46 protein-coding genes and 2 tRNA genes (2 of these 48 cut by a window edge) are annotated in these 57,671 nt (G+C 65.0%); 26 read left to right on the forward strand and 22 right to left on the reverse strand.

What is annotated here, in order from left to right; genetic code table 11:
* The 3 genes from EUV02_RS00520 to EUV02_RS00530 all read left to right on the forward strand — a co-directional run.
* On the forward strand, positions 1-111 hold the 3' portion of the coding sequence (locus EUV02_RS00520; protein ID WP_207790074.1) for a cytochrome b. 465 nt of this gene lie to the left of the window's left edge; only the last 111 of its 576 coding nucleotides appear in the window; its start codon lies off the left edge, out of view; it ends in the stop codon at positions 109-111.
* Positions 104-667 (forward strand): YceI family protein, encoded by a 564-nt coding sequence (locus tag EUV02_RS00525; RefSeq protein WP_166430442.1) that lies wholly within the window; start codon positions 104-106, stop codon positions 665-667. The genes EUV02_RS00520 and EUV02_RS00525 overlap by 8 nt, the downstream gene beginning before the upstream one ends.
* 214 nt (positions 668-881) lie before the next feature.
* Positions 882-2,975: a TonB-dependent receptor gene (locus EUV02_RS00530; RefSeq protein WP_135244288.1), complete on the forward strand. Its 2,094-nt coding sequence runs from the start codon at positions 882-884 to the stop codon at positions 2,973-2,975.
* 248 nt (positions 2,976-3,223) lie between these two features.
* On the opposite strand, the gene EUV02_RS00535 is transcribed toward EUV02_RS00530, so the two are convergent.
* Complete coding sequence (locus EUV02_RS00535; RefSeq protein WP_135244289.1) at positions 3,224-4,099, reverse strand: N-formylglutamate amidohydrolase; 876 nt, start codon at positions 4,097-4,099, stop codon at positions 3,224-3,226.
* Positions 4,100-4,220: 121 nt separating this feature from the next.
* On the opposite strand from EUV02_RS00535, the gene EUV02_RS00540 reads away from it, so the two are divergent.
* Together EUV02_RS00540 and EUV02_RS00545 are read left to right on the forward strand one after the other, a co-directional pair.
* Positions 4,221-4,295 (forward strand) — tRNA-Val (locus EUV02_RS00540).
* A 216-nt stretch (positions 4,296-4,511) separates the two neighbouring features.
* The gene (locus EUV02_RS00545; RefSeq protein ID WP_135244290.1) at positions 4,512-5,255 is read left to right on the forward strand and encodes an enoyl-CoA hydratase/isomerase family protein; all 744 of its coding nucleotides are present in this window, start codon (positions 4,512-4,514) and stop codon (positions 5,253-5,255) included.
* 7 nt (positions 5,256-5,262) lie between these two features.
* Here the strand turns inward: EUV02_RS00545 and EUV02_RS00550 are convergent, their stop codons facing one another.
* Positions 5,263-7,326 (reverse strand): right-handed parallel beta-helix repeat-containing protein, encoded by a 2,064-nt coding sequence (locus EUV02_RS00550; protein ID WP_166430443.1) that lies wholly within the window; start codon positions 7,324-7,326, stop codon positions 5,263-5,265.
* Positions 7,327-7,619: 293 nt separating this feature from the next.
* Between EUV02_RS00550 and EUV02_RS00555 the strand changes: the two genes are divergently transcribed.
* A complete protein-coding gene (locus EUV02_RS00555; RefSeq protein ID WP_135244292.1) occupies positions 7,620-8,408 on the forward strand; it encodes an SDR family oxidoreductase in 789 nt (262 codons plus the stop codon).
* Positions 8,409-8,439: 31 nt separating this feature from the next.
* Positions 8,440-9,099 (forward strand): cytochrome b/b6 domain-containing protein, encoded by a 660-nt coding sequence (locus EUV02_RS00560; protein ID WP_135244293.1) that lies wholly within the window; start codon positions 8,440-8,442, stop codon positions 9,097-9,099.
* A gap of 75 nt (positions 9,100-9,174) precedes the next feature.
* Here the strand turns inward: EUV02_RS00560 and EUV02_RS00565 are convergent, their stop codons facing one another.
* The 7 genes from EUV02_RS00565 to EUV02_RS00595 all read right to left on the reverse strand — a co-directional run bounded on the left by EUV02_RS00565 (position 9,175) and on the right by EUV02_RS00595 (position 16,704).
* Positions 9,175-10,473 carry a lipase family protein gene (locus tag EUV02_RS00565; RefSeq protein ID WP_135244294.1) on the reverse strand — a complete coding sequence of 433 codons (1,299 nt, stop codon included), beginning with the start codon at positions 10,471-10,473 and terminating at the stop codon, positions 9,175-9,177.
* Positions 10,474-10,723: 250 nt separating this feature from the next.
* A tRNA-Lys gene (locus EUV02_RS00570) sits at positions 10,724-10,799 on the reverse strand.
* 79 nt (positions 10,800-10,878) lie between these two features.
* The gene (rodA, locus tag EUV02_RS00575; RefSeq protein ID WP_135244295.1) at positions 10,879-12,000 is read right to left on the reverse strand and encodes a rod shape-determining protein RodA; all 1,122 of its coding nucleotides are present in this window, start codon (positions 11,998-12,000) and stop codon (positions 10,879-10,881) included.
* Between the two features lie 3 nt (positions 12,001-12,003).
* On the reverse strand, positions 12,004-13,968 hold the full coding sequence (gene mrdA / locus EUV02_RS00580; protein WP_166430444.1) for a penicillin-binding protein 2: 1,965 nt from the start codon (positions 13,966-13,968) through the stop codon (positions 12,004-12,006).
* A gap of 2 nt (positions 13,969-13,970) precedes the next feature.
* Positions 13,971-14,510, reverse strand: a complete 540-nt coding sequence (gene mreD, locus EUV02_RS00585) for a rod shape-determining protein MreD (protein ID WP_135244296.1) — start codon at positions 14,508-14,510, stop codon at positions 13,971-13,973.
* Positions 14,507-15,616, reverse strand: a complete 1,110-nt coding sequence (gene mreC, locus EUV02_RS00590; protein ID WP_166430445.1) for a rod shape-determining protein MreC — start codon at positions 15,614-15,616, stop codon at positions 14,507-14,509. The genes mreD and mreC overlap by 4 nt, the downstream gene beginning before the upstream one ends.
* 47 nt (positions 15,617-15,663) lie before the next feature.
* Positions 15,664-16,704, reverse strand: coding sequence for a rod shape-determining protein (locus EUV02_RS00595; protein WP_135244298.1), 1,041 nt, complete (start codon positions 16,702-16,704; stop codon positions 15,664-15,666).
* Positions 16,705-16,864: 160 nt separating this feature from the next.
* On the opposite strand from EUV02_RS00595, the gene mutL reads away from it, so the two are divergent.
* Together mutL and EUV02_RS00605 are read left to right on the forward strand one after the other, a co-directional pair.
* A complete protein-coding gene (gene mutL, locus EUV02_RS00600) occupies positions 16,865-18,673 on the forward strand; it encodes a DNA mismatch repair endonuclease MutL (protein WP_135244299.1) in 1,809 nt (602 codons plus the stop codon).
* Complete coding sequence (locus tag EUV02_RS00605) at positions 18,673-19,041, forward strand: hypothetical protein (RefSeq protein WP_135244300.1); 369 nt, start codon at positions 18,673-18,675, stop codon at positions 19,039-19,041. The genes mutL and EUV02_RS00605 overlap by 1 nt, the downstream gene beginning before the upstream one ends.
* On the opposite strand, the gene EUV02_RS00610 is transcribed toward EUV02_RS00605, so the two are convergent.
* The 3 genes from EUV02_RS00610 to EUV02_RS00620 all read right to left on the reverse strand — a co-directional run bounded on the left by EUV02_RS00610 (position 19,026) and on the right by EUV02_RS00620 (position 21,943).
* The gene (locus tag EUV02_RS00610) at positions 19,026-19,442 is read right to left on the reverse strand and encodes an Mth938-like domain-containing protein (protein ID WP_135244301.1); all 417 of its coding nucleotides are present in this window, start codon (positions 19,440-19,442) and stop codon (positions 19,026-19,028) included. The two genes, EUV02_RS00605 and EUV02_RS00610, sit on opposite strands and share 16 nt — an antisense overlap.
* Complete coding sequence (locus EUV02_RS00615; RefSeq protein WP_135244302.1) at positions 19,411-20,958, reverse strand: 2-isopropylmalate synthase; 1,548 nt, start codon at positions 20,956-20,958, stop codon at positions 19,411-19,413. The genes EUV02_RS00610 and EUV02_RS00615 overlap by 32 nt, the downstream gene beginning before the upstream one ends.
* A 220-nt stretch (positions 20,959-21,178) precedes the next feature.
* Positions 21,179-21,943, reverse strand: a complete 765-nt coding sequence (locus EUV02_RS00620; protein WP_135244303.1) for a sulfite exporter TauE/SafE family protein — start codon at positions 21,941-21,943, stop codon at positions 21,179-21,181.
* 104 nt (positions 21,944-22,047) lie between these two features.
* Here EUV02_RS00620 and EUV02_RS00625 point away from each other — a divergent pair, with 104 nt between their 5' ends.
* Both EUV02_RS00625 and EUV02_RS00630 read left to right on the forward strand, forming a co-directional pair.
* On the forward strand, positions 22,048-23,076 hold the full coding sequence (locus EUV02_RS00625; protein WP_135244304.1) for an alpha/beta hydrolase family protein: 1,029 nt from the start codon (positions 22,048-22,050) through the stop codon (positions 23,074-23,076).
* A gap of 105 nt (positions 23,077-23,181) precedes the next feature.
* Positions 23,182-24,522, forward strand: coding sequence for an oxygenase MpaB family protein (locus tag EUV02_RS00630; protein ID WP_135244305.1), 1,341 nt, complete (start codon positions 23,182-23,184; stop codon positions 24,520-24,522).
* 137 nt (positions 24,523-24,659) lie between these two features.
* On the opposite strand, the gene EUV02_RS00635 is transcribed toward EUV02_RS00630, so the two are convergent.
* Entirely contained in the window at positions 24,660-27,866 is a 3,207-nt protein-coding gene (locus EUV02_RS00635) for an acetyl-CoA carboxylase family protein (RefSeq protein ID WP_207790075.1), read from the reverse strand.
* Positions 27,866-29,269, reverse strand: a complete 1,404-nt coding sequence (locus EUV02_RS00640) for a M20/M25/M40 family metallo-hydrolase (protein ID WP_135244306.1) — start codon at positions 29,267-29,269, stop codon at positions 27,866-27,868. The genes EUV02_RS00635 and EUV02_RS00640 overlap by 1 nt, the downstream gene beginning before the upstream one ends.
* Before the next feature lie 123 nt (positions 29,270-29,392).
* Here EUV02_RS00640 and EUV02_RS00645 point away from each other — a divergent pair, with 123 nt between their 5' ends.
* Positions 29,393-30,472, forward strand: a complete 1,080-nt coding sequence (locus EUV02_RS00645; protein ID WP_135244307.1) for a DUF2855 family protein — start codon at positions 29,393-29,395, stop codon at positions 30,470-30,472.
* 795 nt (positions 30,473-31,267) lie between these two features.
* Here the strand turns inward: EUV02_RS00645 and EUV02_RS00655 are convergent.
* Genes EUV02_RS00655 through EUV02_RS00665 form a run of 3 tightly spaced genes read right to left on the reverse strand, consistent with a single transcriptional unit; the run spans position 31,268 to position 34,685 of the window.
* Positions 31,268-32,545, reverse strand: a complete 1,278-nt coding sequence (locus EUV02_RS00655) for an NRAMP family divalent metal transporter (protein WP_135244309.1) — start codon at positions 32,543-32,545, stop codon at positions 31,268-31,270.
* Between the two features lie 9 nt (positions 32,546-32,554).
* Positions 32,555-33,568 (reverse strand): hypothetical protein, encoded by a 1,014-nt coding sequence (locus tag EUV02_RS00660; RefSeq protein WP_135244310.1) that lies wholly within the window; start codon positions 33,566-33,568, stop codon positions 32,555-32,557.
* 13 nt (positions 33,569-33,581) lie between these two features.
* The gene (locus EUV02_RS00665) at positions 33,582-34,685 is read right to left on the reverse strand and encodes an HlyD family secretion protein (RefSeq protein ID WP_135244311.1); all 1,104 of its coding nucleotides are present in this window, start codon (positions 34,683-34,685) and stop codon (positions 33,582-33,584) included.
* A gap of 96 nt (positions 34,686-34,781) precedes the next feature.
* Between EUV02_RS00665 and EUV02_RS00670 the strand changes: the two genes are divergently transcribed.
* From EUV02_RS00670 to EUV02_RS00685, 4 genes are all read left to right on the forward strand, one after another.
* A complete protein-coding gene (locus EUV02_RS00670) occupies positions 34,782-35,420 on the forward strand; it encodes a MarC family protein (protein WP_135244312.1) in 639 nt (212 codons plus the stop codon).
* Between the two features lie 104 nt (positions 35,421-35,524).
* A complete protein-coding gene (locus EUV02_RS00675) occupies positions 35,525-36,688 on the forward strand; it encodes a patatin-like phospholipase family protein (protein WP_135244313.1) in 1,164 nt (387 codons plus the stop codon).
* A 19-nt stretch (positions 36,689-36,707) separates the two neighbouring features.
* Entirely contained in the window at positions 36,708-37,454 is a 747-nt protein-coding gene (locus tag EUV02_RS00680) for an acetoacetate decarboxylase (RefSeq protein ID WP_135244314.1), read from the forward strand.
* Positions 37,454-38,239, forward strand: coding sequence for a 3-hydroxybutyrate dehydrogenase (locus EUV02_RS00685; protein WP_135244315.1), 786 nt, complete (start codon positions 37,454-37,456; stop codon positions 38,237-38,239). Before EUV02_RS00680 ends, EUV02_RS00685 begins: the two co-directional genes overlap by 1 nt.
* A 141-nt stretch (positions 38,240-38,380) precedes the next feature.
* Here the strand turns inward: EUV02_RS00685 and EUV02_RS00690 are convergent, their stop codons facing one another.
* Entirely contained in the window at positions 38,381-39,637 is a 1,257-nt protein-coding gene (locus EUV02_RS00690; RefSeq protein WP_135244316.1) for a dipeptidase, read from the reverse strand.
* Between the two features lie 138 nt (positions 39,638-39,775).
* On the opposite strand from EUV02_RS00690, the gene EUV02_RS00695 reads away from it, so the two are divergent.
* The gene (locus EUV02_RS00695; protein ID WP_135245313.1) at positions 39,776-40,978 is read left to right on the forward strand and encodes an MFS transporter; all 1,203 of its coding nucleotides are present in this window, start codon (positions 39,776-39,778) and stop codon (positions 40,976-40,978) included.
* Between the two features lie 166 nt (positions 40,979-41,144).
* Here EUV02_RS00695 and EUV02_RS00700 read toward each other — a convergent pair whose 3' ends face one another.
* Positions 41,145-43,502 carry a TonB-dependent receptor gene (locus EUV02_RS00700; RefSeq protein ID WP_135244317.1) on the reverse strand — a complete coding sequence of 786 codons (2,358 nt, stop codon included), beginning with the start codon at positions 43,500-43,502 and terminating at the stop codon, positions 41,145-41,147.
* Positions 43,503-43,715: 213 nt separating this feature from the next.
* Positions 43,716-44,795 carry a Gfo/Idh/MocA family protein gene (locus EUV02_RS00705; protein ID WP_207790076.1) on the reverse strand — a complete coding sequence of 360 codons (1,080 nt, stop codon included), beginning with the start codon at positions 44,793-44,795 and terminating at the stop codon, positions 43,716-43,718.
* Positions 44,796-44,824: 29 nt separating this feature from the next.
* Between EUV02_RS00705 and EUV02_RS00710 the strand changes: the two genes are divergently transcribed.
* The 3 genes from EUV02_RS00710 (at position 44,825) to EUV02_RS00720 (ending at position 48,810) form a co-directional block, all read left to right on the forward strand.
* On the forward strand, positions 44,825-45,760 hold the full coding sequence (locus EUV02_RS00710) for an aldo/keto reductase (RefSeq protein WP_135244318.1): 936 nt from the start codon (positions 44,825-44,827) through the stop codon (positions 45,758-45,760).
* Positions 45,757-46,830 (forward strand): LLM class flavin-dependent oxidoreductase, encoded by a 1,074-nt coding sequence (locus tag EUV02_RS00715; protein ID WP_135244319.1) that lies wholly within the window; start codon positions 45,757-45,759, stop codon positions 46,828-46,830. Before EUV02_RS00710 ends, EUV02_RS00715 begins: the two co-directional genes overlap by 4 nt.
* 1,284 nt (positions 46,831-48,114) lie before the next feature.
* Positions 48,115-48,810, forward strand: coding sequence for a DVUA0089 family protein (locus tag EUV02_RS00720; RefSeq protein ID WP_207790077.1), 696 nt, complete (start codon positions 48,115-48,117; stop codon positions 48,808-48,810).
* Between the two features lie 927 nt (positions 48,811-49,737).
* On the opposite strand, the gene EUV02_RS00725 is transcribed toward EUV02_RS00720, so the two are convergent.
* A complete protein-coding gene (locus tag EUV02_RS00725; protein ID WP_166430446.1) occupies positions 49,738-50,460 on the reverse strand; it encodes a dienelactone hydrolase family protein in 723 nt (240 codons plus the stop codon).
* A 133-nt stretch (positions 50,461-50,593) separates the two neighbouring features.
* Between EUV02_RS00725 and EUV02_RS00730 the strand changes: the two genes are divergently transcribed.
* Complete coding sequence (locus EUV02_RS00730) at positions 50,594-51,823, forward strand: acyl-CoA dehydrogenase family protein (protein ID WP_243445722.1); 1,230 nt, start codon at positions 50,594-50,596, stop codon at positions 51,821-51,823.
* A 24-nt stretch (positions 51,824-51,847) separates the two neighbouring features.
* On the opposite strand, the gene EUV02_RS00735 is transcribed toward EUV02_RS00730, so the two are convergent.
* A complete protein-coding gene (locus EUV02_RS00735; RefSeq protein ID WP_135244321.1) occupies positions 51,848-52,210 on the reverse strand; it encodes a SpoIIAA family protein in 363 nt (120 codons plus the stop codon).
* 212 nt (positions 52,211-52,422) lie between these two features.
* Between EUV02_RS00735 and EUV02_RS00740 the strand changes: the two genes are divergently transcribed.
* The 5 genes in view from EUV02_RS00740 to EUV02_RS00760 are tightly spaced (at most 18 nt apart) and all read left to right on the forward strand, a layout consistent with a single transcriptional unit that may run on beyond the window.
* Positions 52,423-52,908 (forward strand): ferritin family protein, encoded by a 486-nt coding sequence (locus EUV02_RS00740; RefSeq protein ID WP_135244322.1) that lies wholly within the window; start codon positions 52,423-52,425, stop codon positions 52,906-52,908.
* An 18-nt stretch (positions 52,909-52,926) separates the two neighbouring features.
* Positions 52,927-56,529 carry a hydantoinase B/oxoprolinase family protein gene (locus tag EUV02_RS00745; protein ID WP_135244323.1) on the forward strand — a complete coding sequence of 1,201 codons (3,603 nt, stop codon included), beginning with the start codon at positions 52,927-52,929 and terminating at the stop codon, positions 56,527-56,529.
* Positions 56,526-56,939 carry a PaaI family thioesterase gene (locus EUV02_RS00750; protein WP_135244324.1) on the forward strand — a complete coding sequence of 138 codons (414 nt, stop codon included), beginning with the start codon at positions 56,526-56,528 and terminating at the stop codon, positions 56,937-56,939. The genes EUV02_RS00745 and EUV02_RS00750 overlap by 4 nt, the downstream gene beginning before the upstream one ends.
* On the forward strand, positions 56,939-57,595 hold the full coding sequence (locus EUV02_RS00755) for a DUF969 domain-containing protein (protein ID WP_135244325.1): 657 nt from the start codon (positions 56,939-56,941) through the stop codon (positions 57,593-57,595). The genes EUV02_RS00750 and EUV02_RS00755 overlap by 1 nt, the downstream gene beginning before the upstream one ends.
* Positions 57,592-57,671: the beginning of a DUF979 domain-containing protein gene (locus tag EUV02_RS00760; RefSeq protein WP_135245317.1), read on the forward strand. The gene runs 874 nt beyond the window's last position; 80 of the gene's 954 nt are visible here — the first part of the coding sequence; the start codon lies at positions 57,592-57,594; the stop codon falls past the right edge of the window. Before EUV02_RS00755 ends, EUV02_RS00760 begins: the two co-directional genes overlap by 4 nt.

A 57,671-nucleotide genomic window follows, 5' to 3' on the forward strand; every position in this document is an offset into this window, starting at 1 on the left:
GGCGCGATCGTGCTGATTGCGCTGCACGTCGCGGCAGCGCTCAAGCACCATTATTTCGACCGCGACGATGTGCTGGCGCGGATGCTGCCGCTGGTGCGCAAGCGTGGCTAGCCGGGTCGCCCGCACGCTGCTCGGCCTGGCCTTGCTTGCCGCGCCGCTGCAGGCGGCGGTGCCAAGCTGGAGCGTCGAACCCGGCGCCAGCGCCATCGCCTTCACCGCAACCTGGCTCGGCAAGCCGGTGCACGGCCTGTTCAAACGCTGGACCGCTGACATCGCGTTCGACCCGGCAGCACTCGAAGCATCAAGAGTCAGCGTCAGCATCGACCTGACATCCGCCGTCAGCGGCGAATCGACCGTCGACGGCGCACTCCCCGAATCCGACTGGTTTGCGGTCAAGTCCGGCCCGACCGCGCGCTTCACCAGCACCAGCATCGCCAAGACCGCCACCGGCTATATCGCGCACGGCACGCTGACGCTGCGCGGCCGTGCCGTGCCGGTCGACCTGCCGTTCACGCTGGCCATCACCGGCGACCGCGCCACCATGCAGGGCAGCGCCAAACTCGATCGCCGGTCGTGGAAAATCGGCCTCGAATCGGATGCCACCGCCGAATATGTTGCTTTCGCGGTGCCGGTGGCGATCAAGGTGAGTGCGAAGCGCAAGCCCTAGGAACGAGAAGGGCCTCCGGCGGGCAGGGGCTTGCCCCTGCACCCATGAATCTGCGCCGGAATTTGTGCGTCGCCCGAACAATTGGGTGCAGGGCCACGGCCCTGCCCGCCGGAGGCCCTTAAACTCCCCATTTATCGCAATTATGCTGCACCTGCGTTGACAAGATATAACGTAACAAATAGGCCTGTGGTCACTTCATTCCCGGGAACCGACCATGTTGCGTACGAAGTTCACTTTGCTGCTGGGTGCCGCGCTATTGCCCGCGATGCTACTGGCGGCCCCGGCGCGCGCCGCAGATGCCGCGCCGACGCAGACCGCCGAGGCCGATGCCGGCGTTCACGATGATGCGCACCCGCAGGTCAGCGACGACATCATCGTCACGGCGCCATTCGCGCGCGACCGTTTCGGCGCGATGACCGGGGTGTCGGTGCTCGACGGCACCGTGCTGACGCGTGAAGTGCGCGGCACCATCGGGGAGTCGCTGACCAGCCAGCCGGGCGTCAGCGCAACCAGCTTTGGCCCCAACGCCTCGCGCCCGGTGCTGCGCGGCTTCCAGGGCGAGCGCGTCCGCGTGCTCACTGACGGCATCGGCAGCTTCGACGTGTCGAACACCAGCGTCGATCACGCGGTCGTCATCAACCCGCTGCTCGCCGAGCGCATCGAGGTGCTGCATGGCCCGACGTCGCTGCTGTACGGTTCGTCGGCGATCGGCGGCGTCGTCAACGTCATCGACACGCGCATCCCGCGCCACGTGCCCGACGAACCGGTGCATATCGAGGCGCTGGGCAGCTACGGCACCGCGGCGAACGAATTCAACGGCGCCGCCAGCGTCGACGTGCCGCTGACGCCCGAAATCGTCGCGCATGTCGATGGCAGCTACCTCAATTCGAGCGACCTCGACATCGGCGGCTATGTCTTGTCCGAACCGATGCGCCAGACCGCGATTGCCAATGGCGCGTTCGACCAGGCGGCGCTGAAGGACGTGCTGCCCAACAGCTCGGCGAAGACCTGGAATGTCGCCGGCGGGCTGGCGTACATCGGCGAAGGCGGCAGCGCCGGCATCGCGCTGAGCCACTACAACAGCAACTACGGCGTGCCGATCCGCTATTCGCTCGACCCGGCGGTCGAAAGCGAGGCGGTGCGCATCCAGATGCAGCAGACGCGGCTCGATGCGCGCGCCGAGTTCGAAACCGGCGGCAGTTTCGTCGAGCAGGTCAAGTTCCGCTACGGCTACGCAAACTACTCGCATTTCGAACAGGATCTGCAGGGCAACATCGGCACGACGTTCTACGACAAGGCGATGGAAGGCCGCGTCGAGCTGGTGCAGGCGGTGCGCGGCGGCTGGAAGGGTGCGTTCGGCGGCCAGTTCATCACCCGCGACTTCGATGCCATCGGCGCCGAAGCCTTTCTGCCGCGCAATTCGACAACGCAGGTCGGCGCGTTCGTGCTGCAGGAAATCAAGTTCGGCGCCATCAAGACCGAGTTCGCGGCGCGCATTGAAAACAGCCATGTCACGACAGCGATGACCGGGTTCAACCGCGACTTCACGCCGCTGTCGGCGTCGGTCGGTGCATCGGTGCCGCTGGGCAGCGAGGATTGGCGCGTCGGGCTCGACCTGTCGCACACCGAGCGTGCGCCGTCGGCCGAGGAACTGCTGGCGAACGGCCCGCACGGCGGCACCGCGGCCTATGAAATCGGCAACCCCGACTTCGTCATCGAAAGCTCGAACGGCGCCGAAATGGTGCTGCACGGCAAGGGGGACAAATATAATATCGAAGCGTCGGCGTTCTACGACAGCTTCTCGAACTACATTTATGAAAACCAGACCGGTGCCATCATCGACAATCTGCCGGTGTTTCAGGCTGTGCAGGCAAATGCGGTCTATTGGGGCTTCGAAGTGCAGGGCAATGCGACGCTGACGCAGTTCGGCAGCTGGACGCTGACCGCCAACGCACTCGCCGACTATGTCAACGCCGAAATCAAGTCGGTCGGCCCGGCGCCGCGGATCCCGCCGCTGCGGTTGCGCGGTGGGTTGACCATCGCCAACGACAGCTGGGTCGGCGAAGTCACCGCCGAATATGGCGCGGCACAAAACCGCGTCGCGTATAACGAAACGACGACGCCCGATTATGTGCTGCTCAATGCCAATTTGACGTGGACGCCGTGGACCGACAAACCGGGCACCTATTTCATCTTCGCGATCGACAATATCCTCAACCAGGATATCCGCCGTGCGGCGTCGTTCCTGAAGGATTATGCACCGCTGCCGGGGCGCGATTTCCGGCTGTCATTCCGCGTTGCAATATAATTTGTCGCACCCGTTGACGCGCGCCAACTTCATTCCCATCTGAGGTTCGTGGCCGGGAGTTCCCCCCCTTTCTTCCGGTCATTCGATAGCGCCGAGGCGCTGTCATTCTCCCTGAACCCTGGCCACTCCGGCATTGTCGGAGTGGCCTTTTTTTCGCAGTGCGGCAGGGGCTCGCCCCTGCACCCGGTTGTCAGGCGCTCTTCAATCGGGTGCAGGCGTCACGCCTGCCCGCCGGAGGCTCTTGAAGCTTACTCCGCCGCGTCGCGCAGCGCCGCCTCCAGCCCCAGCCGCGGCAACTCCACCAGCAGCCGGTCGATCAGCCCGGTCATCAGCGCGGTAATCTTCGCGAAGCCGGCGTTGGGCCGCAGCCGCGCGGTGTCCATGTAGAGCGCGCGGTCGATTTCGATCTGCACGGCGTGGGTGCCGGTGGCGGGGGCGCCGTGCGCGGCGGTGGTGTAGCCGCCGGCATAGGGGTCGTTGGCCACGACACGCAGCCCGGCGCTGGTGAAATGTTCGGCGATGGCGGCGACGAGGGCAGGCGCGGCGCTGCGGCCGTGGAGGTCGCCGAGCACGATCTGCGGCGTGCCGTGGCGACCGGGCAGCGGCGTCGGCATCGAGTGGCAGTCGATCAGCACGGCATAGCCGTGGCGGGCGTGCGCGGCGTCGAGCAGTGCTGCCAGTGTCGCGTGATAGGGGGTGTGCACGGCGCTGATGCGGGCGCGGGCATGTGCGAGCGACAGCGGGCCGGTGTAGATGTCGAGGCCGTGCGCGGCGATGCGCGGCAGGATGCCGAGCCCGACGCGGACGCGGTCTCCATGCTGGTCGGGGTGTGGCGGTGGCGGGGCGTCGAACATCGACGGATCGAGTTCATCGGCGCTGCGGTTGAGGTCGAGCCATGCGCGGCCGTAATGCGCCGCGACCAACGGCACGCCGCGGTCGGGCGCGGCGCCGACCAGCGTATCGACAAAGGCGTCTTCGGCGCGGCGCAGCTGATCGACGCGCAGCCGCGTCTGTGCCAGGAATGCCGGCGGATAGGCGCGCCCCGAATGCGGCGACGCCAGCACCAGCGCGGTTGCGGGCGTGCCGGTGACGGTGAAGCCGTCGGTCGGGGTGGAATCGCGCATCGTGCTGGCACCTTAACAGCAAGCGGCGTTGCGGCCAGCCCCGTGAAATGCTGCACGTGCGGAAAATGCGCCACGCTGCGCTTGCTTATCGCCAAGCCTGCGGCTATTGACCCCGCAGCGTGGGCGCGTAGCTCAGTGGTAGAGCACTGTGTTGACATCGCAGGGGTCGCTGGTTCGATACCAGCCGTGCCCACCATTTTCCCCTTTTTGATGTCATGACCACTGCCCGCCGGCGGCGTGGCGGTTCGGGGCGCCACGGCGTCAAGCCGGTTTGAAAACGACCCGCATTGTGCAAGTCAGTTGGGCAGGCGGTGCCGAATGCCCTGCTTGATTCGGGCTGCCGGATCATCCGGGGCTTCAGGCCGCAGACATAAATGACAATGCCGCAACGGCGTGCGCAAGGGGAAGATCGATGGAACCGCTGGTCAAGCGCGAGAATTTTGACGGCTGGACGCAACTGACACTCAACCGGCCCGACAAGCTCAATTCATTGACGGTCGGGGTGTTTGCCGAGCTGCGCGCGCATGTCGAGGCGTTGGCGACCGACACGACCATCGGCTGCGTCGTGCTGCGCGGCGCCGGCAAATGCTTTTCCGCCGGGCACGACCTGGGTGACATTGCCGAGGGCGAGAAGGTGCCGTCGCGCGGCTGGCACAGCGAGACGCTGCGCATGCTGGAAATGCTGCCGCAGCCTGTCGTCGCGGCGGTGCACGGGCATTGCTATACCGGCGCGCTCGAAGTCGCGCTGGCGTGCGATTTCATTATCGCCTCCGATGACGCGCGCTTTGGCGATACGCACGCCAAATGGGCGCTGACGCCGATCTGGGGCATGAGCCAGCGGTTGCCGCGGCGCGTCGGGGCCGCCACCGCCAAGCGGCTGATGTTTACTGCCGACATGATCGATGCCACTGAGGCCGTGCGCATCGGGCTGGCGGAATATGCCGTGCCGCGCGCCGACTTCGAGCGCGAGATCGAGAGCCTCGCCAAGCGCATCGTTGCCAATTCGCCGTTCAGCCACCGCGCCAACAAGCGGCTGCTCGAGGCGACCGATGGCGGCCTGCTCGACGCCGGGCTGAACTGGGAAGTCGAGCACAGCGAAGGCGTCGGCCCCGACATGCACGCGCGCATCGCCGCGTTCACCAACCGCCGCAAATAGGCCGGGCTCAGCCGTACAGTATGTCGCTGGCGTGGACGGCGCCGGTGATGGCGATGGTTGCCGTGCTGTGGTCGATGCCGTCGGTGATGATCCAGTTGCTGCCGGTGCCCTGGACCATCTTGGTGCCGGCGCCCCAGCCGATCAGCCGGATCAGGTCGCCGGCGGCGGCGCAGTTGCCGGTAAAGTCGCTGATGCTGTCGCCGCTTGCCTCGCCTTTGACGAAGACGAAGATGTCATTGCCGGCGCCGCCGGTCAGCCGGTCGGTACCGGTGCCACCGTCGAGGATATCGTTGCCCGCACCGCCGCTGAGCATATCGTTGCCACCGAGGCCGTAGAGCATGTCGGCACCGCCCGCGCCGGCGATGCTGTTGTCGAGCGCATTGCCGGTGCCGGTGAACGCTGCGGTACCCCAGTACAGCAGGTTTTCGACGCCGGCGCAGAGCGTATACGCCGACAGCAGCGCCTTGACGGTGTCGACGCCGCCGAGATCGATGCCGTTTTCGACCTCGATGACGCGGTCGCCGGTGTTGTCGACAATGTAGGTGTCATTGCCGCCGCCGCCGACCATCGTGTCGGCACCACTGCCGCCATCAATGATGTTGCCGGCGCTGCTGCCGCGCAGAACATTGTCGAGCGCATTGCCGGTCAGGTTGCCGGTGCTGCTGCCCGACAAGGTCAGGTTTTCGATGGTCGCGCCGAGGGCATAGCTGCGGTCGGCGATGACGGTGTCGTTGCCGCCGGTGTCGACGACCAGCTGCGTCGGGTTGTTGACGTAGTAGGTGTCGTCGCCAAGCCCGCCCGCCAGCGTGTCGGTGCCGAGGCCGCCATTGAGAATGTCGTTGCCGCTGCCGCCGGTGATGATGTTGTTGCCGCCGTTGCCGATCAGCGTGTCATTGCCGGCACCACCGGTGATGACGTTGGCCAGCACGTTGCCGGTGCCGGTGAAGTTGCCGGTGCCGGCGAAGGTCAGATTGTCGGTGACCGCATCAATGGCGAAGCTCGCAGCCTTGGTGATGACGGTGGCGTCCTGCGTGATGCTCAGCCGGTCGGCGGCGGTCAGCGCCGTGTCATAGGTGAAGCTGCCGCGCTGGTCCCAGAACTGCAGGTCGCGGGCGCCGGCGACGATCGCGACATTGCCGCTGTTGCCGGTGAAGACAATGTCGTGCGATTTGCCGGTCACCTGAAAGCGTGGCGTATTGTTTGCCGCCGTGCCGGTGCCTGACCAGCTCAGCGTATTGTTCGCCACGGTGCCGCTGACGTTTTCGAGCAGCATACCCTGGCCGGTGCCGTCGATGACGGTGTTGCCGGTGATGACCGCGCCGGGAAAACCCAGTCCCTTGCCATTGTCGTCGAGGTAAATTCCGAGCATCGGATCGCCGCTGCCCTGTTCGAGCAGATTGCCGGTGATGACGACACCGGTGATTGCGGTCTTGTCGGTCCAGATATGAATGCGGTCGCCATGGTCGCCGGCGCCGCCGAAATTCCACGGGTGACTGCTCCAGCTGTGGTTGCCGGTGATGACCAGCCCCGAAGTCGCCGAGCCGCTGATCGGCGTGGTACGCAGGTCGTGGATGTCGTTGCCGCTGATCGTCAGGTTTGACCCGGTAAAGGTGATGCCCTTGTGGAACAGGCTGATGTCGCTGTTGGTGATGGCGCAGTCGCGCGAGTTTTCGAAGTTGATTCCCTTGCCCGCCGGCAGGCCGAGCACATTGCCCGTCGCGTCGAGCAGTTTGGCGCTTTGCGCGACGCCGTTGACCGCCAGCCCGCCGCTGACCTTGGCATTGGTGATGGTAACGCGGTCGCAGTCCCAGATGCGGATGGCTTGGGCATTGCTGTCGCTGGTCGCGGTCGGCTTGAAACTGACGGTGGCACCGTCGAACGTCACGCCGCTGACGCGGCTGAGCGCGATGCTGGTGAAGCTGCCGCCCTTGATGGTGATGCCACCGCCAAAATTGAGGTTGGCGAGCAGCACCGCGCCATAGTTGCCCGCGGCAAGCTGCAACGTGTCGCCCGCCTTGAGCGTGCCCAGCTGGGCTTGAAAATTGCCGGTGTTGGCATTGATAATCGCCATGAACGCATGCTCCCGCAACATTGGTCGTGGAGCGTTCAACGGCGGCAGCGCACGCCACGTGCGGGCATAATTGGTGAAGCGCGGTCAACCTTACCGGCCTTTCGGCGCGGACCAGAGGGAGACGGCGGCGCGGCGTGAAAGTCCGTTAAGAACGTTTGTCAGGGCGCAGCTTTCGGGGCGTGCCGGCAAACAGATTAACGCACACGGCGATATCCAGCTTGTCGGCGGCGCGCCGGTTGTGAATATGGCAGGCACTGACAACAACCAACACAACACGTCCGGGGAGACCTGCCATGAAAATCGATTCGAACACGGCCGCCATCGTCACCGGGGGCGCATCGGGCCTCGGCCAGGCATCGGCGCGGGCGCTGCGCGCCGCCGGCGTCAAGGTGACAATCTTCGACATTGCCGAAGCCGGCCAGGCGGTCGCTGACGAAATCGGCGCGACGTTCTGCAACGTCAACATCCTGTCCGAAGAAAGCGCGCTGGCGGGGTTTGAAAAGGCCCGCGCCGTCAACGGCCAGGAACGCATTCTGGTGCATTGCGCGATGACCGCCAAGGGCGGCAAGACCGTCGGCCGCGACAAGGCGACCGGCGGCTTCAAGCGCGTTTCGACCGAAGACTATGCCTTCTCGGTCGACGGGATTCTGGTCGCGAGCTACCGCATGGCGTCGATTTCGGCGCTCGGCATGGCAGGCCTCGAACCGCTCGAAGACGGCGAACGCGGCGTCATCACGCTGACGTCGAGCGTCGCGGCGCAGGACGGGCAGGTCGGGCAGGTGTGTTATGGCTCCGCCAAGGCCGGCGTCAACGGGCTGGTGCTGCCGATGGCGCGCGACCTGATGGAGCTAGGCATTCGCGTCAACTCGATCATGCCGGGGATTTTCGCGACGCCGCCGATGCTGCGCTTCAAGGATTTCAACCCGGCGATGTGGGACGGTCTCAACGCCTCGGTGCCGTTCCCGCGTCGGCTGGGCAACCCCCCCGAATTCGGCAGCCTGGTGATGGAGCTGGTGCGCAACAGCTATTTCAACGCGCAGACGATCCGGCTCGATGGCGGCATCCGCATGCCGCCGCGTTGAGGCGGGGCAGCCGGCCGGAAGGAACTAAGCCATGACGAACCCGCACCTGCGCCGCTATGTCTGGGATGTGCCGACGCGGCTGTTCCACTGGGGCATTGCCGGGCTGGTCGGGTTCTCGTGGTGGAGTGCCGAAAACAGCCATATGGATTGGCACTACAAGTCGGGGCTCGTGGTCACAGGGCTGCTGGTCTTCCGCATCCTGTGGGGCTTTGTCGGCAGCGACACGGCGCGCTTCGCGCAGTTCCTGCGCGGACCGGTGGCTATCCGTGCCTATTTGCGCGGGCAGTTGGCGGCGCGGCCCGGACACAACCCGCTCGGCGGCTGGAGCGTGCTGGCGCTGCTGCTGGTGCTGGTGACGCAGGTGACGACGGGGATGTTCAGCGTCGATGTCGACGGCATGGAATCGGGGCCACTGTCGTATCTGCTCGATTTCGATCAAGGCCGCACCGCCGCCAAGATTCACGCGGCGAGCTTCAACCTGCTGTTGGCGCTGGTAGCGCTGCATGTGCTGGCAATCGCCTACCACCAGGTCTTCAAGCGCCACAATCTGACGCGCGCGATGGTGACCGGCTATCAGGCGTTCGATGCCGGCGGCACGGGGCTGGCGCGCGTTGGTTGGTGGCGCGTCATCGTCTGCGCCGCCTTGGCGGTTGCGGCAGCCTATTGGCTATCGCGCGGCGGACGGCTTTGACCGGATGGCCTGTAGCGCCGGTCCTGCGTGCCTTGCTGGCATCAGGGCTTTAACTCGGACTCCGCTAATCAGGTGCTAGCTTTGAGGGCACCCATTCGCCAACGGCTTGCCAGCAACGCGGTCCTTGACCCATTCAAGATACATGGGCGCTGAAACGCCGGGCGTCGTAAAGTGCGTTTGCGCACCGGGCAGCTGGTTTCTCCCGACATTCGCACCCATGGCGCACATTTGCTTTTGATAAAGCTCATGCATAATGGGCGGCACGGCAGTGTCCTTGGTACCCCAATAAATGACGACAGGCGCCACCGGCTTCACAGGCTTCACGCTGCCATCAACAAACGCCTTTACCCATGCCAAGGCGTTGCCAGGTTCGGGTTTCAAGAGCGATTTGTATTGATCGCCATAGGCATAGTTGAAAGTGTCGGCGAGCACATGGATGCACTTGTTTCTGGATAGATTGTCTGTGGCCTTGGCGCCTTCATCGGTCAGCACATCGGTCAGCTTGAGGTGGGGATAGGCTGCCTGCGTACCCCAAAGACCCATCACATAATGCGCAAACAGGACCACATTGGGGACGTTTGCCTGCGTGAAGCCGTTCATCAGCTTGGCCGCGCTCGCCTCATCGGTCGGCATGGTCGGCAGCATCGCTGCCACATCTTCCGGCGCCAGCGCCACGAATCCAAGATACTGCAGGTTATCTGCAGCCGTGCCCTGAAGCGCCTGATAGTCCGGCAGGCTGGCAGCTGCGATTGTGGCGCCGCCGCCCTGCGACCAACCGTAAATGATGGTCTTCTTGCCGGCGCCGGTTTCGGTCATCGAGCTTGCTGCCCGGGCCGCGTTGATGACATCCCTGCCGTTGGTTTGAGCCACGGCATATTGATGATTTCCACCGCCACCCAGGCCTTGGTAGTCAGTTGCCACAACAACATAGCCCTGATCGATAAACTCCTGGCCATTGGGGATGCCGAAGTCAGTCCAGGAATTCCCGTCGGTCATAAAATACTGATTGAGTGCGCGCGTCGGTTCAATGATCTGCGATGGCCCGCAGTTTTGTGCCGATCCGGTCGTGCCGTGCGCCCAGGACATAATCGGCCTGCCTTCCTTCGGCGCAGCCCCCACAGGTGCAATGATCAACCCCGTGGCAATCGTTTTTCGCCCCGCCACATCAGATGAAATGTAGGCAATTTTCCATGCCTGCGCACCCTTCAGCGAGGTCGCGATTTGCTCTTTCGCAATGACTTGGCCCAGCTTTCCCTGAGGCGCCATTTTCATGACGCCATCATAAAAGGCCGACATTGGCGGGTCGGCATAGGCTGCGGAGCCGTTGAAACACAGCAAAGAGCCAGCAAGCAAAGCGGCAAGCATCTTCTTCATACTGAACTCCCAAGTATTGAAAGCCATCATCGCGGACGATTTAAATTGATCGAAAATGTCCCGGTTTGCGATACGTGGAAACCCCTAGTCAGATGTGCCGCCAGGCAAGGTGACCGGCGTCAGTCTGTCGACAATAGCAGCCCGACTGAACGGGCGCGCGTCGGCTGATAGCGGCTGGCCGTCGCCGAAGCGTACTGGCGGTCGCGTGGCGGGCGGCTGTAACGCCCGCGATTTCGGCGATTTGAAGGGATGGTGGACGCACCAGGGTTCGAACCTGGGACCCGCTGATTAAGAGTCAGCTGCTCTACCGACTGAGCTATACGTCCATACGCAAATGGCAGCTTGCTGCCGAGCGAGCGGCGCGATTAGCACCCGCTGCCGGGCTTGTCCAGCACTGTTGACGGCTTATCCGTCGTTTCCGCGATCGAGCAGGTCGGCGTCGCGCTGGCGGGCGATGCTCATGACGATGCCGAGCAGGATCATCACCGTCATCATCGCCGAGCCGCCGTAGCTGATCAGCGGCAGCGGGATGCCGACGACCGGTGCCAGCCCCATCACCATCATCATGTTGATGGCGAGATAAAAGAACAACGTCGCCGCCAGTCCCATCGCCGTCAGCCGCGAAAACATCGCGCGCGAGGTCAGCGCGACATTGATCGCCCAGCCGAGCACGATGCCGAAGCCGATCAGGATGAACAGTCCGCCGGCCAGCCCCCATTCTTCGGACATCGTCGCGAAGATGAAGTCGGTGTGGAGTTCGGGCAGATAGTCGAGGTGGCTCTGCGTGCCCTGCAGATAGCCCTTGCCGAAGATGCCGCCGCTGCCGATGGCGATCTTCGACTGGGTAATGTGATAGCCGGCGCCGAGCGGGTCGGTTTCGGGGTCCATGAAAATCAGCACGCGCTTGCGCTGATAGTCGTGCAGCATCGACCAGACGACCGGCATCGCAGCACCTGCCGCTACCACGCCACCGATGAACAGCCAGATGCTGACCCCCGACAAGAACATCATCACCACCCCGCCGAACACGATCGACAGCGCGGTGCCGAGGTCAGGCTGCAGCATCACCAGCGCCGCGGGCATGCCGATCATCAGCAGCGCCGGCCATAGCGCGTTCAGCGTACCGATGAACGGCCTTGGCAGGTTGTGATAATAGCGGGCCAGCGCGAGGATAATCGCCAGCTTCATGAATTCCGACGGCTGCAAGCGGATGATGCCGAGGTCGAGCCAGCGCTGGCTGCCGCCGCTGATCTGGCCGAAGACTTCGACCGCAATCAGCGCCAGCAAAACGATACCGTAGAACCAATAGGCATAGCGCAGCCACAGCCGCGAATTGACTTGCGACAGCACCAGCATCGCCGTCATCAGCACGCCGAAACGCACGCCTTGGCTGGTCGCCCAGGGGGCGAAATGCCCGCCCGCTGCCGAATAGAGGATGACCAGCCCGAAACCACCAAGCGCAGCAATGGTCAGGATGACCAGCCACGGCAGCTCGCGCAGGCGGTTGATCCAGGGCGCGTTGAGCATCGCCTAGTCGCCCGGCGCCGGCGTTGGCGGCGGTGGTGCGGCGGCATCGGGGGCGACCGCGACGACGAGTTCGGGGTGAGCGGCGGCATAGGCGGCTGCCTCTGCTGCGGCGGCCTCTGCGGCGCGTTTGGCGGCAAAGGCACGTTCGAGTGGCTCGAGTGTCTTCAATGCGCGTTCGGGCTCGAAGATATAGGTTAGCACGTCGCGCGCGATCGGGGCGGCTGCCGTGCCGCCATGGCTGCCGTGTTCGACGATGACGCTGACCGCATAGCGCGGCGCATCGGCAGGGGCGAACGCCACGAACAATGCATGGTCGCGGTATTTGTAGGGCATGCGGTCGCTGCTGGTGCGGCCGGCGCGGCGGTCGGCCATGGTGATGCGGCGTACCTGCGCCGAGCCGGTTTTGCCGGCGACGCGGATGCCTTCGACCTTGAGTCGTGCTGCCTTGCCGGTGCCACCGCCGGCGTTGACGACGTCGATCATGCCGTCGCGGATGATTTGCAGATGATCGGCGCTGATGCCGAGGTCGCCGGGCGGCACCCGCGGCGCATCGGCGAGCAGCCGTGGCTCGACCTTTTTGCCCGACGCGATGCGCGCCGACATCACCGCCAGCTGCAGCGGATTGACGATCAGATAGCCTTGGCCGATCGAGGTGTTGAGCGTTTCGGCGACCGCCCAGGGCTTGCCGTAGCGCTTCATTTTCCAGGCGTCGTCGGGGACGATGCCGGCAGCCTGCGCGGGCAACGGCAAGTCGAATTTCTGCCCCAGGCCAAAGCGCCGTGCGACGCTGGCGATAGCATCGATACCCGCCGCGCGCCCGAAAGTGTAGAAGTATACGTCGCAGCTATGGACCAGCGCCGCGTGCATCGGGACATTGCCGTGGCCGCGCTTGCTCCAGCAGTGCCAGACGTTGTTGCCGAGCCGGTAGCTGCCGTTGCAATACGCCGTTTCGGTGGGCAGCGTGCCGGTTTCGAGCGCGGCGATGGCGGTCATCATCTTGAACGTCGAGCCCGGCGGGTAAAGGCCCATCACCGACTTGTTGATCAGCGGGTGGCGCTCGCTGGCCTGCAGTTCGGCCCATAGCTTGCTGGTGATACGCGTCGAAAACACATTGGGGTCGAACGCCGGCATCGATAACAGGCACAGCAGATCGCCGGTTTCGCAGTCCATGACGATGACGCTGGCGCTGTCATTGCCGACACGGCGCGCAGCATAGGATTGCAGGTCGCGGTCTATGGTGAGCTTGAGGTTGGCACCGGGAATGTCGCTGCGCGTGTCGAGTTCGCGGATGACGCGGCCGCGCGCGTTGACCTCGACGCGGTTGGCGCCGGCGGTGCCGCGCAGTTCGGCGTCCTTGCGCTTTTCGATGCCGTCCTTGCCGATCTTGAAGCCGGGGAAGATCAGCAGCGGGTCGCGGGACTTCTGATATTGTTCGGCGGTCGCGGTGCCGACATAGCCGAGCAGATGCGCAAAGCGTTCGCCTTCGGGATAGACGCGCGAAAAGCCGCGTACCGGCTGAATGCCGGGCAGGTCGGGCAACCGGACGTTGAGCTGCGCGAACGCCTGCCAGCCGATGCCGCTGGTGATGGTCACCGGCATGTATTTGGGCTGACGCGCGACATCTTCGCGGATGCGCGTCAGATCCTCCTCGGTCAGCGGCAGGATCTTGACGATTTCGGTCAGCGTCGCTTCGAGATCGGTCAATTGTTCGGGGATGATTTCGAGCCGGTAGTCGGGGGTGTTGAGCGCCAGCGGCTTGCCGTTGCGGTCGATGATCCAGCCGCGCCGTGGCGGGATCAGCCGCAGCTGGACGCGGTTGCTTTCGGCGAGCAGCTTGAATTTTTCGCCCTGGAATACCGACAGCCAGGTCATGCGCGCGGTCAAGGCGACACCGACGACGCCCATCGCGCCGGCCACGACGAAGCTGCGGCGCGAGAACATCTGCTCGCGCGCCGATTCGGTGTTCATCGTCACGAGCGTGGGCCGATGAAACGCCGCTGCAGCGCCGCGCACAGGGTGACGACGGCGGGATAGGCAGCGACGGTGGTGAGCCACTGGACGAGCAACGGTGCAAACCCTGTCGCGTTGCCGGCAAAGCGCGCCGCCTGCCAGCCAAGGACCTGATATACCAGCGCGACCGCCGCCAGCATCACCCAGTCAAAGCGGTAGACATGGTGGCCAAAGCGCGCTTCGAAGCCGCGCACGAACATCGCGGTCAGCGGCAGCAGCGTGGCGTTGACGCCGAGCGGCAGCCCGAACAGCAAGTCGCTGACGATGCCGATGACGAACGCCAGCCACGGCGGCATCATCGCCGGCTGGAACGTCGCCCAGATGAAAACACCGAGCAGCCCGAGCTGCGGCATCAGCGGCAGCGGTGCAAAAATCGGCGCGGTCATCAGCACGACAAGGCCCAGCGTTATCAGGCCCGGCAGCGTCCGGCGCCACTGGCCGGCCCACCAGTCGATACGCTCCTCGCGGCTCATCAGCCGATAAGGGGCCGTCCGGTTCATTGCGGTGGCGCCGCCGGTGCATCGGCCGGAGCCGAAAGGCGACCATTGTCGGTCGGCGACAGCACCGGTGCGGCGAGCGGCACGTTCATCGCCTTGGGATGGAATTTGAGCGCCGGCGCGGCAGGCGTCGCCGTCACCACTGGTGCAGTGACGGGAGGTGGGGGGGGCGGCGGCAGCGCGCTCGCGGTCGCCCGCGGTGTCGAGGTGATGATGCTCGGCTTGGCGCGGCCACCGCCGGCTTCACGCGGCACGGCGACGGTGTTGGCATCGACGGGCACCGTCGCCGGCACCGGCAGATAGGCGCTTTCGATCAACACCATGCCGAGCCCGGCGGGATTGACGAAGGGCCGCGCTAGCGGTGGCTCCTGGCCGCCGTTGACGACGACGGCAACGGGGATGCCGGGCGGGAAGACCCCGCCGTCGCCCGATGTCACCAGCCGGTCGCCTGCCACCAGCGGCGTTTCGGCGCCGACGCGTTCGCGGACTTCGACCAGCGCGCGGCTGGCGCCGACGACAAGTGCGCTCTGGCCGGTGCGGACGATGGTGACAGGGATGCGGCTGTTGGCATCGGTGAGCAGCAATACGCGTGTCGCCGAGCTGCCGACTTCAACGGTGCGGCCGACGAGTCCGGCGGCAACGCGCACCGGCTGGCCGACGGTAACGCCGCTGTCGCTGCCCGCTGACACAACTGCCGAGCGCACGACGCCGCCGCTTGAGGCGCCGGCAATGCGCGCGCTGGCGATGACCTTGCGTTCGGGGGTGACGACTTTGAGCAGCGACCGCAACTGCTGGTTTTCGCTTTTGATCGCGGCTTGCGTCTGCAGCGCGCGCGCCTGCTCGGCGGTCAGCTTCTCAAGGTCGCGGTTGCGCGATGCGGCGCCGATATAATCTCCGACATAGCCCAGCCCGGTGCCGACCAGATCGAACGGCACGCGCACCACACTCCATACCGGGGCAACCAGATCAATCGCAGTGCCGCGCAGTCGCGCGCTACCTTCGGGATTGGCGCGTGACAGCAGCAGCAGCACCAGCGCCACGGCGATGACCGCGCCCGACGCAAGCGCCCCCAGCAACGCGAGATTTTGCTCGCGCCGGGTGGTGCTCATGCGCCGGGAAGGGGGCGGCCAATCCATGCGGCCTGCGCGCGTACCGCTTAGGCCGTGGTCAGCACGCCGCGGTACACCGGGTCTTCGAGCGCGCGCCCGGTGCCCAGCGCGACGCAGGTCAGCGGATCATCGGCGACGGTAACCGGCAGCCCGGTGGCTTCGCGCAGCACCGTATCGAGGCCGTGCAGCAGCGCACCGCCGCCGGTCAGCACGATACCCTGATCGACGATATCGGCGGCGAGTTCGGGCTGGGTGTTCTCAAGTGCGAGGCGGACGCCTTCGACAATCGTCGACACCGGCTCGGACAGTGCGTCGGCGATCTGCGCCTGGTTGATGGTGATTTCCTTGGGCACGCCGTTCATCAGGTCGCGGCCCTTGATTTCCATCGTCAGTCCGATGCCGTCGGCCGGCGGCTTGGCGGTGCCGATTTCCTTCTTGATGCGCTCGGCGGTCATTTCGCCGATCAGCAAATTGTGGTTGCGGCGGACATAGTTGACAATGGCTTCGTCCATCTTGTCGCCGCCAACGCGCACCGAGGTGGTGTAGGCGAGACCACGCAAGCTGAGTACCGCGACTTCGGTGGTGCCGCCGCCGATGTCGACGACCATGCTGCCGATGGGTTCGGTGACCGGCATGCCGGCGCCGATCGCGGCTGCCATCGGTTCCTCGATCAGGTAAACTTGGCTGGCGCCGGCGTTGTTGGCGGCGTCGCGGATGGCGCGGCGTTCGACCGAGGTCGACCCCGACGGCACGCAGATGACGATTTCGGGGAAGCGCGGGAAGCGCGAGGTGTGCACCTTGCGGATGAAATAGTTGATCATCTGCTCGGCGACGTAGATGTCGGCGATGACGCCGTCGCGTAGCGGGCGAATCGCTTCGACGTTGCCCGGCGTCTTGCCCATCATCATCTTGGCTTCGTTGCCGACGGCCTTGACGGTCTTGCGGCCGTTAATGGTTTCGATGGCGACCACCGAGGGTTCGTTGAGCACGATGCCGCGACCGCGCACATAAACCAGCGTGTTGGCGGTGCCGAGGTCGATTGCCATATCCTGGCTCAGGAACGAGAACATTCTGCTGAAAAGCGACATTTACGCAAAATTTCCGAAAGAGGGAGATACTCCTTTGCGTGTAGGCGCTCAGCCCCCCGAAAAGCAAGGTCGATACGCATCTATTGCGACTCGATATGCGTTCGACGGTTCATCGCTTGTGGCGCATGACGCGCGCCCGCGAACGCGCTAAGCAGCAGCAATGCCGATCCGCCGCCTTCCCGACCACCTCGTCAACCAGATCGCTGCCGGCGAGGTTGTCGAGCGTCCGGCGAGCGCGCTCAAGGAGCTCGTCGAAAACGCGCTCGATGCCGGGGCGACGCGCATATCGGTCGATCTGTCGGCGGGCGGCGTCGAGCATCTGTCGGTCAGCGACAATGGCTGCGGCATGGCGGCTGCCGAGTTGCGGCTGGCGGTCGAACGCCACGCCACCTCGAAACTGCCCGACGAGGATTTGAGCGCAATTGCCACGATGGGCTTCCGCGGCGAGGCGCTGCCGTCGATTGCCTCGGTGGCACGGCTGTCGCTCGCCAGCCGCATCGCCGGCGGCGAGGGCTGGGAGTTGGTCGTCGATAACAGCCGAGTCGTCGCCGACGGCCCGGCAGCACAAATGCAGGGCACGCGCGTCGCCGTTGACGGGCTGTTCGCGCAGGTGCCGGCACGGCGCAAGTTCCTGAAGTCCGAACGATCCGAGCTCGCGGCATGCGTCGATGTCGTGCGGCGGCTGGCGATGGCGCGCCCCGATGTGGCGTTCGAACTGCGTCACGATGGCCGGCGCTTGCTCGGGGTCGAGGCGCAGGGCGATTTGATGGCCGACGGGCTGGCGGCGCGATTGGCGGCACTGCTCGGTGCCGACTTCGCCGACAATGCGGTGCCGATCGACTTCGAGCGCGAGGGGCTCAAGCTCGGCGGTTTGGCGGGGCTGCCGACCTATAACCGCGGCATCAGCGACCTGCAGTTCCTGTTCGTCAACCGTAGGCCGGTGAAGGACCGCTTGCTCGTCGGTGCGGTGCGCGGCGCCTATCAGGACTTGCTGGCGCGCGAACGCCATCCGGTGGTGGCGCTGTTCCTCGACGTGCCCGCCGACTTCGTCGACGTCAACGTCCACCCCGCCAAGACCGAAGTGCGTTTCCGCGACGCCGGGCTGGTGCGCGGCATGATCGTCAGCGGGCTGCGCCGCGCGCTCGACGCCGCCGGCCACCGCGCTTCGACGACGGTCTCAGCGGCGGCACTCGGCGCCTTCCAGCCCGGTCCGCTCGCCTCTCCCTCATTCTTCTCCCCTCCCGGAACGGGAGGGGCCGGGGGTGGGCACGTCTTCGCCACCAACCGCAACGAAATCGCCGGCAGCTACGGTGTCGCTGAAGCCCAGCCCGGCCACTTCGCGCCACCGCAAGCCCGCGCTGAAGCCGCAACGGACTTCCCGGCCGGCGATTTCCCGCTCGGTGTCGCGCGCGGGCAGGTCGCGGGCACCTACATCGTCGCCGAAACCAGCGACGGGCTGATATTGGTCGACCAGCACGCCGCGCACGAACGGCTGGTGATGGAGCGCATGAAGCGTGCGCTCGCCGGTGGCACCGCAGCGTCACAGGCGTTGCTGCTGCCGCAAGTCGTCGAACTCGACGAAATCGCCGCTGACCGCGTCGCGGCACGCGCCGAAGAATTCGCCGTGCTCGGGCTCGAGGTCGAGCGCTTCGGGCCGCGCGCGGTGCTGGTGCGCGCCACCCCGGCGCTGCTCGGCGCCACCGACGCGGTGGCCCTGGTCCGCGACCTCGCCGATGACCTCGCGGCGTTCGATGCCGCGCACAGTCTGACCGAGCGCCTCGACGCGGTCGTCGGCACGATGGCGTGCCACGGCAGCGTCCGCGCTGGCCGCGCGCTGTCCGTCGCCGAAATGAACGCGCTGCTCCGCGAAATGGAAGTCACGCCGCACAGCGGCCAATGCAACCACGGCCGCCCGACCTGGGTGAAACTGGCGAAGGGCGATCTGGAAAAGCTGTTCGGGCGGCGCTGATGCGGCTGGTCATTGTCTATAATGCCAACGCCGGGCTTGTCGCCGCGATGCTCGATTCGGTTCACAAGATCGCGTTGCCATCCACCTATCCATGCAGCCTGTGCGCGGTGACTTACGGACCATTGGCGATGAAGCGTCGCTGGCGCGCCTGGCTACAGGAACAGCCGTTGCCGGTCGAATTCTACCACCGTCCCGATTTTCGCGCGGCGTTTCCCGCCGATGCTGACCTGCAGTTACCGCTGATCGCACTTGCCGACGGTGCGCGGGTTTTGCCGCTGCTCGATGCCGCGACACTCGATGCGATCGGTTCGATTGACGATCTGATCGCGAAAATCGACGACCGGTTGCGATCTCAGCAGGTTGAATGAAACAGCCCGCCGACCGCGACGCCCGCTGCTGCAAGGCGGTTGTAAAGTGCCGCCGCCGCCATGGTTTCGAGGACATGGACTTCGATGCCGCGTGCTGTGAGTAGCTCGAGCGTTTCGGGACAGGTCTGTAGAACCAATTCCATGCCGCGCGTCAGGATGATTGTCGTGCAGCCATGATCGATCAGTTCGACAACGTCGGCGGGCTGGATGCCCGGCCGGTGATGTGTGCCGGTTTCTGCCCAGTCCCAGCCGCGACCGCCGCCGGGAAACAGCTTGAAATCGGTCCCCGCCGGCAAGCCGTCGACTTTCATGTCGCCCCATTTGAGCCGGGTGATGCGCGGCGACGCCTTGTCGCCGCGCACCGCCGGATCAGGCGCGGGCTTCCAGACCTTCCAGCGCATTGCGGCCCCGCTTGACCATCAGCTTGTTGAGCGCGTTGACGTAAGCCCGCGCGCTGGCGACCATCGTGTCGACGTCGGCGCCGGTGCCGCGCACGGTGCGACCGTCCTCCGCCAGCATCACCGAGACTTCGGCTTGCGCATCGGTGCCGGCGGTGACCGCATGGACCTGATAGAGCTGCAGCACCGCGCCGTCGTGCGGCACGAGCTTGCGGATGGCGTTGAACAGCGCATCGACGGGGCCGTTGCCGCGCACCGCGGCAGTGTGTTCCTCGCCGTCGATGTTGAGCGTCAGGATCGCACGCTGCGGTCCGTTCGAGCCGCAATAGATTTCGACTTCGACGACTTGAATCGCGTCATGGCCGCGCAGCACTTCGTCATCGACCAGCGCGACGATGTCCTCGTCCCAGATCGCCTTTTTCGCGTCGGCGAGGTCCTTGAAACGCTTGAACGCATCGCCGAATTCATTGTCGGACAGCTTGTAGCCCAGCTCGTCGAGCTTCTGGCGGAACGCCGCGCGGCCCGAGTGCTTGCCGAGCACGAGGTTGGTCGCGCCCTGGCCGACGCTGTCGGGCGTCATGATCTCATAGGTGCCGGCGTCCTTGATCATGCCGTCCTGATGGATGCCGCTTTCGTGCGCGAAGGCGTTGGCGCCGACAATCGCCTTGTTCGCCTGCACCGCCATGCCGGTGATGCCGCTGACAAGGCGACTGGCCCGGGTGATTTCGGTGCTGACGACATTGGTGCGGAACGGGATGATGTCACCGCGGACCTTGATGGCCATGGCGATTTCCTCGACCGCGGCATTGCCGGCGCGTTCGCCGATGCCGTTAATCGTCGATTCGACCTGCCGCGCGCCGCCCATGATTGCCGCCAGCGTGTTGGCGACGGCGAGGCCGAGGTCATTGTGGCAGTGCGTCGAGAATACCGCCTTGTCGGCGTTCGGCACGCGCTTGATGACATCGCGGAACATCGCGCCATAGGTTTCGGGCGTCGCATAGCCGACGGTGTCGGGCAGGTTGATCGTGCTGGCACCCGCGGCAATCGCGATTTCGACGGCACGGCACAGGAAGTCGGGGTCGGTGCGCGTTGCGTCTTCGGCCGACCATTCGATATCGGCGCACAGGTTGCGCGCGTGGCTGACGCTGGTACGGATCGCCTCCAACGTTGCCTCGGGCGTCAAGTTGAGCTTGACGCGCATGTGCAGCGGCGAAGTCGCGATGAAGGTGTGGATGCGCGGTTGCTTGGCGTGGCGGACGGCCGCCCAGGCGCGGTCGATATCGCCCAATGCAGCGCGCGCCAGGCTGGCGACGACGGCGGTTTCGCATTGCTTGGCGACGGCGCTGACGGCTTCGAAGTCACCTTCGGAGGCGATGGCGAAGCCGGCTTCGATGATATCGACGCCGAGCGCCTCCAGCTGGGCGGCAACGCGCAACTTCTCTTCAAGGTTCATCGAGCAGCCGGGTGACTGCTCGCCGTCGCGCAAAGTGGTGTCAAAAATTCGGATGGTATCGGTCATGGCATGTGCCTCAAGATTCGGGTTCGCTGTTTCGGGGTGTCTTGTCCCTTAAGCGCATGTCCATCGCGGCCCGTTGGGGGCGAACAGAAACGACGCGCCTAAGGGCGCGTAAGTCGAAGCAGGGCGCAAAGTGCGCGGGGCTGACCGCTGTTCATGGGCTGACCTTAACGTAAACCGCCGACGCCTGTCCAGTGTTTACGCAGGGCAATGTCGTCAGTCGCTATAGTCCGGCCAACCCGTCGAAAATCAGCTTGGCGCCGACCAGCACCATCAGCGCATAGACGATGTTGATGAAGCGTTCGCCCGACACGCGGCGCACCAGCCAGACTCCGGCCAGCGTCGAGCCGATGGCGATCGGCAACAGCCACGCCGCCACCGTCAGATTGGCGCGGTCGAATTGCCCGAGCGCAAAATACGCCGGCACCTTGACCCAGTTGATCGCCGCGAAAAAGATCGCGCTGGTACCGATGAAATGATCGCGGTCGAGCCTTGCACGCATCGCATAAAGCTGGAACGGCGGTCCGCCGGCGTGCGCGACCATGCTGGTGAAGCCTGCCGCAATGCCGCACACCGCGCCGTAGAGTTTTCCTGGTATCGGCCCGTGCGGCACGCCGGTGGCGCGGTGCTGCCACGCCTTCGCCAGCCGCGAGCCGCCGAACAGCACCGAAATCAGCCCGACAATCAGCTCGACCGCCGCGACCGGCACATAGGCTGCCAGTCCCCAGCCGAGCAGCACGCCGAACGCTGCCGTTGGCAGCAATAACGCCAGGACCGGCCGGCTGAAGGTGTGGCGAAACGCCCAGACGCCGACGACGTCCTGCACAATCAGGATCGGCAGGATGATCGCCGCAGCGCGCACCGGCGTCGTCACCAGGCTGAACAGCGGCACCGCCAGCGCGCCGACGCCGCTGAACCCGCCCTTGGCCAGCCCGAGGATGATGACCGCACTGACCGCGACCGCGTAGAAAGTGAATTCGCTCGACACGGTGGCGACACTGCGGTGTCATGGCGGTGCGGTCAATCGCCGTGCGGTCGGTACCCGCGCGCGGGATTTCGGTTCCTGCAAGCGTAGGCGTGCAAGGCGGGGGGATGATGATGCAGAAATTCAACCGAAAGTATCTCGCCGCTGCGTTGTTCGTCGTGGCGGCGTCGGGCACGACAGCGCAGGCGGCGTTGCCCGCCGAACCGGCACCGATTGTTTGCGACGCTGTCTGGCACGACAATGCCCGCAACCGCGACATGCCGGTGCGCATCCGCATGCCCGCCAGCGGCGCGCACGTGCCGGTCGTACTGTTCAGCCACGGCCTCGGCGGCTCGGTCGCGGCCGGCACGCGCTGGGCGGCCGACTGGACCAACGCCGGCTTCGCGGTCATCCACCTCCAGCATCCGGGCAGCGATGCCGGCGTCTGGGAAGCGCTGCCGCAGGCGCAGCGTGTCGCGGCGCTCAAGGCGGCGGTAAACGCGCAGCAATTGGTGGCGCGCCTGCAGGACGTCAATTTTGCCGTCGACACGGTGATCGCGCACGGCAAGTATGGCGACTGCGACCTCGCGCGCATCGACAGCCGCCGCATCGGCCTGGCGGGGCATAGCATGGGCGCCAGCACCGTACTGGCGGCGGCGGGGCAGCGCTATCAGGTCGGCACGGAATTGCGCAGTTTCCCCGATCGGCGCATCAGGGCGTTCATCGCGTTCAGCCCGTCGGCGCCGCCGGTCGCCCGGGCCGCGACGCCCGGCGACGATTTGACCGCGGCGGCGATGGCGTTCGACCATATCACCGCGCCGTTCCTGTCGGTGACCGGCACGCGCGACACCTCGCCGATCGATCCGTCGGTAACGCCATTGTCGCGGCAGCTGGTGTTCCGCGCGCTACCGAAGGGCAATGCTTATCTGCTGGTGATGGATGATGCCGACCATATCGTGCTCGGCGGCGGCAACGGCGAGGGTAATGCGCTGCGCCAAACGACAAGCGCCGACGATGCCGGTATCGAGCGTGTCGTCGGCCAAGTGACGACGTTGTTCTGGCTGGCGACACTTTCCGACAGCACGCTGGCGCTAAAGACGCTCAAGGACCTGCCCGCCCGGGCGCTGCGGCCGGGCGACAAATGGAGTGTGCGCTGACGGTACCAGTAAGGGGCGTGGCGACCGGCAGGTGCGATTTGCGCTTGCAACCGTCCCGCGCATTGCCTTCATAGCGGAATCGGCAGCCTGCAGGACATTTCCGTGATGAACGCACCCCTCCACCCCGAACTCTGGCAGCGCGCCCGCGCGCAAGCGGCGGCGGTGCCGGCGATTTACGGCAATGTCGATTTCGATGCGCAGCCCTTCCGCTTCGCCACCGCGCCCGATGATGTCTCGACCTTGCCCGAGGCGCTGACCGGCGAACGGCCGCGCGTGCTCGCCGATGCCGAAGCGGTCGATCTGGTGCGCGCCTATACGATGATGGGCGACATTGTTGCCGACGCCTATGCCGCGCTGATCCCGACCTACGGGCTGCAGACGCTGATCGCGATGCTGGTCACCGCGTGCGACAAGGGCATCGCAGCGGTTCCCGATGCACCCGCCGAACTCGCAGCGTTTATCGCGCATATGGAGCGTACGCCCGAATGGCTCGACATGGCGCTGGTCGAAGCCGGCGCGCGCCATGACCGCAACTCGACCGCGAACCTGTCGCCGTTCGTCATTCGCGGTGCGTTTCTGGCGACCTTCCTCAACAAATATTCGGCGCTGCCGATGGCGCTGACCGGCTCGTTGTCGAACGTCACCGCCGCCCGCCGCGTCAAAGAAACCGCGACGTTCTTCGCGACCACCGTGCTGCCCGGCGCGCTTGAACGCCACGGCCCCGGCTTCAAGGCAGCGGCGATGGTGCGACTGATGCATTCAATGGTGCGCTTCAACGTCATGCGCCGGCCCGGCATGTGGGACCTCGCGGAGTTCGGCGTGCCGATCCCGCAAGTCGACCAAATGCCCGCCGGGCTGATCCCGATTTTCCTGATGTCGTACGAAATCATCGGCAAGGGCGGCACGACCTTCTCGCCCGTCCAACGCGCACAGGTCGAACTGGCGCGTTACCGCTGCTACCTGCTCGGCCTGCCCGAAGAGCTGCTGCCCGACACGCCGCAAGGCATCGTCGACGTCATGAACACGCGGTTTGCGACGCTGCGCGACGGCTATGACGACGCCACCTGTGGTGCACTGCTGCGCGCGACAATGGCAACGCGGCTGTTCCCCGATGACAGCCTGAGCGCCTGGGTGTTCAACCGCATCGAGCACCGTTTCTCGCGCAAGTTCTTCGTGAACACCATGCTCGGCGGTAATACCGAACGCGCCGCGCAAGCCGGCGTCGTGCTCGACGGCCGCGACCACCTGCTCCACGGCGTCGCCAGCCTGTTCATCGTCGGGCGCATCATCGCCTACAAAGTCGCAGACCGCATTCCCGTGGTGCGCGATATCGTCGATCGGCGGCTGGTGCGCCGAATCGAACGCCAACTCGCACGCTACGGCCGCGCCGAATTCGTTAGCGACGGCGCGCACTACAAGCCGGCGGTGGTGGTGCCGGCGGAATAGAGGCTAAGGGCCTCCGGCGGGCAGGGGCTTGCCCCTGCACCCGAGAGTTTGCGGCGCGTGCGACCATCACCACCGGTGTCGGTTTGGGCGCAACCAACATTTGGGTGCAGGGGCAAGCCCCTGCCCGCCGGAGGCTCTTACCAATTGTCGACCATCCGACCGGTCGGCGCGACGCGCGGCAGTGCCGCCAGCGCGCGCGTCATCCAGTCGCGCGTGTCGGCGGGGTCAATGACCGCGTCGATTTCGAGGTAGGCGGCGATACTGACGGCCTTGCCGCGCGCATAGGATTTGGCGACGAGTTCGTCGAACAGCGCCTTGCGGGTCTCTTCGGTTTCGCACGCTGCAAGTTCCTTGGCGTAGCCGAGCCGGACGGCGCCTTCCAATCCCATGCCGCCGAACTCGGCAGTTGGCCAGGCGATGGTGAGCGCCGGGGCATGGAGGCTGCCGGCGCCCATCGCTTGCGCGCCGAGGCCGTAGGCCTTGCGCAGCACGACCATCAGCACTGGCACGCTGAGGCTGGCGCCGACGGTGAACATGCGCGAGCCGTGGCGCACTGCGCCGGTGACTTCGCTCGGCGGGCCGACCATGAAGCCCGGCGTGTCGCACAGGCTGATGATGGGAATACCGAACGCATCGCACAGCATCATGAAGTGCGCGGCCTTCGCGGCGCCGTCGCTGTCGATGGCGCCGCCAAGGTGTTTGGGGTCGTTCGCCAGATAGCCAACAGCGCGGCCGTTTAGCCGCGCGAAGCCGGTGAGCACGCCGATGCCCCAGCCGCGCCGCAATTCGAGGACACTGCCGCTGTCGAACAGCGTTTCGATGACCGACCGCACGTCGTACACGCGCAGGCGGTTTTCGGGGATGCTGTGGCGCAGCAAGCGCTGATCGGCGGCTTCGGTGACGGGCAGGTCGCCCTGGAAATAGCTCAACAACTGCTTGGTGAGTGCGGTGGCGTGCGGTTCGTCGTCGGCGACGATATCGACGACGCCGTTGCTCGCCATCACGCCGATCGGGCCGACTTCCTCGGGCTTGAAGTTGCCCAGCCCGCCGCCTTCGATCATCGCCGGACCGCCCAGCCCGATGGTGGAATCCCTGGTGGCGATGGTGATGTCGCACAGCCCGAACATCACCGCATTGCCGGCAAAGCACCGGCCCGAGGCGATGCCGATACGCAGGCAGGTGCCCGACAGTGCGGCGAGCGCGCGGAAGCTCGGCACGTCGAGTCCGGTGGCGCTGAAATGGTCGGTGTCGCCGGGCCGGCCGCCGCCGCCTTCGGCATACCAGACCAACGGCAGTGCCCAGTCGCGCGCCAGGTTGAGCATGCGGTCGGTCTTCTTGTGATTGGCGGTGCCCTGCGTGCCGGCGAAGACGGTGTAGTCGTACGACAGCACCATGACGCGCGACTTTTCAGGCCCGAAGACGTCACCGTTGACGCTGGCGGTACCGGCGATCAGCCCGTCGGCGGGCGAGATCTTGAGCAGATGCTCGCGCGGGTGGCGCTTGAGCTGCGCGGCAAAGGTCAGCGCGCCATATTCGTTGAAGCTGCCGGGATCGATGAGTTCGGCGATGTTCTCGCGCGCGGTGCGCTGGCCGGTCTTGCGGCGGCGGGCGACGGCATCGGGGCGCTGCGGATCGAGCGTCGCGGCGGTGCGCGCCAGCAGGTCGGCGAGGTCGGGGCGGATATGGTCGGGGTCGGGGGCCTCGGCAACAATCGCGCTGCCGCCTTCGACTTCGGCGGGTTCGACCAGCACCAGCGCGCCGCCGTCGTTCGCCACCGCGCCGACCTGCGCGTCGATGCGCCGGACGATGCCCGACAGCTGTGCGGTGACGACATGCTCCATCTTCATCGCTTCGAGCACCGCGACCTGCTGGCCGACGCGCACCGCGTCACCGACCGCAACCGACACCGCGACGACCAGCCCCGACAGCGGCGCGGGGATGCCGACAAGTCCTTCGGGCACGACTTGCGCGACGGCAGCTTCGCTGACGGGCAGCGTCGCCACCAAGTCAGCAGTGACCGCATCGACAAGGCTGGTGGTCATCCGGTCGCCGACGACATCGGGATGCGCGATCAGCGCGCGCAGGAAGCCGGTGTTGGTGGCAGGGCCGTCGATAACGCATTCGCCGAGCGCGCGGTCGAGCAGCGCCAATGCGCCGCGCAAGTCGGAACCACGCGCGATGACCTTTGCGAGCAAAGAATCGAACGCCGGATTGGGCTGCGTGCCGGTGCGCGCGAAGCCGTCGACGCGGATGCCGGGACCGCTGGGGGCTTCGTAGCGCGTGATCGCCGCATGGCTGGCGCGCAAGGCCCCGTCGGCGCTGACGCTTTCGGCGTTGACGCGCGCCTGCACCGCAACGCCGCGATGGCCCGACGGCAACGCGAGGTCGCCCAGTTTCGCGCCCGCCGCAATACGGATCTGCGTCGCCACCAGGTCGATGTCGGTGACTTCTTCGGTGACGGTGTGTTCGACCTGCAGCCGCGGGTTCATTTCGATGAAGGCGAAGATCTCGGCGTCATCGGCGTCGAGCAGGAATTCGACGGTGCCGAGGCTGTCATAGTGCGCGGCGCGCCCCAGCCGCAGCGCGGCATCGAGCAGCGCGGTTTCGGTACCGGCAGGCAGATGCGCCGGCGCAATTTCAATGAGCTTCTGGTGGCGGCGCTGCAGGCTGCATTCGCGCGTGCCGGCATGGGTTAGCCCACCATGACGGTCGCCGATCAACTGCACCTCGATATGGCGGGCGCGCGACATATAGGCTTCGAGATAGACGCGGCCGTCGCCGAACGCCGCCTGCGCTTCGCTCGACGCGCGGGCATAGGCTTCGGGCAGGTCGGCAGCGCGCGTGACGATGCGCATGCCGCGCCCACCGCCTCCCGCCAGCGCCTTGATCATCACCGCGCCGAGCTTGGCGAACGCTTTTTCCGCCTCCTCCAGACTGACCGCGCCGGTGCCGCCGAGCACGGGTACGTTCGCGGCTTCGGCAGCGGCGCGCGCTGCGGCCTTGTCGCCGAACAAGGTGAGGGCGGCCGGCGCTGGGCCAACGAAGGTGATCCCCGCCGCAGCGCAGTCGGCGGCGAACGCAGCGTTTTCGCTGAGGAACCCATATCCCGGATGCAGCGCGTCGCAGCCCGCCGCCTTGGCGGCGGCAATGACCGCAGCGCCGTCGAGATAGGCGCGCGGGCCGCGGACGGGCAGCGCGCCGCCGCTGGTCGCGGCCAGCACGTGCGGCGAAGCGGCGTCATCTTCGGAAAACGCCGCGACCGAGGCGATGCCGAGCCCGGCAGCAGCGCGTGCGATGCGGACGGCAATTTCGCCGCGATTGGCAATGAACAGGCGTTTGAACATCAGGGCTTGTCCGTTTTGGTCGGTGTGAAGAATGCGCCGGCGGGACCGGGGAATTCGATCGGGCTGGCAAAGCCCGCCGCCGAAACCGACGACACGCCGAAGAACCAGGTGTCGATGGTGACGCCGGGCAAGGTGACCGAGGTGCTGCCGTCGCCGACGCTGCGCTTGTGCGGCCACTGCGCCGCGTCGGTGGCGCGCCACCACACGTCGTACGACGCCGCGCCCGGCACCGCCGACCAGCTGACCTTGGTATCGGGCGATACCGAGCCTTCGATGGTCACCGTATCGGGCGGCGGCGGGGCAGACGCCAGCGCGGCAATCGCCACGACATTGAGCCGCGTGACGTTGGCGAGATAAGTGAAATCGACGCCGCTAAGCACATCGCCATAGACGCGGCCGTTTTCGGTGCGCAGGTCTTGATGCTGGCGGTCGTAATGTTCCTGCATTTCGGTAAGGCGCACCGCCGGATAGCCAGCCTCGAGCATCGGCACCTGGTCGCCGCCGCGCGCGTAGCGATCAGTGCGATAGACCATCGTCACGTCGAACGGCGCCAGATAGCGTTCGGCGAGCCCGTCGATGAACCGCGCGAGGTTGCGTGCCGGGCTATCGACTTCGCCGCCGTTGTAGCGCCGCGCGTTCGCCTGCTCGGGGGTTTCGACCGCCTTGGTGCCTTCGGAGAACACACGCACATGCGTCGCGTCCTTGACGCCGCTGCTGCCGGTCGAATTGCCGATAATGTCGTTGTTGAGCACGGCTTCGACCTTCCAGCCCTGCGCCCTGGCGTATTTCGCCAGCAGCTTGCCGCCGAGCAGCCCCTGCTCCTCGCCCGACAGCACCGCGTAGACGATGGTGGCGTCGAACTTGTGCCGCGACAAAACCCGCGCCGCTTCGATGACGGCGGCGGTGCCCGACCCATCGTCATTGGCGCCGGGCGCGTCGCTCGTAGCGTTGATCGGATCGCTGACGCGCGAATCGATGTGGCCCGACATGATGATGACGCGGTTGGGGTCGCCGGTACCGCGCTGGACGGCAAGCACGTCGACGATTTCGACGCTGGTCGGGATGCGCTTGCCGGTGAAGGTTTCGGCGGGTGTGGCAACGCTCAGGCAGCCACCGCAGGCCTTTGAGAAGTCGGCGAAGCGCCCGGCAGTCCAGCGCCGCGCCGCGCCGATGCCGCGCGTTGGTGACGCTGTATCCGACAGCGAATGGCGCGTGCCGAAACCGACCAGCGCGGTCAGCGACTTGCGCAGCTCGGCTTCCGACACATCGGCGGCGACTGATTTGAGCAACGGTTGCGTGGCAATCGTGGGTGGTGCCGCTGGCGCGGGCGGGGGGGCCGCCGGTGCGGCCGAAACAGCTGCACCCGCCAGCGTCAACGCCACCATCAGCACCTGCTTGCGCATTCTATAATCTCCTGCCCCGTTGGACTTACCGTGGCGGCGCAGGCGGCGTGATGCAAGCCCGCTTGCCAGCGGCTTCATTCATCCGCAAAACGCTGTTCAGCCCATTGACCGGAGTCATCCGCCGTGACCAACACCACCACCGAGTTCCGCGTCCGCCGCCAGGACCTGCGCAAGACCGAAGTCGCGCACACCTTCGCCGAACCCGCCGAGGGCCAGGTGCGCTTCGCCATCGACGCCTTCGCGCTGACATCGAACAACATCACCTACGGCGCGTTCGGCGAGGCGATGAAATACTGGAACTTCTACCCGGCGCCCGACGGCTGGGGCATCATCCCGGTCTGGGGCTTCGCCACAGTAGTCGAATCGCGCGCGCTCGGCTTCGCGCCGGGCGACCGCTATTACGGCTATTGGCCGATGGCGAGCCACGCCATCCTGACGCCCGGCAAGGTGCGCCCCGACAGCTTCAGCGACATCGCCGAACATCGCGCCGGGCTGGCGTCAGCGTACAACGGCTATACCCGCGCCAAGTCCCCCACTAATGCCGACGACGACGCGCGCTACGCGCTGTTCCGCGGGCTCTACATTACCTCGTTCCTGATCGACGACTATCTCCCCGAAGTCGCGCCCGGCGTCACCCAGGTGCTGCTGTCGAGCGCGTCATCAAAGACCGCGATCGGGCTGGCACAGGCGCTCAAGGTGCGCGGCGGCGTCAAGGTCGTTGGGCTGACGTCGGGCGCCAACGCCGATTTCGTCATGCACACCGGCGTCTATGACAGCGTCGTCAGCTATGACGCGATCGAAACGCTCGACCCGTCGCTACGCAGCGCCTTCGTCGATTTCGCCGGCAACGAGGCCACGCGCGCCCGCGTCCACCGCCACTTCGGCGATGCGCTCGCCACCAGCCTGATGATCGGCGCCACCGACTGGGATTCGCCGCGCGGCGGCGGCGGCGACCTGCCCGGTCCCAAGCCCGAAATGTTCTTCGCGCCCAGCGTTCTGGCGCAACGCATCGCCGAATGGGGCCCGGGCGGCTTCGACAGCCGGCTTACCGCCGCGTGGGAAAGCTTCCTCGACTCCACCGAAGGCTGGCTCGAAATCGTCCGCGACCGCGGCGCGGTTTCGGCCGAAAAGCACTACCGTGACTTGCTCGAGGGGCGGGCTTCGCCAAAGCAGGGCGTGATTCTGACGCTGCTCGACGCATAGAGCCTCCGGCGGGCAGGGCCTTGGCCCTGCACCCGAATAATTTACTCCGCACACTTTCTGCTCCCCTCCCTGCAAGGGAGGGTCGGGGGTGGGCTTTAGCTGCCTGTCTGCTAACGACTCCGTGTCGGACATGCGGCAGCGTTCATTGTTACCCCGGAAGTTGTCATTGACCGAAGAACCGTGTCCGCTACCATCGGAAAATCACGACTGGGCATTTCAATCTGTCGATGGGTCGAACCTATGTATAAATTATTAATGTACATGGCTTCATTTGTTTTATTGCCAATTGGCATATTGTTACTGATATTTGACAGATCTTGGGTAGGAATTTCTATTTCTATTTTTTGTGTATTTTACTTTTTCAGGTCACGCAAAAAAATTGAGAATATGAACTCTAAAAATAGATCGTCATTTCAAAATGACTATACAGTTGATCATAATCTGTCGGATGACGTGAAATTCATTCCGGAAGTATCTCTCGCAATTTCAGCATTATCTTGGATAGCAATGCAAAATTATCTATTTATGAACTTTTCTTTATACGCATTTTCGATCTGCGGCATGGTGTTTGGAGTGGCCGCGCTGATGGACGTATTGCCAATACCGAGAAAGTTTTGATGGCAATTTGCCTGCAAGCCCATCGTATTTGCGCGTTGAATTGGTCGCTTCGAATGGCAGCTGAGCCAACCTTTGTGCCGACACCCGCCAGTCAGCTAACCACCCCATTCCAGTCATTAGCCAATCAATCGGGTGCAGGCCTCAGGCCTGCCCGCCGGAGGCTCCTTCGTCCCCTCGTCAGATCACGAAGAACAACACCGACGCCGTCGCCATCACCGCGGTCGCCAGCCATCCGCCGATGGTCAGGCCGCGTGACAGCACCATGCCGCCCATTGCCGTCTTGTTGCGGGCGATCAGCATCATCACCGCCATGACGGGGGCGGCGAGCACGCCGTTGACGACGGCGGCCCAGTACAGCGCACGCACGGCGTTGAGGCCAATGAAGGTGAGCGCGACACCGCCGAGTGTGGCCACCGCGATGGTGGTGTAGAAGGCGCGTGCTTCGCTGGGGCGGGCCTCGAGGCTTTCGGTCCAGCCGAAGACCTCGCTGACGGCATAGGCGGCCGCACCCGCGAGCACCGGTACGGCGAGCAGCCCGGTGCCGATGATGCCGAGCGCGAACAGCGCGAAGGCGAACTCGCCGGCGATCGGCAGTAGCGCTTGGGCGGCCTGAGCGGAGGTTTCGATCTGGGTGATGCCGTTGGCATGCAGTGTTGCCGCGGTGGCGAAGATGATGGCGATACCGACGAGGCTCGACACGGCCATGCCGATCAGCGTGTCGAGGCGGATGCGTTCGAATTCGTGCTTGGCGCGGTAGGGCGCGGTCATCAGTGGCTTGATGTGGCGCCGCCGGCCTTCCTCGACTTCCTGGGCTGCCTGCCAGAAAAACAGATAGGGGCTGATTGTCGTGCCGAGGATGGCAACCATCGCCATGGTGTGCGCCTTGTCGAACTGGAAGCTGGGCACGACCAGCGACAGCAGCGCCTTGCCCCACGGGATGCCGGCGACCATGACCACCGCGACATAGGCGAACAGCGACAGCGTCGCCCATTTGAGCAGTCCGGCGTAGCGTTGGTAGGGCACCAGCACTTCGATCGCGACACACAGCAGCCCGAAGCCGATGGTGTACGCCCATTCAGGGCCGCCGACCAGCAGCCCGAGTGCGGCGCCCATCGCGCCAAGGTCGGCGCCAAGGTTGATTGTGTTGGCGATAATCAGCAGCAGCACGATGAAATACAGCAGCGCCTTGGGGTAGTGGAGCTTGAGGTTCTGCGCGATGCCGCGGCCGGTGACGCTGCCAATACCTGCCGAAACGCCCTGGATGACGCTCATCAGCGGGAAGCTGAACAGCATCGTCCACGCCATACTGTAGCCGAACGCCGCGCCGATCTGGCTGTGCGTGGCGATGCCGCTGGGGTCATCATCGGCGGCGCCGGTGACGAGACCCGGCCCGAGCCGCGACCACAGGCTGGGCTTGGGCTTGGCGGGCGCATCGGGCGTGTGATGGCGGTGCATGCGACGTGCTTAGGGGATGCGTGGTGTCGGCGCCAGCCGCGCATTGCGGTCGAGGTGCCAGAGCAAGGTGTGGCGCAGGCCGATGGCAATGGCGATGCCGCCGAGCGTGTAGAGCAGGAACACCACCAGCTTCTTGTCATCGACGCTGCCGTTGCCGCCGATCAGCACGAACAGCGACACCAGCCCGGCCGAAGCGGTTTGCGCCGTCGCCGGATGGGTCAGCCGGCGGCCGACGCCGAGCACGATCAGTGCCGCCATCAGGCCCGCCATCAGCGGCGTCTGGACGATGAAGGTGACGTTGCGGATGAAGAAGGCGCCGGCGACACCCGCGGCGGTGGCGGCCATCGTCATGCCCGCGGTCTTGATACCGGCGCGTGGATCGACCGCAGCGAGCACGGTGCTGGCGATCATCAGCAGCCGCAGCGCGCTTTGGGCGTCAAAGCGCAGCGTCAGCGCGATGAGCAGCACGAGAATGGCGGCGCTGACGGCGCTGTCGATCGCCGAGCGCGGTGCGGCAGGGATGGCGGCGCTCGCGGCGGCGGCAGGGCCGGGGAAGACCAGCCACGCCAGAATGACGCCGATCACCGCGCAGCCGGCGAGCAACATCAACAGCACCGCCATACCCTGCGCAAAGCCCGCCGACAGCGGCACCAGCGGCCCGAACATCACCAGCAGCGGCAGCGTCAGCGCCACCACCGGCGCCAGTTTCGGATGCGCCTGCAACCGGTAGGCGAAGAACAGCGCGACGCCGACAATCGTCAGATACGCCGCGCGGTTGCCGAGCAGCGGCGTCAGCAGCAGCGTCAACCCCTGCGCGACGACGGCGACGAGCACCACCATCAGCAGCGCGGTCTTGATACTGAAGGTGTCGAGCAGGCCGCCGAGCGCGGTCACCACCAGCACCGGCGCGATGTAGCCGATCGGCAGCCGCAGCCAATAGGCCAGCCACATCGCCACCGCGACGGCGAACGCCGTGCGCAGCACGCGCGGGCCGCTGCGCGCCCATTCGGCGGCAGCTGACATAGGCCCGGCAGCGTCAGCTGACATACGAAAGATAAGAGCGCAGCGTCAGCACCCAGCGGTTGAGCGTCTTCATGAATCCCGCGTCGCCGGTTTCGACCATGACGCTGGCCTGCGAACCGAGCCGCAGCCCGGGCGGGACCTGCCCCGACGGATCAAAGGCGATGCGGATCGGCAAGCGCTGCGAACTGCTCAGCCAGCTCGAACTCGGCGCCTGTACCAGCGACCCCGTTGGCGCGCTCTGGTTCGGCGTCGAGATACCACCACCGAGCCCGACAACCTTGCCCGTGAACAGTTTGCCGGGGAACATGTCGAGCGCGATCAGCACGCGGTCGCCGAGCCGGACATTGCCGATCTGGTTTTCGGTGAAATAGCCGATCAGTCCGGCGCGACTGACATCGATCAGGCTGATCAGCGGCGTGCCGGCCTTGGCATAGGAACCGTGGCCGATCTGCAGGTTCGAGATATAGCCGTCGACTGGCGCGGTGACCTTGGTCCATTCGAGGTTGGCGCGGGCGCTGTCGACCGCCGCAACCGCGGCGCGCAGCTGCGGGTTGGCGCTGCCCGTCGGGCCGAGCTGCTGCAGCGCACCCGCCAGTTGCGCTTCGGCCTGAACGACGCCGGCTTCGGCGGACGCCAGCTTGGCCATTGTCGCCTCGAGCTTGGCGCGCGTCGCATAGCCGACTTCGAGCAGCTTGGCGGTGCGGTCATTGTCCTGTTGCGCCTCGACCAGCTGCGCCTTGCGCGAGGTCAGCACGGCACGTGCCGAGTCGACCGCAGCGGCCGCGGCGCCGACCGACTGCTGCGCAGCGCCATATGACGCGCGCGCGCTTTCGAGCGCGATGCGGTAGTTTGTCGGGTCGATTCGTGCGAGCAACTGGCCCTTGGTGACACGGCTGTTGTCGGTGACCGGCACGCTGAGAATTTCACCACTGACCTGCGGCGTCACCGGCACCACCAGCGTTTCGGCGGTCGTCTGATAGGTGATAGGTGCCAGCCGGTCGGCGGCGATATTATAGGCGAGCAGCGCCAGCAGCAGACCGGCGACGATGTAGGTCCAGCGCCGCACCGGATCGGGCTGCGCCGCAGGCGCCGGGTCCGGTTCGGTCGTTTCGCTCATCCTTTACCTCTTGCATCCCGCAGGCTCCGGTCTATTCGACTTCGGCGTGCCGTGCTAGCCTGCGGCGCATACCGGTACCGTTGCAGGGGATGTATCGTGATTTCCAGTTTTCCCGAAATGGTCATCATCCTGTCGATCGTCGCGTTCGCGACGAAGGCGGCGGCGTATTTCGCTGCCGAAGCCGGACACCTGACGCTGTCCGAACGCCGCGGGGTCGCGATAAAATCGGTGCTGGTGCAGGCGGTGGTGCTGTCGATCTTTGTCGCGCGCGGCCCGAATATCCTGGCATTCTTCCATGTGTCGATTGCCGCGCTCGAAGTGGCGGGCGGGCTGATCCTGCTGCTGTTCGCCATCGGGCTGGTGCTTGGCGAAGGCCATGACAATGCCGAAGGCGCAAAACGCGTCGGCCCCGAGATGGCGATCTATCCGCTCGCGGTGCCGCTGCTGGCGTCGCCACAGGCGATTGTTGCGATCACCATTTTCTCGACGCAGATGGGCCCCGGCAACCGGCAGCTGCTGTGGGCCGGGCTGGGGACGATCATCGCCGGCAACCTCGCGGTGATGCTCGGCGTCGCGCAGGTCATCGGCGGTGAGAAAAAGTCGGGCGGCGGCGGTTTTTCGGCGGTGCTGCTGCGTGTCGTGGCGCTGCTGCTGGCGGCGCTGGCGGTCGAAATCATCGCGCTCGGCCTGCGCGGCTACGGTGTGCTGCCGCCGATGCCGGCTGCGGCACACTAACGCATCGCCGCGCTTGACCGGTGGCGTTCGCCGCCCGACCGGTCTATGCTGCACTGCAACGTGAATTGGCGCAATCTGCATTGGCATTGACGGAAGGCCGCAACATGGCCGTTTTCTCGCGCACCGAGTCTCTTAACGGCCGCAAGCTGCCGTTCGAGCGTGTGGCGCTGTTGCTGCAGGGCGGCGGCGCGCTCGGCTCCTATCAGGCCGGTGTCTATGAGGCGCTCCACGAAGGCAAGATCGAGCCCGACTGGGTCGCGGGCATTTCGATCGGGGCGATCAACAGCGCGATCATTGCCGGCAATGCACCTGCGCAGCGCATCGAAAAGCTGCGGGCGTTCTGGGACCAGGTCAGCTCGGCGCCCGACTATGGCGTCGCCGACTATTGGCTGGCACTGTGGCAGGGCGATCTGGCGCGCAGCTGGGCCAACCGGCTGACGGCGGCGCGCACCATGACCGCTGGCGCGCCGGGGTTTTTCGCCACGCGCATGCCGCCGCCGATGCTGCTGCCGACCGGCGCCGAGGGCGCGACGAGCTTCTATGACACCGCCGGGCTCAAGGCGACGCTTGAACGGCTGGTTGATTTCGACCGCATCAATGCGCCGGGCGCGATGCGCTTCAGCGTCGGTGCGGTCAACATCCGCACCGGCAATTTCGAATATTTCGACAACAGTACGCACAGCATCCGTGCCGCGCACATCATGGCCAGCGGCGCACTGCCGCCGGGGTTTCCCGCCGTTGAAATCGACGGAGAATTCTATTGGGACGGCGGCGTCGTCTCGAACACGCCGCTCGACTGGATCCTGTCGAACCTGCCGCTGCTCGACACGCTGGCGTTCCAGGTCGATTTGTGGAGCGCCCGCGGCCACGTACCGCGCAATCTCGGCCAGGTCGCCGAGCGACTCAAGGAAATCCAGTATTCAAGCCGCACGCGCGCCAGCACCGACCATTTCCGCGAGCTGCAATCGGCGCGCTCGCTGGTCCAGGCGCTGCTCGACAAGCTGCCCGACGACTTGAAGCTCAGCACCGAGGCCGCCGAACTGTGCCGGCTCGCCGACCCGTCGGTGCATAACATCGTCCAGCTGATCTACAAATCACCGCCGCACGAGCTCGAATCGAAAGACTATAATTTCTCGCGCGCCGCGATGGAGTCGCATTGGGCGCAGGGCTATGCCGACGCCGCGCGCACGCTGGCGCAACCGCAGGTTTTCGAACGCCCGCATGACAGCAACGGCGTCCAGACTTTCGATTTCTGCGGCGTACGTTGAACCCCGGGAGCCGCACACGATGAACATCGACGACGTCCGCAAGAATGCCTTCGCGATGCCGCTGACCAGCCCGGCGTTTCCCCCGGGGCCGTACCGCTTCGTCAACCGCGAATACATGATCATCACCTATCGCACCGACATGGATGCGTTGCGCGCGGTCGTGCCCGAGCCGTTGATGGTCACCGAGCCGCTGGTCAAATACGAGTTCATCCGCATGCCCGATTCGACTGGGTTCGGCGACTATACCGAAAGCGGCCAGGTCATCCCGGTGACGTTCGAAGGCCGCGCCGGCAGCTACACGCACGCGATGTATCTGAACGATCACCCACCGATTGCCGGCGGCCGTGAGTTGTGGGGGTTTCCGAAGAAGCTCGCGGCGCCGTCGCTGACCGCCAATGTCGATGCGCTGGTCGGCCGGCTCGACTATCACGGCATTCCGGTCGCGCTCGGCACGATGGGCTACAAGCATCGCGCGCTCGACCTTGCGCCGGTGCTGGCGTCGATGCTGGCGCCCAATTTCCTGCTCAAGATCGTCCCGCATGTCGATGGCACCCCACGTATTTGCGAGATCGTCGAATATGAACTCACCGACATCAACCTGAAGGGCGCTTGGACCGGCCCGGCGGCGCTCAGCCTCACGCCGCACGCGCTCGCGCCTGTGGCCGATTTGCCGGTGCTCGAAATTATCTCGGCGACGCATATCGTCGCCGACCTGACGCTCGGCCTCGGCCGCGTGGTGTTTGATTATCTTGGAAAGGACGTTTGATGGGACAGTTGCAGGACAAGGTCGCGGTCGTCACCGGCGCGGCAAGCGGCATCGGCAAGGACATTGCCAACCTGTTCCTTGCAGAGGGCGCCAAGGTCGCGATTGCCGACCTCAACATCGACGCCGCGAACGCCACCGCACTTGAGTTTGACCCGACGGGCACGCGCGCGATGGGCGTCGCGATGAACGTCACCGACGAAGCCCAGGTCAACGCCGGCGTCGAGGCGGTGGCCGCAAAGTTCGGCGGCATCGACATTCTGGTGTCGAACGCCGGCATCCAGATCGTCGCGCCGATCGTCGATTTCGCCTTCGACGACTGGAAGAAGCTGCTCGCCATCCACCTCGACGGCGCCTTCCTGACCACCAAGGCCTGCCTCAAGCACATGTACGCCCAGGGCCGCGGCGGCAGCGTCATCTACATGGGCTCGGTGCACTCCAAGGAAGCGTCGAAGCTCAAGGCGCCCTATGTCACCGCCAAGCACGGGCTGATCGGGCTGTGCAAGGTCGTCGCCAAGGAAGGTGCCGAGTTCGGCGTCCGCGCCAACGTCATCTGCCCCGGCTTCGTGCGCACGCCGCTGGTCGAAAAACAGATCCCCGAACAGGCGAAGGCGTTCGGCATTTCGGAGGAAGCGGTCATCAAGACGGTGATGCTCAAGGACACCGTCGACGGCGAATTCACCACCGTCGATGACGTCGCGCGCACTGCGGTGTTCCTCGCGGGCTTCCCGACCAACGCGCTGACGGGCCAGTCGATTGTCGTCAGCCATGGTTGGTACATGCAGTAGGGAAGACCTGAGGGCCTCCGGCGGGCAGGGGCTTGCCCCTGCACCCATCAATTGGAGGCGCGCTCGACAATCACCGCCGGTGCCGGTTTGGGCACGACCAATATATGGGTGCAGGGGCAAGCCCCTGCCCGCCGGAGGCCCCTAATTCTTGTCCATCTCCGCTTCCGACCGCGTCTCGACTGCAGCGCCCTTCATCGACGCCGACACCGCCTCGGCGCGTTCCATGACGCGCAGGATATTGCCGCCCGCGAGCTTGGCGACATCGGCGTCGCTCCAGCCGCGGCGCATCAGTTCGGCGAGCAGCGCCGGATAGGTTTCGACGCCTTCGAGTCCGACGGGGGTTTCTTCGATGCCGTCGAGGTCGGCGCCGAGCCCGACATGGTCGTGGCCGGCGATTTTGGCGATATGGTCAATATGGTCGGCGACGGTGGCCAGTGCGGTGACCGGGCGCGGGTGCGCCTTGTCCCACGCGTCGAGTGCGGCGTCGACCTTGGCGGTGGGTTCGCCCATCATCGTGGCGCCCAGGCGGGCGGCTTCGGCGCCGCGGGCGGCGCTCCAGTCGCGGCGCGCCTGGTTGATGAACAGCGGATAGTAGTTGACCATGACGACGCCGCCGTTCGCCGCGACCAGCGGCAGCACGTCATCGGGGACATTGCGGGGGTGGTCGTCGAGCGCGCGCGCCGATGAATGCGAATAGATGACCGGCGCCTTGGTGGTGGCGAGCACCGCTTTCATCGTCGCAGGGGACACGTGGCTGAGGTCGACGAGCATGCCGATGCGGTTCATTTCGGCGACGACGGCACGACCGAATGGCGTCAGGCCATTGTGCAGCGGCGGCTGGTTGGCGCTGTCGGCCCAGTCGTTATGCTGCACGTGCGTCAGCGTCATATAGCGCGCGCCGAGCGCGTAATATTGGCGCAGCACCGCGAGGCTGTTGTCGATCTGGCTGCCGCCTTCGACGCCCATCAGCGAAGCGACTTTGCCGGCCTTGTGGATACGGCGGATGTCGGCGGCAGTGCCGGCGAGTTCGAAGGTGCCGGGGTAGCGTGCGATGATGCCGCGGACGAGGTCGATCTGCTCAAGCGTCGCCTTGACCGCGGCCGGGCCGGTGACTTGCGCCGGGACATAGACCGACCAGAATTGCCCGCCGACCATGCCGGCGCGCAGCCGCGGAATGTCGGTGTGCAGCGGCTTCTTGAAAGCCCGTGCGTCGGCCGACAGGTCGACGGTCCACCATTTCTCGCCGAACTGGTCGCGCAGCTGTTCGGCCCAGTCATTGTGGCCATCGATCAGCGGCGTCGCCTTGAGCACGCGCGCGACGCGCGCATCATAGCCGGGCGCGGCGGCCAGCACCGGTTGGGCCAGCAGCAGCGCTGCGATAAGGGCCTTGTGAAGCATGAAATCCCCGCTTTGACAGTTTGCCCGACATGGCTACGCTGTTCGGACGCGCTGTAGAAGGGCAAATCCCGCGTGGCGCCGGACAGGGGAGTTTTCGTGGCCGAACAGTTGGATGGAGCGCTGCAGTCGACACGCGGCATGCGCCGCGTGCTGGTCGCGCTGATCTTTGTCGCGGTGTCGCTCAACTATGTCGACCGGCAGGTGCTCGCGCTGCTCAAGCCGACGCTCGAAGCCGAATTCAACTGGACGGACCAGGAATTCGCGCATCTGGGGTCGGTGTTCCAGATTGCGGCTGCAGCGGCTTTGCTGTTCGTCGGCTGGTTTGTCGACAAGATCGGCGTGCGCTGGGCACTCGGGCTCGGCGTCGCGGTGTGGAGCGCCGCCGGCATGGCGCATGCCTTTGCCAGTTCAGTGCAGCAATTCGTCGTGGCGCGTGCGGCGCTGGCGGCGGCGGAATCGATCGGCACGCCGTCGGCGGTCAAGGCCGGCGCGGTCTATCTGCCGCTGAAAGAGCGCTCGCTCGGGCTCGGGCTTTTCAACACCGCGCCCAACATCGGCGCGATCCTGACGCCGTTGCTGATCCCGCCGCTGGCGCTGATGTGGGGCTGGCGCGCGGCGTTTCTGGTGACCGGCGGGCTGGGGTTTGTCTGGTTGATTTTCTGGTGGCTCGGCACGCGCAATCTGCGGCCAGTGGCAACGACGACCAGCGCCGCGCAGGACGCACATGAAACGCGCTGGTCGGTGCTGCTGACGGATCGGCGCAGCTGGGCCGTCGCCGGCGCCAAGGCGCTGACCGACCAGGTGTGGTGGTTTGTGCTGTTCTGGATGCCCGACTTCTTCCACCGGCAGTTCGGCATGGCGCAGGCCGATCTGGGCTATCCGATTGCCATCATCTTCACGCTGGCGGCGCTGGGAGCGCTGTCGTCGGGGTTGCTGTTTCCGCGGTTGCTCGACCGCGGACTGAGCGTCAACGCGGCGCGCAAGACCTCGATGCTGTTCTATGCGACGCTGATCCTGCCGATGGCGCTGGCTTTGTATACATCGAGCCCGTGGATTGCCGCCGGGCTGATCGGGCTGGCGTTGTTCGCGCACCAGGGGTTTTCGACGAATATCTTCGGGCTGACCGCGGATGTGGTGCCGTTGCCACGCGTGGCGCGGGTGATTGCACTGGGGGCGGTGTGCGGGAATCTGACGGGGGCGGGGATTATCGAGCTGTCGGGTTGGTCACTCACCAACGGGGTCGGTTATTGGCCGATGTTTGCGATTTGCTCGGTGGCGTATTTTCTAGCGACGGCTTGGGTCCATTTGTTGGTGCCGGTGGTGCGGCCCAGTCATGCTTAGGCGTGGGTAGAAGAGAAGTAGGGCAGGAAGTAAGAGCGTCGTGGCAAAGCCACGCCGTCGGACGGGTTCGGCGGCGGTTCGCCGCCGCCCCGCCGGCCGGGCTTCACGCGAGTCCGGCGCGAAGCGAAAATTTGCGAAGGGCAAATTTCCGCTTCGCTTTGGCCGCTTAGAAGCCGACCCGCGCCGTCAGACCCCAATACCGATCCGCTTCACGCGGAATGATATAGCGCAGCGACCCGCCGGGCCCGCCGGTGGTGATGCTGGCGGTGAAGCTCTGGTCGAAGACGTTCTTGACGGTGCCGAGCAGCGACCAGCGGCCATCGGGCGACGCGAGGCCGGCCGTCAGGTCGAGGATGCCGTACGCCGGGATCGTCGTTGCGGCACGCACCGCGGCGCTCGGGTCGAGCTGCGACAGTTGGCTCGACTGATAGGCGCTCTGGAAGCCGAGGTTGACGTTGGCGAAGCCACCGGTTTCGATGGTGTAGTTGCCGCCCAGCGTCATCTTCCATGTCGGTGCGTTCGGCAGCTGTGTGCCCGACGGCACGACGGCTGCGGGGTTGCCGCCCGGCGGCACCTTGAACTGGTCAACCTGCGCATCGGTGTAGGCAACGCCACCCGAGAAGCTGAGGTTGGTCGTGGGGCGCCAGATCAGGTCGAGCGAGGCGCCCTGCGTCGAGACGTTGCCAGCGTTGGTCAGGCGGGTCACGACGACACCGGCGACGAGGTCGGGGTTGTTCGCCTGATAGTTGTAGTATTTGGCGTACCAGGCCGCGAGGTTGAGCGCCATCTTGCCGCCGAACAGCGAGTTCTTGAGCCCGAGTTCGAAGGCGTTGACGGTTTCGGGCTCGATCGCGCCGATGCCGGTGGCGGTCAGGTTGAAGAAGATGTTGTACGCCGGGCCTTTGTAGCCGCGCGAGTAGGTCGCATAGGCGGTCGATTCAGGCACGATGTCGTACTGCAGGCCGACCTTGCCCGACAGGTTGCTCGAACTGGTGCTGCCCGGCCACGGATAGGCGATCGAATAGGTAACGCCGCCGACCACCGGGCCCGACGGGTTGATACCGGGACCCGACAGCGTCGTATCGCGGCCATGGAAGACATCGAGATTGTCGAGCGTCAGGCGGAGGCCGCCGATGGCGCGGAAGCGGGTATTGATGTTCCACGTCGCCTGGCCGAACGCCGCGATGTTCGAAATCGTCGAGCCGAAGTTGGCCGTCCCGGTCGGGAAGGTCACCGTCGAAACACCCGGCGCCGTCGAGCACGGGAACAGACCCGGCGAAATCGCCGGCAGCGTCGTCGCGGAGCAGACGATGTCGCTCCGCGTGAAGGTGCGTTCGGAAACCGAGCGCGAGTAATAGGCACCCGCGGTCCATTCGAGCGGCACGCCCGAGGGCGAAGCGATGCGCAGTTCCTGGCTGAACGTCGTGCCGGTCTGCGGCCCATTGTCGTGCAACTGCGCGACGCCGACATAGGGTTGGCTGAGGAAGTCGCCGTCGCGGATTTCCTGGTTGTCCCAGCTGCGATACGCGGTGATCGAGGTCAGCGTGTTGTTGCCGAGCGCGATGTCGGCCTCCAGCGACACGCCCCAGCTGGTTTCGTTCGTCGCGGTGACGAGGTTCTGTTCGATCTGGCGGGTCTTGTTCCCCTGGATCGTCACACCCGGAAGCGCACCGGCGGTGATGCCGACCGGCGTCGTCGCGATGACTTCAGCGCAGCAATCATCCTCGGCCTTGCGGTAGTCGGCGATGAGCAGCAGCGAGACATCGTCCGACGCCTGATACTCGGCCATGCCGCGGATGCCGTAGTGCTTGTAGCCGTTAACCGTCGACTGGACGTTGGCGGCGACGTTTTCGATGTTGCCGTCATACTGGCCGTAGAAGCCGGTGACGCGGGTCAGCAGCTTGTCGGTGATCGGATAGTTGAGCGTCGCGCGGCCGCGCCATTCGTTCTGGCTGTAATAGGAACCTTCGACATAGCCCGACAGGTTGCGCGTCGGGCGCTGGCTGATGATCTGCACGACACCCGCCGAGGCGTTCTTGCCGAACAGCGTGCCCTGCGGACCGGGCAGTGCTTCGATGCGTTCGACGTCATAAAGGTCGCCGAAGCCTTCGCCGGCGCGGCTGAGCACGACACCGTCGAGCACGACGGCGACCGATGGTTCGGCGGCGATCGAGAAGTTGATCGTGCCGACGCCGCGCAGGAACAGCGACTGGTTGAGGCTGGTGCCCGACTGGCGGAAGTTGAGCACGGGGACGAGATACTGGACGTTGGCGATGTTGACGCCGCCGAGGTCGCGGATCTGGTCACCGGTGACGAGGCTGACCGCAACGGGCACGTCCTGCAGTTTCTGCGCGCGCTTCTGCGCCGTCACGATGATCGCATCGGGATCATCGGCGTCGGCAGTCTCCTGCGCGTCCTGCACGTTGACGTTTTTCGGCGCGTTGGCGACGGTGCTCTGCGCGAGCGCCGGCAGCGCGGTCAAAGCCAGCAGTGCGGTGCTGGCAAGCATGATTGAACGATTCATCGGTCAGTTCCCCTGGAAAATACCCTCTCCGTCGGTCCAAATGCACCGCGGCGATGTTGGTACGCATCTGTTAGGACAGTTTTCGGCACAACAAAGCAAAAACCGGCAATTGTTAACCCCAGCTATCCTGTGGGGTATCGGATTTGGGCGCAGCTGTGATTCAGTCGCAACACTTTGCGCGGTTTGACTGCCAATTTTCGTCGAAATCGGCCTTCAGAGCCCCAATTCGGCCATTTCGACGACGCGATGCTCTTTCGCGCTGATTTCGGCGGCGAGACCCATGGCGACCGCACGCAGCCCGTCATCGGCGGTGACTTCGATCTTGCCCTCACCGCGCACTGCCCGCGCGAAGGCCGCGTGGCTGTAGAAGCTGGCGCCGTGGTGATGGCCGGCGGCGAGCGCGGCGCCATCGACTTCGACGACCCGGCGTTCAACCTGCTTGGGGTTCATGAAGCCGACGCGTGGGCTGAAGACGATCTCGCCCTTGGGGATGAACACCTCGAGCCGCGCATTGTCGCCGACCGCGCAGATTTCTTCCTGCTGCTCGGCACCTTCGGCGAACATACTGAGGTCGAGCATCGCGCGCACGCCGTTCGCAAAATCGACCGTCGTGTAGCTGTTGTCGATGATGTCGGGTTTTTGCCCGTCATAACGCTCGTCTTGGTGGTTGACGTCGTTGCCGCCCGAACAATAGATGCGCACCGGCTCGGCCTGGACGATCAGCCGCATCAGGTCGAAGAAGTGGCAGCACTTTTCGACCATCGTGCCGCCGGTGTTCCGCGCAAAGCGGTTCCAGTCGCCGACCTTGACGAGGAACGGGAAGCGGTGCTCGCGGATCGACAGCATCTGCAGCTTGCCGACGCGGCCGGCGTGCAATTGCGCGACATAATCGGCGACCGGCGGCATGTAGCGGTATTCCATCGCCGTCCAGAAAATCCGGTCATAGCCCTTGGCACGCGTCGCAATCGCCCGCGCATCGGCGAGCGTCGTGCACAGCGGCTTTTCACACAATATATGCAGTCTCGCGTCCATCAGCGGCCCGAGCACGTCATGATGGGTGAAGTTCGGCGACGATACCACGACCGCGTCGCACAGCCCGCTTGCCGCCAGCGCGGCGCTATCGGCGAACGTCGCGACCTCGTGGCCGATGGCGCGCTGCGACATGGCGAGCGACGACGCCACCGGATCGGCCAGCGCCACGATCGTTGCGCCCGGCGTCAGCTTGAGGTTGTTGATGTGCTCGATGCCCATCATCCCCGAACCGACGATGCCCCAGCGAATTGCGTCTCCCATTGCCTGTTCCTTTGTGTCAAAACGCCCGCATGACCGAAATCACCCTCTCCCCCAAATCACGTCCGCTCGGCAAGAGCGGACTTTCCGTTTCACCCATGGCGTGGGGCATGTGGCGCTTCGCCGGCACCGACGTCCGGGCCGCGCGCGAGCGTGTCGAAGCTGCGCTCGATGCCGGCATGACCTTGCTCGATACCGCCGACATTTACGGCCCCGACAATGACGAGCCGTTCGGCGCGTCGGAGCTGCTGCTCGGCAAGGTGCTTGCCGAGGCGCCGGCGCTGCGCGACCGCATGGTGCTCGCCAGCAAAGGTGGCATCCGCATGGGTGTGCCGTATGATTCGTCGCCGGCCTATCTGGTCGAAGCCGTCGATGCATCGCTGACGCGCCTCGGTGTCGAGCGAATCGACCTGTGGCAGATCCACCGCCCCGACATGCTGGCGCATCCGGCTGAAACCGCGCGCACGCTCGAAGGCCTCGTCAAGGCCGGCAAGATCGGCGCCATCGGCGTGTCGAACCACACGCCCGCGCAAACCGCCGCACTCGCCGCGCACATGAGCCTGCCGCTCGCGAGCATCCAGCCCGAGTTTTCGCCGCTCGCCACTGCACCGCTGTTCGACGGCGTGCTCGATCAGGCGATGGCCAATGACTATGCCGTGCTGGCGTGGTCGCCACTGGGGCAGGGGCGGCTGGTCGGCGGCGACCCGCGCCCCGGTCGCGGCAAGCCCGACGACGCGCGCACAACCGCGGTCAAGGCGCTGCTCAAGGCGCACGGCGAACGCTTCGGCGTCGGTGTCTCGGCAGTCGCCTATGCCTGGGTGATGGCGCATCCGGCGCGGCCCATCCCGATTGTCGGCACGCAGACCCCGGCGCGCATCGCCGAGGCGGCGGAAGCCTTCAAGGTCAGTTTCACGCGCGCTGAATGGTACGCCATTCTCGTCGGTTCGCTTGGGGAAAACCTGCCATGAATGCTGTCGCCAAGGGCTGCGAAGTCAGCTGGTTTTCGGCGCTGTGCGACGATGACTATGAATTCCTGGGCCAACCCGACGCCGCGCTCAAATCGAGCTGGGAGCATTGCCGCAACATTGTGCTGACCGCTGAAAAGGGCGGCTTCGACAATATCCTGCTGCCCAGCGGCTATGCGCTCGGCATCGATACCACGGCGTTTGCCGCCGCGATCGCCACGGTTACGCGGCGCATCAAGTTGCTGATGGCGGTGCGGGTGGGCGAGGCTTGGCCGCCGCAACTGGCGCGCCAGATCGCGACGCTCGACCAGTTGGCGAATGGTCGTTTGAACGTCAACATCATCAGCTCCGAAATGCCCGGCGAGGTGCTGGCGAGTGCGCCGCGCTACCAGCGCACCGTCGAGCTGATGGAAATCCTCAAGACGCTGCTCAACGGCCAGCCGCTCGATTATCAGGGCGAGCATTGGCAGCTCAAGCTCGACCCACCGGGCATCAAGACGGTCAGCGGCAAATGCCCGCCGCTGTATTTCGGCGGGCTGTCGCCCGACGCGCGCGATGCCGCCGCCAAGGCCGCCGATGTCTATCTGATGTGGCCCGACACCATGCCCGCGGTGCGCGAAATCGTCGCCGACATGACCAAGCGCGCCGCCGCCTATGGCCGCACCTTGCGCTTCGGCTACCGCGTCCATGTCGTGGTGCGCGAAACCGAGGCCGAGGCGCGTGCCGCCGCATCGCGGCTGCTGTCGAAGCTCGACGCCGCCACCGGCGACGCCATCCGCGCCAAGTCGCTCGATTCGACCTCCGTCGGCGTCCAGCGCCAGGCCGAACTGCGTGAGGCGGCGGGCAACGAAGGCTATGTCGAGGACAATCTGTGGACCGGCATTGGCCGCGCCCGCTCGGGCTGCGGCGCCGCATTGGTCGGCGATCCCGACCAGATCCTGGCGAAACTGCGCGCCTATCAGGCCGAAGGCATCGAAGCGTTCATCCTGTCCGGCTACCCGCACGCCGCCGAATGCGACCTGTTCGCGCGGCATGTGCTGCCGAAGTTAGAGCATGGGCCGCTGGTGATCTGACCTATGGTCCCTCTACCGCAAACGGGAGAGGAAGCAGAACGGCAGCAACCGACCCCGTTGCGGTCTTTCCAATCTAGAAGTCGAATGACCAATAGCCGCCATTCAATCGACCGCGATCCGCGAATTTGCCGTATCTGTTGCAATTCAGTCTAAATGTTTACTATCTCCATGAGACAGCAACTACAAAGACCGCCAGCAACACGCTAAATGCTAACCGAAACTTGGCAAACCTCTGAATTTTTTTGTTGTCAATACCTTGAGCATATGCGGCTCCGGCAACGAGAGATTGCCAAATTATGATTGGCAGAATGGCCATCGTAACTAAATTCGACACCTGCATAATATTTACAACCGCCGCCGATTTTGTTGCTAAATCCAAGCTTATACGAGGTCCTATTGATTGGCTATGGACCTCAGAAGCAGACAGTCCGCTTCCCACCCCATAGTCGCCATTGCGCCGCCCCGAGACCAGCGGGATTGCCCCGGAAGCCGCCAGTCCGGTTTCGGCGGGGAAAGCTGCCTGGCGGCAACCGACCCCATTTCGGTCGCTATAAGTCGGGGCGCTGTTTCCGTTCGCGCCCATCGCATGTGCCGCTTCTATCTTTGCAACCGGTTCTACAAGTGTTCAATGTCCTAACAAAAAACTGCGTACGAGCCTCCCAATGCAGATATTCCCATCACCACGGCAATAAATCTCAAATAATAGATGTAATTCGGAGATTTGACAAAACCTACGTCTATCCATCGGCGATTTGGTTGATCATCCAAATCATAGGATTTTATAAGCCACATTTGTACTTTTTTTGGAAAGAACCAAAGCAATACGGAGAAAAATGAGAGGGATGAAAAAATAGCAATTGCTGAAATCATGGACTTATTACCTATTCACATCCAAATGATTGCTAAGCTTTCAAAATAAATATGCAACTCAAAGCAGCCTGTCAGCAACCCACCCCATTCCGGTCATAGCTCGTTACCGAGTCGACCTCAGATTGCCCGGAAGCTGCCGTTCCGGTTTCGGGGTGAAAAGCTGCCTGTCGGCAAACGACCCCAACTTGGACGTTGGGAATGAGATCCGCGCCACCTGGAAACGGTCAGCATGCCTTGAGGTGGACGGAGACGCCGTCCTTGAACGTTTCGATCACGGCTATGTCCTTGATGGTCATGGTGTCGACCTTCAGGGGATTCGTTCCAAGGATTACGAGGTCCGCCAGTTTTTATGCCTGGAAGGAGCCCTTCGATCCCTTCTCAGAAATTCTGTAACTTGCCAGTCTTTCCCCGCAGATGGCCATCGCGCCATCGGGTCCGAACTTCGAAAATTGTCAAATTGTTTTACACTTTGCCAAACTATGCATTTTCCAAATATCTGTTTCGATTTACCAAATTGAATTGGCATGGCTCTTGCAAATATGTTTATGTGCCGACACTTTTCGGCACAGCAAACAGGGGTATCACATGGGTAAACTGAAAGCTTGTCTTCTTGCTGCCGCAGTCGCTGCGAGCAGCATGGGATTTTCCACCGCAGCAAGTGCCGTGACCGTGTACGGGACGCTTACGTCAGCAGATGACATTGCATCGTTCAGCATTATTGTGACCACACCGGGCACCGTGACGTTCACAGCGTTTGCAATGCCGACTTTCGACTCGATCTTTTCGCTCTACGCCATGCCGTCGGGCTCGTTGCTTGCAGTCAATGATGACGGCTATGTGCCCGGCCATGATACCTATGACTCGTTCATCGGGATCACTCTCGGGGCCGGAAAGTATCAGCTCGATGTCACATCATATGCGAACTTCCCGAACGGCGACCTTGGTTCTGGCTACTCCGGGGGCAGCGGTTACCCCTTAGGTGGCGACTTCTCGGTTGAAGTGACCGGCGCTGCCGTCCCCGAACCTGCCAGCTGGGCGCTAATGATCGCCGGCTTCGGCATGGTCGGAACCAGCCTGCGCCGCCGCAAGGTTGCGCTCGCCGCTTCCTAAGTACCCGACATCCAGACGTGAGGGGCGGTCGGAAACGGCCGCCCCTTTTCATTGGCTAAGCGACGAACGAAGATCGGCCCAATAGTCCGAACGGTGTATAAATCCTTCTATCCAGCCGATTAAGCGAAAGTCCGCTTCCGCGTCGTCTTCAGCCAAAACCTGCCTTTCCGTTTCCCACCCCATAGTCGCCATTGCGCCGCCCCGAGACGAGCGGGATTGCCCCGGAAGCCGCCAGTCCGGTTTCGGCGGGGAAAGCTGCCTGGCGGCAACCGACCCGTTTCGGACATTCGCGCTTTTCCCGCACTTGCAGACGGACGTCCCTGCGAGCGAATTTAGCTAACTCTTCCTTGTCCACATCGGCTTCAACGCAAGTCCCGCATACAAGATAAGGATACCGATCGAAACGTCCGGTGAAAGTCTACCGCTGTTGGATAGAGTGACGCATGTAAGAAGTAGCGTCAAAATCATCCAAGTGAAAATATCCCAATAATTTTCTATCGTTCGATTAAAATAGGCTAAACATGCGACAACGGTCAGAGTTATCCCCAAGGTTAGCCGATAATCTACCACGAGCGTTAAGCCTGCAAATATGGGCAATGGGAGCAGGAAGCTCAGAGTGCGCAACTATCTGCCCCGTTCAAATGCATTGTGCCTACGCTAACTGGAAACCTGCCTGTCAGCAATCCACCCCATTCCGGTCATTCCCCGAAGCGAGTTCAGGTTGTGGCCTCGCACTGGCGTCAACAGCTTCACGCTAATCTCTAGCGTCCCGAATTTCCGAGCTAGACAGCTGCCCGTCGTGGCAAAGCCACGCCGTCGGACGGGTTCGGGCGGGGGTTCCGCCCGCCCTGCCGGCCGGCATGCGCACGAGTCCGTCATTAGTGGCAAAATCGCGAGGGCAATTTTGCCACTAACGACCGGCCGTGCTTATGCGAAAACTTCCTCGAAATGCGTCTTCATCGCCTGCCAGCTGCGGCGGTTGGTCGGTTCGTGGAACTTGATGCCGGGCATCATGCGGCCGTCGGCGTCGGGGTTGGTGAAGCTGTGGACGGCGCCGGTGTAGGCGATGGTCTGGCAGTCGGCTTCGGCGTCGCGCATTTCGTTGAGGAAGTCCGCGATGTGGTCGTGTGTCACCATCGGGTCCTCGGCGCCGGTCAGCACCAGCACCTTCGCCGGCACCTTGCCCTTTTGCGCGCGTTTGTTGGTCTGCAACCCGCCGTGGAAGCTGACGCCAGCGGCCAGATCGGGGTTGCCGTCGCGGACGATCGCCAGCACCGTCGAGCCGCCGAAGCAGAAGCCGATGGCGCCGACCTTGCCGTTGCAGCGCGGGTGCGCGTGCAGCACCTTCAGCGCCCCGCCTGCACGTGCCGCGAGCTGGTCGGGGTTCTTGAGTAGCGCGTTGAGCCACGCCATGCCTTCGGGAAAGTCCTTCGGGCTGGCGCCACCGCCATAGACATCGGCCGCCAGCGCCAGATAGCCGAGTTCATCGGCGATGCGCTGCCCCCACGCCTTGGTCTGCTTGCCCAGCCCCATGATGTCGGCAAAAATCGCGACGCCGGGGACCTTGTCATGGCCGGCGGGCACCGCGAGCACGCCGTGCGCCTGCGTGTCGCCGGCGGTGTAGGTGACTTCTTGCGTTTCGATCGACATGCGTCGCTCCCCTGATGTTGCGGGCTTTTCATCGCGCGGCCTTTGCAGTGCGTCAATGTCGCAGTGACTGGCGCCGCCCGCGAATCTTCGCCAAGATAGTTTCAAAGGCGCAGCAAGCGCCGCTTGAACGGGGATGACGCATACCATGGACCTGAACTGGAGCCCGGCTGACCTGGCGTTTCGCGACGAAGTGCGCGCCTTTCTCGATGCCGAGCTGACGCCCGAACTGCGCGCCACCAGCGAGAAGATGACCAGCGTCTATTCGAAACCCGAGGTGTCGCTCGAATGGCAACGCCGGCTGCACAAGCGCGGCTGGCTGGTGCCGTCATGGCCGGTCGAACACGGCGGCACCGGCTGGAGCGTCGTCCAGCGCTATATCTTCACGCGTGAACTGGCCGAGGCCGGCGCGCCGCCGCTGTCGCCGATGGGGCTGGGGATGATCGGCCCGGTGCTGCTGCACTATGGCACGCCCGAACAGAAGGCGACGCTGCTGCCGCGGATGTTCTCGGGCGAGGATTTCTGGTGCCAGGGCTATTCCGAACCTGAGTCGGGCTCCGACCTTGCGTCATTGCGGATGAAGGCGGTGCGGGACGGCGATCATTTCGTCTGCACCGGCACCAAGATCTGGACGACGCACGCGCATTACGCCAACCGCATGTTCTGCCTGGTGCGCACTGCCGACATCGGCAAGCCGCAGCTCGGCATCACCTTCCTGCTGATCGACATGGACGCGCCCGGCGTCAGCGTCCGCCCGATCGTGTCGCTGAGCGGCGAGCATATCCAGAACCAGGTGATGTTCGACGGCGTGCGCGTGCCCGTCAGCAACGTCATCGGCGCCATCGATGACGGCTGGACGGTGGCAAAGTATCTGATGGAATTCGAACGCGGCGGCAGCCAGTACGCCCCCGGCCTGCGCACGCGGCTGGCGCGGCTGCGGCGCTTCCTGCGCAGCGGCGAGGCCGGCGAGACCGGTGTCGGCCTGCGCCATGCGATTACCGACGTCGAACAGCAGATCGACGCGATGGATGCGCAGGAATTGCAGTTCATGGCGCTGCTGTCGCGCGGCGGCACGCCCGGCATGATGGCCTCGGTACTCAAGATCCAGGGCACCGAGCTCAGCCAGCGCCTGACCGAAATCGAGCTTGAGGCGAGCGGCGTCTATGGCGCCGCGTTCCAGCCGCAGCTGACCGCACCCGGCGGCGAAGTGCCGGGGTTTGTCGCGCCCGCCGGCAACAGCGGCGTCGGCCCGGCCTATGCGGCAAAGGCCGCGCCCAAATACTTCAACGACCGCGCCGGTTCGATCTACGCCGGCACCAACGAAATCCAGCGCAACATTATCTACAAACTGCTGGCGACAGCCTGATCGTCTGGTCAGCGGCGGTGCATGCTAGGACGCCGAGGCGATCCACGCCTTGGCGTCAGCCAACTGATCCATTCTGAACAGTTTGAGTTTGGCTGGAAACAAGGGCGCAAACATCCGCGTCGCCAAGCGCGCCCAGCCGACATCGCTTACGATTGCCAGATGACTGAAGTCGCGCCAGTGCCGAACCGTAAACACTTGATCGTCCCAGAATGCCTGCGGCGAAAATTCCGTGACGCCTTCGTTGAAGATGTAAAGTGCCTTGATCGGCCCTTTCCCAAGCATCGCGTCAACCCGCGGAATGAGCTTCTGATAGTCTTCGTGCGTGATCGGTCCCGAGGCTTCGACGCCCAGCACATCGGCCGGCAGGTCTTCGATGAATGTGAACATATCGGTCCCTCGAGATGTGCTGATGCGCTAAACAGGCATCGGATATGAACATTACACTAACAGTATAATACGATTTTGGACTAACGTTAATCAAATTCGCTACGCGCGGCGGTCACCGCTGCCCGGCACAATGCCCATGGCCGGCAATTGGCGGGACTTGACATGGTCCCAACGTCACTGCCTTCTGCGGCTTTAACAGGGAGCACGATCCGTTGACCACTTTGCCCGCATCCGCGCCCGCCACTACCGGCGCGGCGTTTGCACACATCAACGCCGTCACCGCGCCGACGATCGACGACCTCAAGCTAATGGTGTTCCTCGAAGCCTCGGGGCTCAAGGGCTATTACGGGCTGGCGTCGGGGTCCGAAAATCCCGAAATCCGCGCGCTGCTCGAAGCCAATGGCCGCGAGGAACTGGCGCACGCGCACCGCGTCGCGCAGGTCATCACGCTGCTGACCGGCGAACCGTTCGCGCCGCCCGCCGATGAGGAAAACCCCTATGTTTCGGCAACCGCGCCGGCGCTGACCGCCGCGGTGCTCGAAGGGCTGGTGCGCGCCGAGACGAACGGCAACGACCTATACGAAAGCTGGGCGCAAAGCATCGGCAACGCCGAAGCCGCCGCGCTGCTGCGCCAGAACGGCAAGGAAGAAGTCCGCCACGCCGATCGCGCCGCAAAGGCGCTGGCGTTGATGGGATAGCCCCGCCATAACCGGGCGATGGTTGACGCATCTTCGCCCGGCTGGGAATTCTGGATCGACCGCGGCGGTACCTTCACCGATATCGTCGCACGCGCGCCCGACGGCGTGCTGCATCTGCGCAAATTGCTGTCGAACAACCCCGCGCGCTACGCCGATGCGGCGGTCGCTGGCATCCGCGCGCTGCTCGGGGTGGGCGAGGGCGAAGCGGTGCCCGCGGACCGGATCGCGGCGGTCAAGATGGGCACCACGGTCGCCACCAACGCACTGCTCGAACGCGCCGGCGCACCGACCTGCCTTGCGATAACGCGCGGACTGGGCGACGCGTTGCGCATCGGCCACCAGGCGCGACCACGGCTGTTCGACCTTGAAATCAAACTGCCCGAGCCGCTCTACGGCCATGTCGTTGAAATCGACGAGCGACTGGCCGCCGACGGCAGCGTCGTGCGCGGCCTCGATGAAGCCACCGCCCGCGCCGGTCTGCAAGCGGCGTTCGACGCGGGATTTCGTGCGCTCGCGCTGGTGCTGATGCACGGCTATCTCAACCCGGTGCACGAAGCGCGCATCGGCGAAATCGCCGCCGACATCGGCTTTACGCGCATATCGCTGAGCCATGCGGTCGCGCCGCTGATCAAGCTCGTCGGGCGCGGCGATACCACGGTGGTCGATGCCTATCTGTCGCCGGTGCTGCGGCGCTATGTCGACAGCGTTGCGGCGGCGCTGGGCGATACGGCGCTGCAGTTCATGCAGTCGAACGGCGGGCTGGTCGATGCGGCGCGTTTCCAGGGCAAAGATGCGATCCTATCCGGGCCGGCGGGCGGCATCATCGGCATGGTCAAGACTGCCGAGGCTGCGGGCTTCGAGCGCCTCATCGGCTTCGACATGGGTGGCACCTCGACCGACGTCTCGCACTATGCCGGCGTGCTCGAACGCAGCACCGATAACAGCGTGGCGGGCGTGCGGGTGCGCGCACCGATGCTGCAGATCCACACTGTGGCGGCAGGCGGCGGCTCGATCTGCCGCTTCGACGGCATCCGGCTGCGCGTCGGCCCCGAATCCGCCGGCGCGATGCCCGGCCCGGCGTGCTACCGGAACGGTGGCCCACTGACGGTGACCGATTGCAACGTGCTGCTCGGTCGGCTGTCACCCGATCTTTTTCCGGCGATTTTTGGGCCGGGCGGCGACCAGCGGCTCGACGCAGAAACCGTCGCAGCAAAGTTCGCGGCGCTGTCGGACGAAGTGCTCGCCGCGACCGGCCAACGCCTGACGCCTGCCGCACTGGCGCAGGGATTCCTCGACATTGCGGTCGCCAACATGGCGCGCGCCATCCGGCAGATTTCTGTGCAACGCGGGCATGATCTGGCGCGCTACACGTTGGTGTGCTTCGGCGGCGCCGGCGGTCAGCACGCCTGCGCCGTCGCCGAAAGCCTCGGCATCTCCGAAATCATGGTGCACCCGCTCGCCAGCCTGTTGTCGGCGTATGGCATCGGCGCCAGCGACCTGCGCGAACTGCGCGAGACCAGCCTTGGCGTAGCGCTCGATGCCGCCGGCATTGCCGCTGCCAGCGTCGCTGCCGACAGCCTCGAAGCGCAGGCCCGCGCCGCGCTCTGCGCGGTCGCGGGCATGAAGGTGACTCGCCATGTCAGCCTGCTCGTACACCACGCCGGCGCCGACACGACGCTCGAAGTGCCGATGGGTGAAGCGGCCGCTGTCGCCGATGCCTTTGCCGCCGCACACCGCGCCCGCTTCGGCTTCATCGGTGACGGTGCGCCGATGATCGCCAGCGTCCGCGTTGAAATCGTCGTGTCGGCGCCGCTTGCTGCATCGGTCGCTGCAGCGGCGGGTGATGAACCCGCTGGCGGCGCGCTGGTCGATTGGGGGCAGGGCGCCGTCGACACGCGCGTGCTCGGCCGCGCCGCGCTGGCGCAGGCTGGCGAATTGGCGGGACCGCTGGTTATTGTCGACCCGACCTCGACGATCCTCGTTGCGCCGGGCTGGCAGGCGCGCTGCGACGCGGCCGCGAACCTGCTGCTGACGCGCGGCACCGCCGTCGCACGCAGCGAATACCGCAGCGAGTTTCGTAGTATTGGGCGCGATCCCGTCCAGCTCGAACTGTTCAACAACCGCTTCATGGATGTCGCGGAGCAAATGGGGCTGGCGCTGCAGAACACCGCCACCTCGGTCAACATCAAGGAGCGGCTCGATTTTTCGTGCGCGATTTTCGACGCATCAGGCGCGCTGATCGCCAACGCGCCGCACATGCCCGTCCACCTCGGCTCGATGAGCGACAGCATCCGCACGATCATTGCCGCACGGGGCAACACGATGGCGGCGGGCGACGCCTATATGCTCAACGCGCCGTACAACGGCGGCACGCATTTGCCCGACATTACCGTGGTAATGCCGGCGTTCACCGACGGCCCCACGCCGGCGTTCTTCGTCGCGGCGCGCGGCCACCATGCCGATATCGGCGGGCTGACGCCGGGGTCGATGCCGCCCGACAGCCGCAGCATCGACGAGGAAGGCGTGCTGATCGACAATGTCACGCTGGTCGAAGCCGGGCGCTTCCGCGAGGTCGAGGTCTCGGCATTGCTTGGGTCGGGTGCCTATCCGGCGCGCAACATCGCCGCCAACATCGCCGACCTGAAGGCGCAGGTCGCCGCATGCAACCAAGGCGCCGCCGCGCTCAAGACGCTGGTCGCGGCCCACGGGCAAGACGTGGTCGCCGCCTATATGGGCCATGTCCAGGACCATGCCGACGAAGCAGTGCGCCGTGTGCTGGAGACACTCGACAGCGGCAGCTTTACCTACCCAATGGACAATGGCGCCCAGGTGTCGGTGGCAATTACCGTCGACCGCACCGCGCGCACCGCACACGTCGATTTCACCGGCACCAGCGCCCAGCGCCCCGACAATTTCAATGCACCGCGCTCGATCGCGCGCGCCGCGGTGCTTTATGTGTTCCGCTGTTTGGTGGGGGATGACATCCCGCTCAACGACGGCTGCCTGCGCGGCGTTACGATCACCGTGCCGCGGGGCTCGATGCTCGACCCGGTGTATCCGGCGGCGGTCGTCGCGGGCAACGTCGAAACCAGCCAGGTCGTCACCGATGCGCTGTTCGGCGCGCTGGGCGTGATGGCGGGCGCGCAGGGGACGATGAACAACTTCACCTTCGGCAACGACCGAGTTCAGTATTACGAAACCGTCGCCGGCGGCGCCGGCGCAAGCGCGGCCTTCGACGGTGCCAGTGCAGTGCAGACGCACATGACCAACAGCCGGCTGACCGACCCCGAAATCCTCGAAACGCGCTTCCCGGTGCGGCTCGAAACCTTCTCGATCCGGCCCGGGTCGGGCGGCGCTGGCGCACACCATGGCGGCGATGGCGTCGTGCGTCGCGTGCGTTTCCTCGAACCCGTCACCGCCGGCATACTGGCCAACCGCCGCGATGTGCCGCCGTTCGGGCTGGCGGGCGGCGCCAACGGTGCAGCGGGCCGAAACTGGGTCGAACGCGCCGACGGCAGCCGCGAAGACTTCGGCGCGACCGCCACGGTGGCGCTGGCGGCGGGCGACGTGTTCGTGATTGAAACGCCGGGCGGCGGCGGATTTGGAAAGGCACGGGCTTGAACGACCTGATCGTCCCCGACGGCTTTGTGCCGCACACCCGCAAGAGCGCCGTGACGGCGCCGTGGGAGCCGCTTTATGCGCGCGTCACGGGGGAGGCGTTCATCCTCGGGCTGCATATCCGCCCCGAACATTGCAACGGCCGCGGATTGCTGCACGGCGGGGTCATCGCGGCGCTGGCGGACAATGCGATGGGGCTGAGCGCGGCGCTGCGCTACGACCCGGCGCCGGGCCTGGTGACGGTCAACCTGTCGGTCGATTATCTCGGCATGGCAAAGCTTGGCCAATGGGTCGATTTCACCACGAATTTCGTCAAGACCGGGGCGACGCTGGCCTTCACCTCGTGCCTTATCAATGCTGACGGCGTGCCCTGCGCCAAGGCGGCTGCCACCTTCCGCGTCGGGCCGCGCTAATGCTGGTGCTGTCGGGAATTGGCGTCATCGTCCTGGGCTTTGTGCTGCGCATCAACCCGCTGCTGGTGGTGACCGTCGCGGCGCTGGTCACCGGCTGGGCGGCAGGGCTCGATGCGCTGACGGTGGTCGCGGCGCTCGGCAAGGCATTCAACGACAACCGCTATGTCAGCGTCATCTGGATCGTGCTGCCGGTGATCGGGCTGCTCGAACGCTACGGCTTGCAGGAGCGCGCGCGGACGCTGATTTCGTCGATCCATGCCGCCACAGTGGGCCGGCTGCTGCTGACCTATATGATCTTCCGCCAGTTGACCGCAGCGGCGGGGCTCAACGCGATTGCTGGCCATGCGCAAACCGTGCGGCCATTGCTCGCGCCGATGGCGGTGGCCGCAGCCGAAAAGCAGGGCGCCACGACCGACGCCGAGCACCAGAAAATCCGCGCGATGGCGGCGGCGACCGACAATATCGGGCTGTTCTTTGGCGAGGACATCTTCCTCGCGGTCGCGTCGATCCTGCTGATCAAGGGCTTCCTCGAAAACTACGGCATCCTGCTGTCGCCGCTGGCGCTGTCGGTGTGGGCGATCCCGACCGCGATTGCCGCGACGCTGATCCACGGCTTCCGGCTGTGGCGGCTCGACAAACGGCTCGCCGCACGATGATCGGGCTGTCGTTCATCTACAGCTTCGGCGGCATCGTCTTCGCCGCGATTGCGCTACTTAGCGCGCACGACCGCGC

This window comes from Glacieibacterium arshaanense (genome assembly GCF_004681125.1).
GTDB classification, from domain to species: Bacteria; Pseudomonadota; Alphaproteobacteria; order Sphingomonadales; family Sphingomonadaceae; genus Polymorphobacter_A; species Polymorphobacter_A arshaanense.

Bases quoted from the DNA above. Each gene is read 5' to 3' on its own strand.
- EUV02_RS00530 (WP_135244288.1), top strand. From the start codon at position 882: ATGTTGCGTACGAAGTTCACTTTGCTGCTGGGTGCCGCGCTATTGCCC.
- EUV02_RS00535 (WP_135244289.1), bottom strand. From the start codon at position 4,099: ATGCGCGATTCCACCCCGACCGACGGCTTCACCGTCACCGGCACGCCC.
- EUV02_RS00545 (WP_135244290.1), top strand. From the start codon at position 4,512: ATGGAACCGCTGGTCAAGCGCGAGAATTTTGACGGCTGGACGCAACTG.
- EUV02_RS00550 (WP_166430443.1), bottom strand. From the start codon at position 7,326: ATGGCGATTATCAATGCCAACACCGGCAATTTTCAAGCCCAGCTGGGC.
- EUV02_RS00555 (WP_135244292.1), top strand. From the start codon at position 7,620: ATGAAAATCGATTCGAACACGGCCGCCATCGTCACCGGGGGCGCATCG.
- EUV02_RS00560 (WP_135244293.1), top strand. From the start codon at position 8,440: ATGACGAACCCGCACCTGCGCCGCTATGTCTGGGATGTGCCGACGCGG.
- EUV02_RS00565 (WP_135244294.1), bottom strand. From the start codon at position 10,473: ATGAAGAAGATGCTTGCCGCTTTGCTTGCTGGCTCTTTGCTGTGTTTC.
- rodA (WP_135244295.1), bottom strand. From the start codon at position 12,000: ATGCTCAACGCGCCCTGGATCAACCGCCTGCGCGAGCTGCCGTGGCTG.
- mrdA (WP_166430444.1), bottom strand. From the start codon at position 13,968: ATGAACACCGAATCGGCGCGCGAGCAGATGTTCTCGCGCCGCAGCTTC.
- mreD (WP_135244296.1), bottom strand. From the start codon at position 14,510: ATGAACCGGACGGCCCCTTATCGGCTGATGAGCCGCGAGGAGCGTATC.
- mreC (WP_166430445.1), bottom strand. From the start codon at position 15,616: ATGAGCACCACCCGGCGCGAGCAAAATCTCGCGTTGCTGGGGGCGCTT.
- EUV02_RS00595 (WP_135244298.1), bottom strand. From the start codon at position 16,704: ATGTCGCTTTTCAGCAGAATGTTCTCGTTCCTGAGCCAGGATATGGCA.
- mutL (WP_135244299.1), top strand. From the start codon at position 16,865: ATGCCGATCCGCCGCCTTCCCGACCACCTCGTCAACCAGATCGCTGCC.
- EUV02_RS00605 (WP_135244300.1), top strand. From the start codon at position 18,673: ATGCGGCTGGTCATTGTCTATAATGCCAACGCCGGGCTTGTCGCCGCG.
- EUV02_RS00610 (WP_135244301.1), bottom strand. From the start codon at position 19,442: ATGCGCTGGAAGGTCTGGAAGCCCGCGCCTGATCCGGCGGTGCGCGGC.
- EUV02_RS00615 (WP_135244302.1), bottom strand. From the start codon at position 20,958: ATGACCGATACCATCCGAATTTTTGACACCACTTTGCGCGACGGCGAG.
- EUV02_RS00625 (WP_135244304.1), top strand. From the start codon at position 22,048: ATGATGATGCAGAAATTCAACCGAAAGTATCTCGCCGCTGCGTTGTTC.
- EUV02_RS00630 (WP_135244305.1), top strand. From the start codon at position 23,182: ATGAACGCACCCCTCCACCCCGAACTCTGGCAGCGCGCCCGCGCGCAA.
- EUV02_RS00635 (WP_207790075.1), bottom strand. From the start codon at position 27,866: ATGTTCAAACGCCTGTTCATTGCCAATCGCGGCGAAATTGCCGTCCGC.
- EUV02_RS00640 (WP_135244306.1), bottom strand. From the start codon at position 29,269: ATGCGCAAGCAGGTGCTGATGGTGGCGTTGACGCTGGCGGGTGCAGCT.
- EUV02_RS00655 (WP_135244309.1), bottom strand. From the start codon at position 32,545: ATGCACCGCCATCACACGCCCGATGCGCCCGCCAAGCCCAAGCCCAGC.
- EUV02_RS00660 (WP_135244310.1), bottom strand. From the start codon at position 33,568: ATGTCAGCTGCCGCCGAATGGGCGCGCAGCGGCCCGCGCGTGCTGCGC.
- EUV02_RS00665 (WP_135244311.1), bottom strand. From the start codon at position 34,685: ATGAGCGAAACGACCGAACCGGACCCGGCGCCTGCGGCGCAGCCCGAT.
- EUV02_RS00675 (WP_135244313.1), top strand. From the start codon at position 35,525: ATGGCCGTTTTCTCGCGCACCGAGTCTCTTAACGGCCGCAAGCTGCCG.
- EUV02_RS00680 (WP_135244314.1), top strand. From the start codon at position 36,708: ATGAACATCGACGACGTCCGCAAGAATGCCTTCGCGATGCCGCTGACC.
- EUV02_RS00685 (WP_135244315.1), top strand. From the start codon at position 37,454: ATGGGACAGTTGCAGGACAAGGTCGCGGTCGTCACCGGCGCGGCAAGC.
- EUV02_RS00690 (WP_135244316.1), bottom strand. From the start codon at position 39,637: ATGCTTCACAAGGCCCTTATCGCAGCGCTGCTGCTGGCCCAACCGGTG.
- EUV02_RS00695 (WP_135245313.1), top strand. From the start codon at position 39,776: ATGCGCCGCGTGCTGGTCGCGCTGATCTTTGTCGCGGTGTCGCTCAAC.
- EUV02_RS00700 (WP_135244317.1), bottom strand. From the start codon at position 43,502: ATGAATCGTTCAATCATGCTTGCCAGCACCGCACTGCTGGCTTTGACC.
- EUV02_RS00705 (WP_207790076.1), bottom strand. From the start codon at position 44,795: ATGGGAGACGCAATTCGCTGGGGCATCGTCGGTTCGGGGATGATGGGC.
- EUV02_RS00710 (WP_135244318.1), top strand. From the start codon at position 44,825: ATGACCGAAATCACCCTCTCCCCCAAATCACGTCCGCTCGGCAAGAGC.
- EUV02_RS00715 (WP_135244319.1), top strand. From the start codon at position 45,757: ATGAATGCTGTCGCCAAGGGCTGCGAAGTCAGCTGGTTTTCGGCGCTG.
- EUV02_RS00720 (WP_207790077.1), top strand. From the start codon at position 48,115: ATGGCCATCGCGCCATCGGGTCCGAACTTCGAAAATTGTCAAATTGTT.
- EUV02_RS00725 (WP_166430446.1), bottom strand. From the start codon at position 50,460: ATGTCGATCGAAACGCAAGAAGTCACCTACACCGCCGGCGACACGCAG.
- EUV02_RS00730 (WP_243445722.1), top strand. From the start codon at position 50,594: ATGACGCATACCATGGACCTGAACTGGAGCCCGGCTGACCTGGCGTTT.
- EUV02_RS00735 (WP_135244321.1), bottom strand. From the start codon at position 52,210: ATGTTCACATTCATCGAAGACCTGCCGGCCGATGTGCTGGGCGTCGAA.
- EUV02_RS00745 (WP_135244323.1), top strand. From the start codon at position 52,927: ATGGTTGACGCATCTTCGCCCGGCTGGGAATTCTGGATCGACCGCGGC.
- EUV02_RS00755 (WP_135244325.1), top strand. From the start codon at position 56,939: ATGCTGGTGCTGTCGGGAATTGGCGTCATCGTCCTGGGCTTTGTGCTG.